Source organism: Spirillospora sp. NPDC048911 (genome assembly GCF_043198015.1).
Taxonomy (GTDB): Bacteria; Actinomycetota; Actinomycetes; order Streptosporangiales; family Streptosporangiaceae; genus Spirillospora.
This window is the reverse complement of record NZ_JBICUD010000004.1, coordinates 832,144-877,982: the sequence shown is the minus strand read 5'-3', so window position 1 is coordinate 877,982 and position 45,839 is coordinate 832,144. Positions and strand designations below refer to the sequence as shown.

At 71.0% G+C, this 45,839-nt stretch carries 34 protein-coding genes (1 of these 34 running past the window's edge); 19 read left to right on the top strand and 15 right to left on the bottom strand.

All coding sequences use genetic code 11. The annotated features are described in order from the left end of the window. A partial coding sequence (locus tag ACGFNU_RS22680) for an SDR family NAD(P)-dependent oxidoreductase (RefSeq protein WP_392596456.1) occupies window positions 1-1,551 on the top strand: 1,551 nt, incomplete at its 5' end. Window positions 1,552-1,615: 64 nt separating this feature from the next. On the opposite strand, the gene ACGFNU_RS22675 is transcribed toward ACGFNU_RS22680, so the two are convergent. Beyond that, entirely contained in the window at window positions 1,616-3,064 is a 1,449-nt protein-coding gene (locus ACGFNU_RS22675) for an NAD(P)/FAD-dependent oxidoreductase (RefSeq protein ID WP_392596454.1), read from the bottom strand. A 268-nt stretch (window positions 3,065-3,332) separates the two neighbouring features. Here ACGFNU_RS22675 and ACGFNU_RS22670 point away from each other — a divergent pair, with 268 nt between their 5' ends. Genes ACGFNU_RS22670 through ACGFNU_RS22655 form a run of 4 tightly spaced genes read left to right on the top strand, consistent with a single transcriptional unit; the run spans window position 3,333 to window position 11,915 of the window. Continuing rightward, complete coding sequence (locus tag ACGFNU_RS22670) at window positions 3,333-5,387, top strand: NPCBM/NEW2 domain-containing protein (RefSeq protein ID WP_392596452.1); 2,055 nt, start codon at window positions 3,333-3,335, stop codon at window positions 5,385-5,387. After that, window positions 5,384-8,215 (top strand): Tat pathway signal sequence domain protein, encoded by a 2,832-nt coding sequence (locus ACGFNU_RS22665; protein WP_392596450.1) that lies wholly within the window; start codon window positions 5,384-5,386, stop codon window positions 8,213-8,215. Before ACGFNU_RS22670 ends, ACGFNU_RS22665 begins: the two co-directional genes overlap by 4 nt. Then, a complete protein-coding gene (locus ACGFNU_RS22660) occupies window positions 8,212-9,570 on the top strand; it encodes a BNR-4 repeat-containing protein (RefSeq protein WP_392596448.1) in 1,359 nt (452 codons plus the stop codon). Before ACGFNU_RS22665 ends, ACGFNU_RS22660 begins: the two co-directional genes overlap by 4 nt. Window positions 9,571-9,575: 5 nt before the next feature. Continuing rightward, complete coding sequence (locus tag ACGFNU_RS22655; RefSeq protein ID WP_392596446.1) at window positions 9,576-11,915, top strand: Tat pathway signal sequence domain protein; 2,340 nt, start codon at window positions 9,576-9,578, stop codon at window positions 11,913-11,915. Here ACGFNU_RS22655 and ACGFNU_RS22650 read toward each other — a convergent pair. Both ACGFNU_RS22650 and ACGFNU_RS22645 read right to left on the bottom strand, forming a co-directional pair. After that, complete coding sequence (locus ACGFNU_RS22650; protein WP_392596444.1) at window positions 11,912-12,712, bottom strand: twin-arginine translocation signal domain-containing protein; 801 nt, start codon at window positions 12,710-12,712, stop codon at window positions 11,912-11,914. The genes ACGFNU_RS22655 and ACGFNU_RS22650 overlap by 4 nt on opposite strands. After that, a complete protein-coding gene (locus ACGFNU_RS22645) occupies window positions 12,709-13,935 on the bottom strand; it encodes a glycoside hydrolase family 105 protein (RefSeq protein ID WP_392596443.1) in 1,227 nt (408 codons plus the stop codon). Before ACGFNU_RS22645 ends, ACGFNU_RS22650 begins: the two co-directional genes overlap by 4 nt. 267 nt (window positions 13,936-14,202) lie before the next feature. Between ACGFNU_RS22645 and ACGFNU_RS22640 the strand changes: the two genes are divergently transcribed. The 7 genes from ACGFNU_RS22640 (at window position 14,203) to ACGFNU_RS22610 (ending at window position 25,746) form a co-directional block, all read left to right on the top strand. Further along, window positions 14,203-16,659 (top strand): PQQ-dependent sugar dehydrogenase, encoded by a 2,457-nt coding sequence (locus ACGFNU_RS22640; RefSeq protein WP_392596441.1) that lies wholly within the window; start codon window positions 14,203-14,205, stop codon window positions 16,657-16,659. A gap of 21 nt (window positions 16,660-16,680) precedes the next feature. Further along, window positions 16,681-18,855 carry a discoidin domain-containing protein gene (locus tag ACGFNU_RS22635; protein ID WP_392596439.1) on the top strand — a complete coding sequence of 725 codons (2,175 nt, stop codon included), beginning with the start codon at window positions 16,681-16,683 and terminating at the stop codon, window positions 18,853-18,855. Between the two features lie 13 nt (window positions 18,856-18,868). Then, window positions 18,869-20,851, top strand: a complete 1,983-nt coding sequence (locus ACGFNU_RS22630; RefSeq protein WP_392596437.1) for a glycosyl hydrolase family 28 protein — start codon at window positions 18,869-18,871, stop codon at window positions 20,849-20,851. Window positions 20,852-20,912: 61 nt separating this feature from the next. Beyond that, on the top strand, window positions 20,913-22,577 hold the full coding sequence (locus ACGFNU_RS22625; RefSeq protein WP_392596435.1) for a CBM35 domain-containing protein: 1,665 nt from the start codon (window positions 20,913-20,915) through the stop codon (window positions 22,575-22,577). After that, entirely contained in the window at window positions 22,574-24,001 is a 1,428-nt protein-coding gene (locus tag ACGFNU_RS22620) for a cellulase family glycosylhydrolase (RefSeq protein ID WP_392596433.1), read from the top strand. Before ACGFNU_RS22625 ends, ACGFNU_RS22620 begins: the two co-directional genes overlap by 4 nt. Before the next feature lie 126 nt (window positions 24,002-24,127). Next, on the top strand, window positions 24,128-24,769 hold the full coding sequence (locus tag ACGFNU_RS22615; RefSeq protein WP_392596431.1) for a TetR family transcriptional regulator: 642 nt from the start codon (window positions 24,128-24,130) through the stop codon (window positions 24,767-24,769). Beyond that, window positions 24,766-25,746: a phosphotransferase family protein gene (locus ACGFNU_RS22610; protein WP_392596429.1), complete on the top strand. Its 981-nt coding sequence runs from the start codon at window positions 24,766-24,768 to the stop codon at window positions 25,744-25,746. Before ACGFNU_RS22615 ends, ACGFNU_RS22610 begins: the two co-directional genes overlap by 4 nt. Here the strand turns inward: ACGFNU_RS22610 and ACGFNU_RS22605 are convergent, their stop codons facing one another. From ACGFNU_RS22605 to ACGFNU_RS22590, 4 genes are all read right to left on the bottom strand, one after another. Further along, window positions 25,747-26,364, bottom strand: coding sequence for a class F sortase (locus ACGFNU_RS22605; RefSeq protein ID WP_392596427.1), 618 nt, complete (start codon window positions 26,362-26,364; stop codon window positions 25,747-25,749). Further along, a complete protein-coding gene (locus tag ACGFNU_RS22600; RefSeq protein ID WP_392596425.1) occupies window positions 26,351-26,890 on the bottom strand; it encodes a hypothetical protein in 540 nt (179 codons plus the stop codon). Before ACGFNU_RS22600 ends, ACGFNU_RS22605 begins: the two co-directional genes overlap by 14 nt. Window positions 26,891-27,028: 138 nt before the next feature. Further along, window positions 27,029-29,809, bottom strand: coding sequence for a family 20 glycosylhydrolase (locus tag ACGFNU_RS22595; RefSeq protein WP_392596423.1), 2,781 nt, complete (start codon window positions 29,807-29,809; stop codon window positions 27,029-27,031). Between the two features lie 184 nt (window positions 29,810-29,993). After that, window positions 29,994-31,187: an acyl-CoA dehydrogenase family protein gene (locus ACGFNU_RS22590; protein ID WP_392596421.1), complete on the bottom strand. Its 1,194-nt coding sequence runs from the start codon at window positions 31,185-31,187 to the stop codon at window positions 29,994-29,996. Window positions 31,188-31,239: 52 nt separating this feature from the next. On the opposite strand from ACGFNU_RS22590, the gene ACGFNU_RS22585 reads away from it, so the two are divergent. Continuing rightward, the gene (locus ACGFNU_RS22585) at window positions 31,240-31,581 is read left to right on the top strand and encodes a DUF6285 domain-containing protein (protein ID WP_392596419.1); all 342 of its coding nucleotides are present in this window, start codon (window positions 31,240-31,242) and stop codon (window positions 31,579-31,581) included. 53 nt (window positions 31,582-31,634) lie between these two features. Here the strand turns inward: ACGFNU_RS22585 and mctP are convergent, their stop codons facing one another. The 3 genes from mctP to ACGFNU_RS22570 form a co-directional block, all read right to left on the bottom strand. After that, window positions 31,635-33,230 (bottom strand): monocarboxylate uptake permease MctP, encoded by a 1,596-nt coding sequence (gene mctP / locus ACGFNU_RS22580; protein ID WP_392596417.1) that lies wholly within the window; start codon window positions 33,228-33,230, stop codon window positions 31,635-31,637. Window positions 33,231-33,233: 3 nt separating this feature from the next. Then, window positions 33,234-33,473, bottom strand: coding sequence for a DUF3311 domain-containing protein (locus tag ACGFNU_RS22575; protein WP_392596415.1), 240 nt, complete (start codon window positions 33,471-33,473; stop codon window positions 33,234-33,236). Window positions 33,474-33,642: 169 nt separating this feature from the next. Further along, on the bottom strand, window positions 33,643-34,200 hold the full coding sequence (locus ACGFNU_RS22570) for a VOC family protein (RefSeq protein ID WP_392596413.1): 558 nt from the start codon (window positions 34,198-34,200) through the stop codon (window positions 33,643-33,645). A gap of 274 nt (window positions 34,201-34,474) precedes the next feature. On the opposite strand from ACGFNU_RS22570, the gene ACGFNU_RS22565 reads away from it, so the two are divergent. The 3 genes from ACGFNU_RS22565 to ACGFNU_RS22555 all read left to right on the top strand — a co-directional run bounded on the left by ACGFNU_RS22565 (window position 34,475) and on the right by ACGFNU_RS22555 (window position 37,840). Next, a complete protein-coding gene (locus tag ACGFNU_RS22565) occupies window positions 34,475-36,637 on the top strand; it encodes an anthranilate synthase component I (protein WP_392596411.1) in 2,163 nt (720 codons plus the stop codon). A gap of 75 nt (window positions 36,638-36,712) precedes the next feature. After that, window positions 36,713-36,862: a GPGG-motif small membrane protein gene (locus tag ACGFNU_RS22560; protein WP_392596409.1), complete on the top strand. Its 150-nt coding sequence runs from the start codon at window positions 36,713-36,715 to the stop codon at window positions 36,860-36,862. A gap of 57 nt (window positions 36,863-36,919) precedes the next feature. Continuing rightward, entirely contained in the window at window positions 36,920-37,840 is a 921-nt protein-coding gene (locus tag ACGFNU_RS22555) for an SDR family oxidoreductase (RefSeq protein WP_392596407.1), read from the top strand. On the opposite strand, the gene ACGFNU_RS22550 is transcribed toward ACGFNU_RS22555, so the two are convergent. Further along, window positions 37,831-38,805: a helix-turn-helix transcriptional regulator gene (locus ACGFNU_RS22550; RefSeq protein WP_392596405.1), complete on the bottom strand. Its 975-nt coding sequence runs from the start codon at window positions 38,803-38,805 to the stop codon at window positions 37,831-37,833. The genes ACGFNU_RS22555 and ACGFNU_RS22550 overlap by 10 nt on opposite strands. A 98-nt stretch (window positions 38,806-38,903) precedes the next feature. Between ACGFNU_RS22550 and ACGFNU_RS22545 the strand changes: the two genes are divergently transcribed. Beyond that, window positions 38,904-39,620 (top strand): FadR/GntR family transcriptional regulator, encoded by a 717-nt coding sequence (locus ACGFNU_RS22545; protein WP_392596403.1) that lies wholly within the window; start codon window positions 38,904-38,906, stop codon window positions 39,618-39,620. Window positions 39,621-39,688: 68 nt separating this feature from the next. Continuing rightward, window positions 39,689-40,744, top strand: coding sequence for an adenosine deaminase (gene add / locus ACGFNU_RS22540; protein WP_392596401.1), 1,056 nt, complete (start codon window positions 39,689-39,691; stop codon window positions 40,742-40,744). A 14-nt stretch (window positions 40,745-40,758) separates the two neighbouring features. Here the strand turns inward: add and ACGFNU_RS22535 are convergent, their stop codons facing one another. From ACGFNU_RS22535 to ACGFNU_RS22525, 3 genes are all read right to left on the bottom strand, one after another. Beyond that, the gene (locus tag ACGFNU_RS22535; RefSeq protein ID WP_392596399.1) at window positions 40,759-42,030 is read right to left on the bottom strand and encodes a DUF1266 domain-containing protein; all 1,272 of its coding nucleotides are present in this window, start codon (window positions 42,028-42,030) and stop codon (window positions 40,759-40,761) included. A 51-nt stretch (window positions 42,031-42,081) separates the two neighbouring features. Next, complete coding sequence (locus ACGFNU_RS22530; protein WP_392596397.1) at window positions 42,082-44,139, bottom strand: molybdopterin-dependent oxidoreductase; 2,058 nt, start codon at window positions 44,137-44,139, stop codon at window positions 42,082-42,084. 145 nt (window positions 44,140-44,284) lie between these two features. Beyond that, window positions 44,285-44,692 (bottom strand): PaaI family thioesterase, encoded by a 408-nt coding sequence (locus ACGFNU_RS22525; protein ID WP_392596396.1) that lies wholly within the window; start codon window positions 44,690-44,692, stop codon window positions 44,285-44,287. Window positions 44,693-44,838: 146 nt separating this feature from the next. Between ACGFNU_RS22525 and ACGFNU_RS22520 the strand changes: the two genes are divergently transcribed. Continuing rightward, complete coding sequence (locus ACGFNU_RS22520; RefSeq protein ID WP_392596513.1) at window positions 44,839-45,645, top strand: helix-turn-helix domain-containing protein; 807 nt, start codon at window positions 44,839-44,841, stop codon at window positions 45,643-45,645. Window positions 45,646-45,649: 4 nt separating this feature from the next. Here the strand turns inward: ACGFNU_RS22520 and ACGFNU_RS22515 are convergent, their stop codons facing one another. Beyond that, on the bottom strand, window positions 45,650-45,839 hold the 3' end of the coding sequence (locus ACGFNU_RS22515) for a globin domain-containing protein (protein WP_392596394.1). It continues 935 nt past the right edge of the window; 190 of the gene's 1,125 nt are visible here — the last part of the coding sequence; the start codon falls outside the window, past its right edge; it ends in the stop codon at window positions 45,650-45,652.

Sequence of the window (45,839 nt, the reverse complement as noted above, 5' to 3'; positions counted from 1 at the left end):
GACGTCCGTTCCGATCCCGGGGTCTGGTATCGGGCGTTCGACCTGGCCACTGGTGTGGAGCCCGAGCGCATCCAGTCGATGCTCACCCGGCTCGGTGAGGAGTTCGCGTCCGGTGCGTTGCTGCCACTGCCGGTGCAGGCCTGGCCGTTGGGGCGGGCGCGGGAGGCGTTCCGGTTCATGAGCCAGGCCCGGCACACTGGCAAGATCGTGCTGGACGTTCCCGCCGTGTTCGACCCCGACGGGACCGTGCTGATCACTGGAGGCACCGGCACCCTGGGCGCTTTGGTCGCCGAGCACCTGGCCCGGACCTGGGGCGTCCGGAACCTGCTCCTGGTCAGCCGCCGCGGCCCGGACGCGCCCGGCGCCGCGGACCTGGCCGGCCGCCTGTCGGCGCACGTCGAGATCGTGGCCGCCGACATCGGCGACCCGGCGGCCGTGCGTGATCTGGTGACCGGCATCGACCCGGCCCATCCGCTGACCGGGGTGATCCATGCCGCGGGGGTCATCGACGACGGGCTGGTCACCGATCTCACTGGCGAGCAGATGGCAGGGGTCTGGCGGGTCAAGGCGACCGGCGCGGCCAACCTGCATGCCGCCACCACCGACCAGCGACTCGGCTTCTTCACGATGTTCTCGTCGGCCGCCGCCACCTTGGGCAGCCCCGGCCAGGCCAACTACGCCGCCGCCAACGCCTACTGCGACGCACTCGCCGCCCAGCGCCGCGCCGCCGGCCTGCCCGGAGAGTCCATCGCCTGGGGGCTCTGGGAAGAGGCCAGCGGCATCACCGCCGAGCTGACCCGAGCGGACCTCACCCGCATGCGACGCGGCGGGCTTCGGCCGCTGGCGACCGATCACGCGCTCGCCCTTCTGGACGCGGCGGTGCGGGACGGGCGCGACCGCCTGGTGGCGCTCGACCTCGACGCCGCCGCGCTGCCCGGGGAGGCGCCGGAAATGCTGCGCGACCTGGCCGCCGGGCCCGTACGCAGACCGGCGGCGAGCGCCCAGGCGCGGCCCGGAGAACTCCAGGCACGGCTCGCCGGGCTGCCCCCCGCGGAACGGCGGGACTTCCTCCTCACGCTGGTCCGTACCCATGCCGCCGCAGCGCTCGGCCACCCCGATGCCGACGCGGTGCGTCCGGAGGTCAACTTCAAGGATCTCGGCTTCGACTCGCTCACCGCGGTCGAGCTGCGCAACCTCCTGGCGGCGGCCACCGGCCTGCGCCTCCCCGCGGCGCTGGTGTTCGACCACCCCGACCCCGGCGCCCTGGCCGACTATCTCCAGGAGCGGCTGAGCCCGGCGGATGCGGCGCTGTCGGGCCCCGCCGCGCTCGACGCCGCGCTCGACGAGGTGGCCAGGCTCGAAGGGGTGCTCGGCGCGCTCCCCGACGACGGCATGGACTCCGGGTCGGTCACCGCACGGCTGGAGGCCCTGCTGGGGAACTGGAAGGCGTCCCGCGACGGGGCCGGTGACGCAAGCGCCGCCGAGCGGCTGGAATCGGCGAACGTCGACCAGGTACTCGACTTCGTCGACAACGAGCTCGGGTTGTCATGAGCGGCAAGGCCCGGGCCTGATGATCCGGCCCGGGCCCGCCTGCCGCCGCTCGACCGCCTGCCGCTCAACCGCCTGCCGCTCGACCAACGGTGCGAATGGTCTCCGAGCGCCGGTCCAGGTTCACGATCGCGAGTTCCCGCGCTCCCAGCGGCGGTTCGCTGAGCACCGCGAGGCCGTCGTCCGGCTGCTGCATCAGGGACAGGAAACGGCTCGTGCCGAGATCCGACTGCGGGGCGCTCATGCTCACCACGTCCGTGACCACGTCGGACACCTCGCGTGACCTCATCGCCTTGCCGGCGATGAGGTCGACGAACTGCCGCGTCACGGCCGCTCCCTCGTTCAGACGCGGGTCCCTGGACTGGTTGCGGCAATTGACGTAGTCGAGATCCCTGGACGCCGCCATGATCCATGGATCGTCCACGGTCTCGCTGATCGCGCGCTGCAGGCCGTGCGCCTCGCCGGGACCGAGGTCGTGTTCGGTCAGCCACCCGTCCAGCACGGCCGCGGCGCGGGCGGCGGCGCTCATCCCGTGGCCGTGGATCGGATTGAAGGCCGCGAGCGAGTCGCCGAGGACGAGCAGGCCGTCCGGCCATCGGTCGAGCCGCTCGGGGTACAGCCGCCGGTTGGCCCCGATGTGCGACACGAAGACCGGGGTGATCGGCTCTGCCGAGCCGATGAGCTGGGCGACGAGGGGGTCGCGGAGCGATCGCGCGTAGGGCAGGAAGTCCTCCTCGCGGGTCGGCAGGTCTCCGCCGCGGGTACAGGAGAGTGTCACCATCCACCGGCCGCCCTCCTGCGGGAAGACGACCCCGAAGCGGCCGGGTTTGCGCTCCCTGTGGTCGGCGGCGACGTTGACGGCGGGAAAGCCGCCGGTCGCGCCGGGAGGGGCCGCGAACTCCCTGGTGGCGTACGCGATGCCCGCGTCGACGACGTCGACCTCGATCGGCGGAAGGCCGAGAGCCGACAACCACCGGCGCAGGCCGGAGCCGCGTCCGGTGGCGTCGATCACGAGATCGGCGTCGAGAACCTCTCGCGCGCCGCCGTCGAGGGCGCGTACCTCCACGCCGGAGACCCGCCTGCCGTCGCCGATCAGCCTGACGGCCTCGGTGCGCTGCCGCAGCTCGATCCGGGAGCCGGCCAGGACGTGCTCGCGGACCGCCCAGTCCAGCAGCGGCCGGCCGCCCATGATGACGTACTGTCTCGCCGGGAAGCGGTGTTGCCAGCCGTGTGACGTCAGCGTCACCACGTCCTCATGAAAACCGACCTTGCGTGCGCCCGCGGCCAGCGCCCGGCCGATCGCGCCCGGCAGCAGGTCGTCGACGATCCGGGCGCCGCCCGACCACAGCACGTGGACGTGGCGGGCCTGGGGCAGGCCCTTGCGCTGCTCGGGGCGGCCGGGGAGGACGTCCCGCTCCACCAGCGTGACCGACCCCAGGTGGCGGGCCAGCACATGGGCGGCCAGCAAACCCGCCCAGCTGCCGCCGAGCACGACTGCGTGTTGAGATCTGGTCACGTTCTCCGTCCCTTCGCGTGGGTGACATGGTGTGCCCGCGAATGGGGCGACGCGGCACCATGCATGGCCATGGTCGCCGGAGTCGCTTAAGCGAGTCTTGGCCACGCGATCTCCGAGAGCCCGGCGGGCGCCCGCTGTCCGCGTTCGGCCCGTCGAACAAGAGATCAGACCTCTTGGCCGAAATATCTTCAGTAAGCGCTTTCTTCTTGCGAGTTCCCGTGTAAAGATCCGATGTATCTTCCTGAGGATCGCGGAAGGGAGCCCCCCGTTGCCTGCGCGCCTGACGCTTCTGACGGCTCTGTCGAGCCTGCTGCTCACTTCGTTCGTGTCCCTTGCGGCCGGCCCCGCCCCGGCCGTCGCGGCTCCGGCCGCCTCGCTGCCCGACGGGCTGGCCCTGACGCCGCCCATGGGCTTCAACAACTGGAACGCGACCGGATGCGACATCAACGAGCAGATGATCCGCGACACCGCGGACATCTTCGTCTCGTCCGGCCTGAAGAAGGCCGGTTACGAGTACGTCAACATCGACGACTGCTGGGCCGAGCCGCAGCGTGATGCGGTGACGGGGCGGTACGTGGCGCACCATGAGCGGTTTCCCAGCGGGATAAAGGCGCTCGCCGACTATGTGCATGGCAAGGGCCTCAAGCTCGGCATCTACACGAGCGCGGGCACGCAGACCTGCGCCAAGACCATGCCCGGCAGCCTCGACCACGAGGAGCTCGACGCCCAGACGTTCGCCGACTGGGGCGTCGACTACCTCAAGTACGACAACTGCAACAACGAGAACCGGCCCGCCGTCGAGCGCTACACCAAGATGCGCGACGCGCTCAAGAAGACCGGGCGCCCCATCGTCTACTCCATCTGCGAATGGGGCCAGAACAAGCCCTGGGAGTGGGGGAAGGACGTCGGCCACCTCTGGCGGACGACCGGTGACATCACCGACAGCTGGACGTCGGTCGTCTCCCTGTTCAAGCTGAACGTCCCGCTTGCCCAGTACGCCGGGCCCGGCCACTGGAACGACCCGGACATGCTGGAGGTCGGCAACGGCGGCATGACCGACCGGGAGTACCGGTCGCACTTCAGCCTCTGGTCGATGATGGCGGCGCCGCTCCTGATCGGCTCGGACCTGCGCAAGACCACGCCGGCGACGCTGGAGATCCTCGGCAACCGCGAGGTCATCGCCGTGGACCAGGACGCGCTCGGCGTGCAGGCCCGCGTGCTGCGCGACGCCGGCGGGCGCTGGGTGCTGGTCAAGCCGCTGGCCGGCGGCGATGTCGCGGTGGCCCTCTTCAACGAGAGTGAAGAGACCGCCACCTTCGGGGCTACGGCTGCGGAGCTCGGCCTGCCGAAGCGTCCCTCGTATGTGCTGCGTGATCTGTGGGCGCATCGTTCGTTCGAGAGTTCGGGCACCTTCTCGGCGTCCGTACCGGCGCATGGGACGGTGGTCTACCGGATCAAGGCCGGTGCGAAGGACTGGTGGCGGCAGCCGCCGCTCGCCGAGTACGGGCTGAGCCTCGCGGCTCCGGCGGCGGGCATCCCGGGCACCATCACGCCGGCGGGACGTCCGTTCACCGCCGACCTCACCGTGGCCAACCGGGGCCGCACGCCGATGCTCGCCGTGCGCCATACGATCGCAGCTCCGGACGGCTGGAAGGCCGAGCCCCTCGGCCGGACGGGCACGGCCGTGCTGGCACCGGGCGGACGGCTCTCCACGCGCTACCGGATCACCCTGCCCGCCGGGCTTCCGCCGGGGCGGCATGAGCTGAAGGGGACGCTCGCCTATCGCTCGGCTGCGGGCGGCAAGGTCAGGTCGGTCGCCACTGAAGAGCTGATCGTGCCCGAACGCGTGCCGTCCGGTGCCTCCAACCTGGGTGATGTGCGGTGGGCCACCGTGCGCAACGGCCTCGGCCCTGTCGAGCGCAACACCTCGGTGGGCGGCGCGAAGCCCGGCGACGGCCGGACGATGACCATCAACGGCAAGACGTACGCGACGGGCCTCGGCACGCACGCACCCGCCGAGCTCATCTTCTACCTCGACGGCGCCTGTTCCTCGCTCTCCACCGACGTCGGCATCGACGACGAACGGGATCCGCGACCCGAACCGGCGCAGGGTACGGCGATCTTCCAGATCTGGGCGGACGGCACCAAGGCCGCCGACAGCGGGGTGCGCACCTGGCAGGACGACGCCGTGCACCTGGACGGTGATCTGCGCGGCGCCTCGTTCCTGCGGATCGTCACTGACGGCAGCCCTGACGGCTACCGGTGGGATCGCGGCGACTGGGCCGCGCCGACGCTCACCTGCGGCCAGGGGGCGGGCCGATGAATCCGTTCATCCCGTCACGCCGAGGCTTCCTCGGCGGCGCCGCAGCCGTGGCGGTGCCCCTGCCGAACGTCGTGGCCCCCAGGCGCGGGTTGCGCGACCTCATGAGCACCGACCGCGCCTGGGAGCGGTTCCTCGAACAGCAGGATCTGCACTGGGCGCGGATGCCCCGCGCCTGGTACGAGGGGCCCTTCCTCGGCGACGGGTTCCTGGGCTCGATGGTCTACCAGGAGCCCGGCAGGAACGCCCTGCGGTTCACCGTCCAGCACAGCCAGGTGCAGGACCACCGGCCCGCGTTCGGCAACGAGTGGGGCGTGGCCCGGCTGCCGGTCGGCAACCTCGCGCTGGAGCCGGTCGGCGAGATCACCGGCGTCGACCTGCGCCTGGACCTCTGGAACGCCGAGCTGCGCGGCATCCTCACCACGAGCCGCGGGCGCATCCGGCTGCGCGCGTTCATCGAGAGCGCCCGCTCCCTGCTGGCGGTCGCGATCCGGACCAGCCCGGGGGAGAACGGCGCTCGGCTGGTCTACCGCGCCTCGAAGGCCGTCAGCCCTCGGATCATCCGCGAGGACCCGCCGAAGGCGATGCAGCCCAACCCCGACCCGTCCACCCGGGAAGAGGACGGCGTCACGCTCACCGTCCAGCCGCTCGCGGCGGGCGGGCAGACCGTGACGGCGCACACCGAGCGGCGTGAACGCGGTGAGCGGATCCTCTACCTCTCGGTCGCGCACTCCCATCCGGAGTCGACCGCCGAGGCGAAGGCCCTGCGCGCCGTGCGTGAGGCGCCGCGGCTCGGCGGATTGGAACGGGAGCACCGGGCCTGGTGGCACCGCTTCTACCGCAAGAGCTTCATCTCGGTGCCGGACGGGCTGCTGCAGAGCTTCTACTGGATCCAGCTCTACAAGCTGGCCTCGGCGTCCCGCGCCGACGCGCCGATCATGGCGACGACCGGGCCGTGGCTGGAGCCCACGCCCTGGCCCTCGGTCTGGAACAACCTCAACTCCCAGCTCGAGTACTGGCCGGCGTATGGGTCCGATCACCTGGAGCTCGATCCGATCCCGCGCTCGCTGAAGTCGTATCAGCGCATCCTGGTCGACGCGCTGCGCCCGGAGTTCCGCGCCGACTCGATGGGGCTGAGGCGCAGCACCGACGGGCAGTTCGACGACGCGGGCTACGTGGGGGCGCCCGGCTACTCAGCGGACCCCGAAATCGGCGATCTGCCGTGGCTCCTGCACAACGCCTGGCTCACGTACCGCCACAGCATGGACGAAGGCATCCTGCGCGAGGTCGTCTTCCCGATCCTGCGCCGTGCCATGAACTACTACCTCCACTTCCTCAAGCCGGGTGACGACGGACGCCTGCACCTGCCGCCGACCTTCTCGCCGGAGTACGGGGCCGCGCCCGACTGCAACTACGACCTCGCCCTGATCCGGTGGAGCTGCCGGACGCTGCTCGACGCCGCCAAGCGCCTCGGCGTGGACGACCCGCTGGCCTCCCGCTGGCAGGAGGTCCTCGACACGCTCGTGGACGCGCCGGTCGACGCCAACGGGTTCATGGTCGGGACGGGCGTGCCGTTCGCCAAGTCGCCCCGGCACTACTCCCACATGCTCGCCGTCTACCCGCTCTACCTGGTCAACTGGGACCGGCCGCAGGACCGCGACCTGATCGACCGGTCGTTGCGGCACTGGATCGGCTTCGAGGGCGCCCTGCGCGGCTACAGCTTCACCGGGGCGTCGTCGATCTCGGCCGCGACGGGCCGCGGCGACGACGCGTTGAAGTACCTGCGGGAGTTCGTCGCGCGCTTCGCCCAGCCCAACACCCATTACTACGAGGCCGGGCCGGTCATCGAGACGCCCCTGTCGGGCGCGCAGTCGCTGCACGACATGCTCTGCCAGAGCTGGGGCGGCGTGATCCGCGTCTTTCCGGCCGTGCCCACGGCTTGGCGGGATGTCACGCTGCACAACTTCCTGACCGAGGGCGCCTTCCAGGTGAGCGCCGTGCGCAAGCAGGGGGTCACGCGATTCGTCCGCGTGCTCAGCCTCGCGGGGGAGCCCTGCCGGGTGCGGCACGGCCTTCCGGGGAGGCCCGCCGTGCGCGGCGCACGCGGCCGCCCGCCCGCCTGGCGCGACCTCGGCGGCGGCGTGATCGAGATCGACCTGGCCCGGGGCCAGGAGGCCATCGTGCACGTCCGGGGAACCGACCCGGACCTGGTGATCGCCCCGGTCCGCGTCACGGCCGAGGCACCGGCGTGGGGCCTGCCGCCGCTCCCGCCCGCCGGGCAGGCGGTGCCGGTCGAGCTCGCCGCGCACTTCGACAACGACGGCATCACCAGCGAGTTCTTCATGGGCGACGGCGACTTCGACGGAACGGGCGCCACCTACCCGGCCGCGTCCCTGCCGCAGACCGGCCGGGTGACCTCCGATGGCACGGAGTTCCTGTTCGTCAACGGGATCGAGGGCACCGCCAACAACGTCACCGCGTCCGGGCAGACGATCCCCGTACCGGCGGGCCGCTACGTCCGGCTGCACGTGCTCGCCGCGAGCGACAACGGCAACACCTCCACCACCGTGACGGCCGTCTACGCCGACGGGAGCACGGCGGAGGTGCCGCTCCGGCTCACCGACTGGAAGAGCAACCCCGCGTACGGCGAGTCCGCCGCGCTGCGGGCGCCGCAGTTCCATACCCGGACGGGCGCCAAGGACGTCGCGGTGACGATCTTCCATCAGAAGGCGGATCTGGACCCGGCCCGGGAGCTCACCGCACTCAGACTGCCGTCCCTCACCCGGCCTCGTCCTCATCTCTTCTCCCTCACGCTGGAGAGACCATCATGAAAAGGCGAACGGTGCTGACCACCGGCGGGCTTCTCGCTGGTGGGGCTCTCGCCTCCGCGTTCACTTCGGAGGGCGCGCGGGCGGCGACGGGCAAGCCGGTCTTCCAGCTGATGACGCCTGCCGCGACCGTTGCCGCCCGCACTGACCGGCGGCCGGTGGCGGGCGGCGTGCACGATCCGGTCGTGGGCCGCACGTTCATCTCGTGGGGCGGGCAGTACGAGAACGGGTTCGTCCAGGCCTACGACCACCGTTCGCGTACCTGGTCGGAGCCGCTCCAGGTGACCGACGGCGAGAACGACTCGCACAACTACCCGACCCTGGTCCAGGCCCGGGACGGGCACCTGCTCCTCATCGTCGGCATGCACAATTCCGGCACGGTGGTGGCGCGCTCCGCCCGCCCGCACTCGATCGACGGGCCCTGGCAGGTGCGCACGGTCGCCGAGGGCGCGGCGGCGAGCTACCCGATGCCGTTCCGGGCCCGGTCGGGGGAGATCTTCGTGTTCTTCCGCGAGACGACCAAGACCATCGACCCGGCCGTGCCGAGCGACACCCGCCCGATGCTCTACCTGCGCTCCCGCGATCACGGCCGCACCTGGGAGAGCTCCGCGGCCATCACCGGTGCCCCGTACGCGCTCGGCTCGACCGATCGCACGGACAATCTCAACGAGATCTACATCGGCCAGCTCCGGTACGACCCCGGCGGCCACGGGCTGCCCGAACGGGCACACCTGGTGTGGACGCTCGCGGGCGGCGGCCCCAGCCAGCATCTGCACGACTACTTCCACAAGGACATTCACCACGCCGCGTTCGACCCCCGGACCCTGCGCTTCCATGGCCCGGGCGGGCGCGGGCTCGGCGTCCAGCTCACCGACGACGAGCAGGAACACGAGTGCAAGGTCGCGGTCACGCCGCTCGTCCGTCCCGCCGACCTGAAGTCGCCCGACTACATCCAGCTCGTCGGCACCACGGCGAACGGACGCCCGTTCACCGTGTGGTCCGCAGCCGACGGCACCGGGCTGTGGCACGTCTACGTCTCCCGCCGCCTGGCGGGCCGCTGGTACACCACGGAGGTCGCGTCCGGGCTGCGCACGCGTGAGATGGAGCCGGTCGCCGGAGACGTCTGGCGTGTCTACACCACGCGCGACGGCGAACCCGGCATCGCGACGTACCTCCTCGTGCCCGGCCGCTCCTGGCGCCCGGAGGCCACGATCGCCACGGCCAAGCCCGTGCAGCGGATCGAACTGATCGCCGGGTTCCGTGACCCGGCCCGAGTTCTCGTCACCGGCGCGTCGAGCGCCCGGGACGTGTCCATCGCCGACGGCGACATCCATGTCGCGGGCCTGACCTGGAGGTGACCCCTGTGACCGACGACCCCATGACCGGGATCTCACGCCGCACCATGCTGGGAGCCACGGCCGCCGGCGCGGCGTCCGCCACGCTGATCGGGGGAACGGCCACGGCCGCGACCGTGGACGGCGGTCTCGGCGGCGGCCTCGTCGACGTCGAGGTCGACTGGCCGCGGTTCCTCGCGGACTCCGACCTGATCTGGAAGCGCCTGCCGCAGACCTGGTACGACGGCCCGTTCCTCGGCAACGCGCTGCTCGGGTCGGGCATCTACGCCGAGCCCGGCGCGAACGCCATCCGCTTCAACGTCCAGCACAGCCAGGTGCAGGACCACCGCCCGCAGTTCGGCTCGCTGTTCGGCCTGGCCCGGTTGCCGATCGGCTACCTGACGCTGGAGCCGGTGGGCGCCATCACCGCGGTCGACTGGCGGCTCGACCTGTGGAACGCCGAGCTGCGCGGCACCGTGACCACGGCGGTCGGCAGCCTGACCCTGCGCGCGATGGTGCACAACGATCGGTCGGTGCTCGCCGTCGAGGTGTATCCGAGCGAGGGCGAACGCGGCTTCCGCTGGGTCTTCCATCCGGCCAAGGCGATCAGTCCCCGCGCCGATCCGATCTTCAACAAGCCGCCGCCCGAGGGCTACACCGCCAACCCCGATCCGTCGGTGACGCGGCACGGCGACCTGGAGGTCATCGTGCAGCCGCTGCTGGCCGGCGGGCAGCACGTCACCGCCTGGCAGGAGACCCGGCGCGGCCCGCGGCGCACCCTGTACGCGGGTGTGGCCTGGTCGTTCCCCGGGACGGCGGCGGAGGGCGAGGCCGTGCGGATGGTGCGCGCCGCCGCCCGCCGCCCGTTCACCGCCCTCACCGCTGACCATCGCGCATGGTGGCACGCCTACTACCGCAAGAGCTTCCTGTCGCTGCCCGACCGGCGGACGCAGGCGTTCTACCAGATCCAGCTCTACAAGATCGCCTCGGCGGCGCGGCGGGACGCGCCGGTGATGGCGACCAGCGGCCCCTGGCTGGAGCCGACCCCGTGGCCCGCCGTCTGGTGGAACCTCAACGTCCAGCTCGAATACTGGATGATCCACGGCTCGAACCATCTGGAGCTCGACGCGGTCACCCGCAGCCTCGACCGGTACCGCCGCAACCTCGTCGACCAGGTCGACGAGAAGTACCGGGCCGACTCGGCGGGCATCCCGCGGACGACCGACATGACGCTGCTCAACAGCGGCGGCACCGGCAACAGCGGCTTCCCGGTGGGCATCCCCGGCCAGACGTCGCCGACGCCCGAGGTGGGCAACCTGATCTGGGCGCTGCACAACGTGTGGCTGTCGTACCGCCACACCATGGACCGCACGATCCTGCGCGACGTCCTCTACCCGCTGCTGCGCCGGGCCGTGAACTACTACCGCCACTTCCTTGCCCCTGGCGCCGACGGGCGGCTGCACCTGCCGTTCACCTTCTCGCCGGAGTACGGCGTCAACGCGCCCGACTGCAACTACGACCTGGCGCTGATCCGGTGGGGCTGCCAGACGTTGCTGGACACCGTGAAGACCCTGGGCGCCCACGACCCGCTGGTGCCCGAGTGGAAGAAGATCCTCGCCACGCTCACCGACTACCCGGTCGACGGGAACGGTTACATGATCGGGGCCGGGGTGCCGTTCGCGAAGTCGCACCGGCACTACTCGCACATGCTGATGGTCTATCCGCTGTACGAGGTCACCTGGGAGCAGCCGGACAAGCGCGAGCTCATCGACCGGTCACTGAAGCACTGGATCAGCTTCGAAGGCGCTCTCCAGGGCTACAGCTTCACAGGCGCGGCCTCCATGTCGGCGCAGATGCAGCGCGGTGACGACGCCGCGTTCTACCTGTCGGAGCTGCTGCGCCGCTTCGTGCAGCCCAACACCATGTACAAGGAGTCTGGCCCGGTCATCGAGACGCCCCTGTCCGCCGCGCAGTCCCTGCACGACATGGTCTGCCAGAGCTGGGGCGACGTCATCCGCGTGTTCCCCGCCATCCCCGCCTCCTGGCCGAACCTCGCCGTGCACGACTTCCGTACGCAGGGCGCCTTCCTCCTGTCGGCCGTGCGCCGGTCGGGGCGCACCGAGTTCATCCGGCTGAAGAGCCTCGCCGGCGCTCCGTGCCGCCTCCGTCCCGGCATCCCGGGCCCGCTCAAGGTCCGCAGCGCGTCGGGACGCCGGGTGCCGTGGCGCGTCCTGCCGAACGGGGACGTCGAGATCGGCATGCGCCGCGGTGAGGAGGTGGTCGTGCACAGCGCCGGGCACCGCCCCGACCTGCGGGTGGAACCGGTGGCGGCCGGCACCCCGGCCCCACCCTGGGGGCTCCCCGCCTAGCTGCCGGTGAGCTGGTAGGCGCGGAGGTCCCTGATGAGCAGGTGGCAGTCGCGCAGCGAGCCGGAGGTGTCGCCGAGGGAGCGGTAGATGCCCCATTTGGGGCGGACGCGGTCGGCGAGGAAGGTGTCCACGCCGGAGCGCCGGGCGTCGACGATCGTCGTCCCGGCGCTCCGGACCGCCCAGCGGACCGAGCCCGCGCTCCCGTTGCCGATCTTCATCTCGTACTCGATGTCGATCCACTTGTCGTGCAGCGGTTCGAGATCGGTGCGTCCCACCAGGATGTTCGGCTCGAAGACCTTGTGCTCGATCGTCTGGCGGCCGTTCACCCGGCGGAGGGACGTCACCGTGATCGGCGAGGTTCCGCTGCCGGGCTGCTTGGTCTGCATGATGTGCGTGAACGTGGTCGTGGCGCGCAGCGAGTTCGGGATGAACATCGAGTAGGTGAGGCGCCAGGTCTCGCCGGACAACATCCGCAGGTACGCGCCACCGGCGGGGTTCCGCCCGCCGGTGACCTCCTGGCGTTGCCGGTCGGTCGAGGTGTCGCGGTCGGACATGTGCATGTTCCAGCGGTAGTGGTCTCCTTCGACGAGGATGTGCGGCTGGCCCGAGGGATGCGAGTCGGCCCTGTCGTCCTCGATCGTCTCGAAGGCCCGGAGCCCGTCCCGGCTCGGGACGGGGGACCAGCGCAGCTGCCAGGTGGGTGCCGCCATGGCAGGGGAGCCTAGGGGGAGTCCGGCCGCGGCGAGCCCGCCGCCGAGCGCGGCGCCCCTGAGGAAGGTCCGGCGTGAGGTGGTCATGATTCTCCTTGCCCGTCGCCGGTCCTGATCATCTGCTCGTTCATGATGAGGAAGGCGCCCAGCCCGTGGAAGTCGTTGGTGGTACGGGGACGGTTGAAGTAGTAGCTCAGGACGTCGTCGACGTTGGTGCCCTCGGAGATGGTCGTGAGGTTGGTCAGGCCGTCGGAGGTGAGCGAGATCCGCGCCAGCACGCCCTGGTAGCCGCGGCGCGCGGCATCGCGGTAGGAGGCGTCCACGTAGCCGCGCTCGACGGCGCGCGAGAGGGTGAAGGTGTACATCGAGGAGCAGGAGGTCTCGGTCCAGTTGCCGGAGTTGCCCGGCTCGGTGACCACCTGCCACCACCGGCCGGTCGCCGGGTCCTGCCAGCGCGCGTACGCGGGGACCAGCTTCCGGATGAGCTCGATCAGCGCGGCCCGCCGCGGGTGCGCGGGCGGGAGCAGTTCGAGGACGTCGATGGCGGCCATGCCGAACCAGCCGATGGCGCGGCACCACGAGATCCCGTTGGTGTGGCCGAGTGCCGGCTTGACCCAGCTCGCCGTGCGTCCGCCCGGCTGGTCGTAGGCGTGGTAGAGCAGCCCGGCGGCGTCGCCGGACGTGCGCAGCAGATGGCTCGCGTAGATCTCGATCTGCCGCGCCGACTCGTCGTCGCCCCACGCGGCGTCGCCGAACTGCTGCCCGTACCGGATGACGAACGGGTTCACCATGAACGCGCCGTCCGCCCACAGCTGGCCCTCCCGCGAGTCGGACGTGGAGTGCCACCAGCCGCCGTCGGACGTGCGCGGGTACGACTTGAGCCGGTTGCGGATCTTCTGTGCGGCGACGCGGTAGCGGGCCTGGCCCGTCTCGCGGGCGAGGATCAGCAGGACGTTGCCGGACTCCATGCTGTCGAGGTTGCTGAAGCTCTGGCCGATACCGCCGCCGGAGTCCACGAAGCGGTCGGCCCAGTCCTTGATGTAGCGCAGGTAACGGGGGTCCCCGGTGCGCTGGTAGACGAGGTACTGGCCGTAGAGATAGAGCCCCCGGGTGTAGGACCAGCCGCCGAGCGAACCGGGGCTGTGGCGGCGCATCGTGGCCTCGACCATCGCCGTCGACCAGTCGGGCGCGGGAGCCTTGCCCGATACCGCCGCCGGTGCCGGAATCGGTGCCGGTTCGGATGCCGGGAGCCGCGGCGCGGTGGTGGCGGCGGTCAGCAGGGCGGAGATCAGCAGCACTGCCGTGATCACACTGGGCCTCCTCGCGGTGCGGGGGTGGACGAGACGGCCGCCATCACAATACATCCGATGTTTCTTCTGTAAAGGTTCCTAACTTATTTTGGGCGCCGCCCGATCGCCTTCGCCCAGTTAACAGGCGGTTTTCAGAGTTTCGACGTCGAGATGTGAAATTTCAATCCGTTGACAGCGGTGCCGGACCGTGACAAGACGTGAGGCATAGATCCAACCTTTCCGGTCTGGCTCCCCCGCCCGTCCGGCAGTCGGAAAGACGGAGGGATCATGCGTCCCCGAGCTTCGTGGAAGACCCGGCAGCGCGCGCTGGCGGCGGCGACGGCGATGGCGCTCATCGGCTGGCTGCTCGCGGCCGTGACGGCGGCGCCCGCCGGTGCGGCGCCCGTGCGGTACGAGGCGGAGAGCGCGACGATCTCGCAGGGGGTGGTGGAGTCCAACCACGCCGGCTACTCGGGCACCGGGTTCGTCAACGGCACCAACGCGACCGGCAGCTACGTGGAGTGGACGGTGAACGCGGTGTCGGCCGGGACCGCCACGTTCGCGATCCGGTACGCCAACGGGACGACGGTGAACCGTCCGATGGACGTCGCGGTGAACGGCACGGTCGTGTCGGCCGCGCGGGCGTTCGGCGGGACCGGCGCGTGGACCACGTGGGCGACCTCGTCCCTCACCGCGCCGGTGAACGCGGGCGCCAACACCGTCCGGCTGACCGCCACGAGCGACGCCGGCGGGCCCAACCTGGACTGCCTCGACGTCGAGGTGGCCGCGCCCGGCAACGACTACCAGGCCGAGGACGCGACGATCTCGCAGGGCGTGGTGGAGTCCAACCACGCCGGGTTCACCGGCAGGGGCTTCGTCAACTACGACAACGTGGCCGGCTCCTCGGTCGAGTTCACCGTGACCGCCGCGAGCGCCGGGCCCGCGTCGCTGACGTTCCGGTACGCCAACGGCACCACCACCGACCGGCCGATGTCCATCGCCGTCAACGGCGCGACCGTCGCGGCGAGCCAGTCGTTCCCGGGCACCTCGGCCTGGACGGACTGGCAGGAGATCTCCGTCAACGCCACCCTCAGGGCGGGCGCCAACACGGTGACGACCGTGAGCACGACGGCCACCGGCGGACCCAACCTCGACCGGCTGACCGTCGGGCCGCCCGGCGACACCGAGCCGCCCACCGCGCCCGGCCAGCCGGTCTGCGCCGCCGCCGACATCGGCGAGACGACGATCAGGCTCAACTGGCCCGCCTCCACCGACAACGTCGGCGTGGTCGCCTACGACATCTACAACCTCGGCCAGAAGATCGCTGAGGCTCCGAACCCGCCCGGCCCGCCGTACACGGTCACCGGGCTGACCGCCAACACCACGTACACGATCTCGATCTTCGCCAGGGACGCCGCGGGCAAGGTCTCGGCCAGCAGCCCCGAGGTCACCTGCCGCACCAAGGCGGGGGAGACGCAACCGCCGACCGCGCCGGGGAGCCTCACGAGCTCCAACGTGGGATCGACGAGCGTGAGCCTCACCTGGACCGCGTCGACCGACAACGTCGGAGTCACGGCCTACCAGATTCGCAACGACGATAACAACGCGGTCATCGACCAGGTCACCGGCAACCCGCCCGCGACCAGCCGTACCGTGACCGTGCTGGCGTGCGGTACCGCCTACCGCCTGCACGTGGTCGCCCGTGACGCCGCCGGAAACACCTCGGCCAAGAGCAACGTCGTCTCGTTCACCACGAGCGGCTGCGGCAACACCCCCGGCACGCCCGCGCAGGTGTCGGGCGGCTGGGACATCCCGTGGGACATCGCCTGGTCGCCGGACGGGACGTTCGCCCTCGTCACCGAACGGGACACGTTCCGGGTCTTCAAGATCAACAAGGACGGGTCCGGCAAGACCCAGGTCGGCACCGTGCCCAACAGCCAGACCACCGACGGCGAGGGCGGCCTCATGGGCGTCGCGTTCTCCCCGGGCTGGAACGGCGCGAGCGACAACGAGGTGTTCTTCATGCACACCTCGTCCGACGGCAACCGCATCGCCAGGATGGCCTTCAACGGCTCGTCGCTCACCGGGTACACCGCGATCGTGACCGGCATCCGCAAGAGCCGCTACCACAACGGCGGGCGGATCAGGTTCGGCCCGGACGGCTACCTGTACGCGACCGCCGGCGACTCGCAGCAGGAGAACCTCGCCCAGGACCGCAACTCCCTCAACGGGAAGATCCTCCGCGTCACCAAGTCGGGCGCGGCGGCCCCGGGCAACCCGTTCGGCACCCGGATCTACAGCTACGGCCACCGCAACCCGCAGGGGCTCGCCTGGGACTCGGCGGGACGGCTCTGGTCCTCCGAGCTCGGCGACTCCTCCGCCGACGAGCTCAACCTGATCGAGCCCGGCAAGAACTACGGCTGGCCGGACTGCGAGGGGAACTGCGGCACCGCCGGGATGACCAACCCCAAGCGCACCTGGTCGGTGTCCTCGGCGTCCCCGAGCGGTCTCGCCTACGTGAACGGCGCGCTGTTCATGGCGGCGCTGCGCGGCCAGCGCATGTGGCGGATCGTTCTCGACGGCCCGAACGTCGTCTCCGCCAACTCGTACTGGAACGGGACGTACGGACGCCTGCGCGCGGTGGTGAAGGTGCCCGGCGCCAACGCGCTGTGGTTCGGCACGACCAACTCCGACAACAACGGCGACGGCACGGCGGACCGGCTCTTCCGGTCCGACGTCGGCTGACGTGGCAGGGAGAAGAGAGCCATGCGGTCACCGCTCCGACACCTCTCCGGCAGGGTGCTCGCGATGGTCGCCGCGGTCACGGCGGTGCTCGCCGTGACCGCGGCACCGCCCGCGGCCTCGCCTGCGAACGCCGAGCCGCAGCATCCTCGCCAGGCGTTCCTGCGCGGCTCCGTCGGCGGCCTCTTCCTGCACTGGGGCATGCGCACCTCGCCCGCGCACACCAGTTGCGGCGCGTGGGAGTCCGCCGTGACGGACGGCGGCTGGAGTCCCTCGTACTGGGTGAACGAGGCGAAGAAGTTGCACACGCAGTACATCGTGCTCGCCACGTTCCACAGCAGGCTCGGCTACGCGCGGCCCTGGCCGTCGGCGATCCCCGGGAGTTGCCGGACCGGCCGGGACTTCCTCGGCGAGCTGATCACGGCGGCCCAGAGCCAGGGGGTCAAGGTCATCCTCTACATGACCGACGACCCGCAGTGGTGGAACGAGGGCCTCGGCTCCGGGAAGAGCTGGCTCAACTCCTCCGCCTACTCCTCGTACAAGGGCCACACCGTCGATCTGCACACCCGTGACGGGTTCGGCGAGTTCTCCTACGACAACTTCGTGGAGGTCATGCAGCGCTATGCGGGCCTGGCGGGCTTCTGGATCGACAACGACAACGCCTACTGGGAGCGCAACGGCCTGTACGAGCGGATCCGGCGCGACCGGCCGGACCTCACGCTCAGCAACAACAACGAGGACACGCCGATCATGGACATGATCAGCAACGAGCAGAAGACCGGCATGACGCCGTCCTACGACTACCCGCAGGCCGTCTACACCGCGGCGCCGAGGCTGATCGAGGCCGACTTCAAGCTGCCCACGAGCGGCGCGTGGTGGTACACGGGCTCGGACAACTCGGTGGACCGCCGGCTGACGCTCGGCCGCCTCGTCACCAACGCGGGGTCGTCGATCAAGGCGCTGATGGCCGAGACGCCGATGAAGGCGGGCCGGATGCCGCCCGCGCAGGAGGCGTTCAACACCTTCGCCAACACCTACCTGGAGAACATCTGGGAGTCGCTCTACGGCACCGAGGGCGGCGGCTACATGTACGGCGGGCTCAAGCCCGGTTTCTGGAACGACGGCGCGCACGGCGTCACCACCATCAGCAAGACCGACCCGAACCGGCACTACGTGCACGTCGTCACCGCGCCATCCGGCAGCACGCTGCGGATCCGCGACAACGGCTACAAGGTCGCCGCGGTGACGAACCTCAGAACGGGCGCCGCGGTGACCTTCGCCCAGTCAGGCGGGACGCTGACGCTCAGCGGCATCTCCAGCTGGGATCAGTACGACACGGTGTTCAAGGTCGTGACGGCAGGGCGCGAGGGGATCCTGCCGCCGTCCTCGTACACCATGAGCGCGAGCGCCTCGGCGAGCGGCCACCCCGCCTCGCACGCGGCCGACGGCGACTACCTGACCTACTGGGACGCCACGTCCGCGCAGCCGGTGTCGCTGCGGTTCGACCTCGGCTCGGCCAAGCGGGTGCGGTACGTCGGCATCAACCAGCGCGAGGACTCGACGACCTACCCGGCGTCGGGCTCGGCACGGATCCGCGACTACCGGGTCTACGTCAGCGACAACGGCAGCGACTGGGGCAGCCCGATCAAGACCGGGACGCTGCCCAACCACCGGGGCGTGCAGTTCATCGACCTGCCCGCCGATACCACCGCGCGGCACGTGCGGGTGGAGAAGGTCAACAGCCACGGCGTCGCGCGGCTGCGGGTCGACGAGGCATGGATCGGCACCGCATATCCCGGGGAGGGCGGTCCGGGCGGCCCCGGCGACCACCAGGCGGAGGACGCGACGATCTCGCAGGGCGTGGTGGAGTCCAACCACGCCGGCTACACCGGCACCGGCTTCGTCAACTTCACCAACGTCGCGGGCTCCTACGTGGAGTTCTCCGTCGACGCCGCGCAGGCGGGCAACGCGACGCTGACCCTGCGCTACGCCAACGGCACCACCACGGACCGGCCGATGGACATCGCCGTGAACGGCGCCGTGGTGTCGGCCGCGCGCTCCTTCCCGGGGACGGGCGCCTGGACCACCTGGGCCACGGCCACCCTCACGGTGCCGCTCAACGCCGGGACCAACACGATCCGCACCACCGCCACCACCGAGGGCGGCGGCCCCAACCTCGACAAGATCACCATCGGATGAGGCGAGTGACACCATGCGCAGCTACCGCGTCCCGTCCCTGCCCGCCCTCGTCGCGCTCCTGGCGGCGGCCGTCCTGATCGTCGTCGGGACCGAGACGGCCACCGCGGCGTCCGTCATCGGGCACGCGGCGCGGCCCGCACCCGCCGGTACCACCGCCGCCCCGGCGCGGGCGCCGATCACGTGCCCGGACGGCGAGCCCTACAACGTGCGGAACTACGGCGCGACCGGCAACGGCTCCACCAGCGACACCGGCGCGATCAACCGGGCCATCGACGCCGCGGCGGGGGCCGGCGGCGGGGTCGTGCAGTTCCCGCCGGGCACCTACCGGTCCGCCGGCTCCATCCACATGAAGAGCAACATCACCATCCGGCTCGACAGCGGCTCGACCATCCTGGGCTCGCCCAACGACGACTACGACCCGCCCGAGTCGAACCCGAACGACGAGTACCAGGACTACGGCCACAGCCATTTCCACAACGCGATGATCTGGGGCGACCGGCTGTCGAACCTGTGCTTCACCGGCTCGGGCGTGATCGACGGCGGCGGCAACCTCATCACCGGCAACCCCGACTCCGGCGAGGCCGACAAGATCATCTCGCTGACCCGCTGCGAGGGGCTGAACGTCAACGGGATCACGCTGCGCCGCGGCGGGCACTTCGCCATGCTCACCAACGCCTGCACCAACATCTCGTCCGACCGGCTGCGCGTCGACACCGTCAGCGACAGGGACGGCTGGAACGTCATCAACGCCCAGAACGTCACCATCACCAACGCCGACATCTCGGCCAACGACGACGCGCTCGCCTTCAAGAGCGACTGGGCGCTGGGCCGGACCTACGACAACGGCCACGTCACCGTCACCGACTCCAAGCTGTCGGCGGGCTGCTGCAACGCGCTCATGTTCGGCTCGGAGACGTGCGGCGACTTCACCGACTACCGGTTCGAGCGGATCACCATCAACGGCTCCAACAAGTCGGGCCTCGGCATGGTGTCGATGGACGGGACGGTCATCTCCGACGTCCACTACAAGGACATCGCCATGACCAACGTGCGCAGCGCGATCATGGAGAAGGTCGGCACCCGGAGGCGGTGCGGCGACGGCCCGGGCGTCGGGCGCATCGAGAACATCACCTACGAGAACGTCACCTCGTCCGGCCAGAGCAGTAACAACTTCACCGCGACGCTGTGGGGCGAGTCGGGCGCGAGCAACCGGATCCGCAATGTCACGTTCACCAACGTCGACCTCACCGTGCCCGGCGGGAACGGCTGCATGGGCACCGGCGTGCCCAGCAACGACCCCGGCAACTACAACCCGAACAGCATCGGCACCCGGCCGTCGTACGGCTGGTACATCCACAACGCCCACGACATCAAGTTCGTCGACAGCTCCGTCCAGTTCGTGAGCAACGACTGCCGTCCGGCGGTGATCGCCAACACCGGCAGCGGCGTGTCGTTCGAGCGCTTCACGGCCGAACGCGGCAGCGGCAGCCCGTTCGACATGGGCTTCCAGTCGATCACCGGCTACTGCGTCGCCAACAGCACCGACACCGGCGGCGGCGCGCTGCGGGTGAGCGCGACCGGCGGCTCCACGCAGGCCTGCACACCGGTGCCCGGCAACCGGCTCGAAGCCGAGAACGCGACGATCTCGCAGGGCGTGGTGGAGTTCAACCACGCGGGATTCACCGGCACGGGCTTCGTCAACTACACCAACGTCGCCGGGTCGTACGTCGAGTTCACGGTGAACGCGGCGCAGGCGGGCAACGTGACGCTCACGTTCCGGTTCGCGAACGGCACCACGGCCAACAGGCCGATGGACATCACCGTCAACGGCGTCCTCGCCTCCGACGAACTCGCCTTCCCGGGGACCGGCGCCTGGACGACCTGGTCGACCGCCACCGTCACGACCACCCTCAACGCGGGCGCCAACACCGTCAGGGCGACGGCGACCACGGCCAACGGCGGGCCAAACCTCGACCATCTCGCCCTGCCAGCCTGAGCACCCCAGCCAGAATCCACCTTCCCGGCCCCTACCGCCCCACTTCCTCAGGAGACCTTCCGTGCCCCCTGCCAGGAGAACGTCCGCGGTCCTGACCGCCCTCGCCCTGCTGGCCGCCTCCGGCGCGGTCGCGACGGGCACGGCCGGCGCGCGCGTCGCGCCGGCCGTGCCGGCGATCGCTTCGGAGAACAGCCTCGCCCTGGAGAACGGCCTCGCCCGCACGCCCCCGATGGGCTTCAACAACTGGAACACCACCGCCTGCCGAGCCGAGTTCAACGAGGCGATGGTCAAGTCGATCGCCGACATCTTCGTCTCGCGCGGGCTCAAGGACGCCGGCTACCAGTACGTCAACATCGACGACTGCTGGGCCGAGCCGCAGCGGGACGCGAGCGGCAACCTCGTGCCCCACCGGACCCGGTTCCCGAACGGCATCAAGGCCGTCGCCGACTACGTGCACTCCAAGGGACTGAAATTCGGGATCTACACCTCCGCCGGAACCAAGACCTGCAACGGGACGGGAGGCTTTCCCGGCGGCCTCAACAACGAGCAGCGAGACGCCGCCCTCTTCGCCGGCTGGGGCGTCGACTACCTGAAATATGACAACTGCAACAACCAGAACGTGGACGCCCAGCTGCGCTACACGCGCATGCGTGACGCGCTCGCCAACACCGGCCGCCCCATCGTCTACTCCATCTGCGAATGGGGGAGGACCGGCCCGCCGCGCGTCTGGGAGTGGGGCAAGGACGTCGGCAACCTCTGGCGGACGACCGGCGACATCAGCGACAACTGGGGCAGCATGATCGGCAAGGCCCAGGCCAACCGGGTCCTGGCGCAGTACGCCGGGCCGGGCCACTGGAACGACCCGGACATGCTGGAGGTCGGCAACGGCGGCATGACCGCGGCCGAATACCGCACCCACTTCAGCCTCTGGGCCGTCATGGCCGCCCCGCTGCTGATCGGCTCCGACCTGCGCAAGGTGTCCGACGAGACGTTCACGATCCTCAAGAACACCGACGTCATCGCCGTCGACCAGGACAGGCTCGGCCGCCAGGCCACCGTCGTGAGCTCCTCCGGCGGCCTCGTCGTCTACAGCAAGACCCTGGCGAACGGGGACCGTGCCGTGGCGCTGTCCAACGAGACCACGTCGGCGGCGACGATCGGCACGACGGCGGCCGCGATCGGGCTCGGCGGCTCGGCCTCGTACACGCTCAAGGACCTGTGGAGCAAGGCGACGCGGAGCACCACCGGGGCGATCAGCGCCTCCGTTCCCGGGCACGGCACGGTGCTCTACCGCGTCTCGCGCAACGGCACGTCCACACGCTACGAGGCGGAGAACGCGACCTCCGGCACCGGCAGCACCGTCGACCGCAACCACTCCGGCTACTCGGGCACGGGATTCGTCAACACCCCCAACGCCACCGGCAGCTACGTGCAGTTCACGGTGAACGCGGCGCAGGCGGGCCAGCACACCCTCGCCTTCGACTACGCCAACGCGGGCACCGCCGACCGGCCCGCCACCCTGAGCGTGAATGGGGCATCCGCGGGCACCGTGGCGTTCGCCCCCACCGGCGCCTGGAGTCTCTGGCGCACCGGCACGGCCGCGGCGAACCTGAACGTGGGCGCCAACACGATCCGTCTCACCGCCACCGGCACGGGCGGCCTGCCCAACCTGGACTTCCTCGACACGGTCACCCCCAACCCCGAACGCTTGGAGGTCGCATCATGAGAAGGCGAGCGATCGCGCGCTTGACGGCCGTTCTCGCCGCCCTGGCGTTGCTGGTGCCGGTACACGTGGCGGACGCCGCGGCGGCGCCCGTGCGGTACGAGGCGGAGAACGCGACGATCTCGCAGGGCGTGGTGGAGTCCAACCACGCCGGCTACTCGGGGAGCGGATTCGTCAACGGCACCAACGCGACCGGCAGCTACGTGGAGTGGACGGTGAACGCCGCGTCCGCCGGCAGCACCACCCTCGCGATCCGGTACGCCAACGGCACCACCACCAACCGCCCGATGGACGTCACGGTGAACGGCGCGACGGTGTCGGCCGGACGCGCGTTCGCCGGAACCGGCGCGTGGACCACGTGGGCGACCTCGTCCCTCACCGCCGCGCTGAACGCGGGCGCCAACACGGTCCGGCTGACCGCCACGACCGCCAACGGCGGCCCCAACCTCGACTACCTCGACGTCGACGCGGGCGGGACGCCGAACCCCGGCACGCCGGTCGAGGCCAACGGGCAGCTCAAGGTCTGCGGGACCAAGCTCTGCAACCAGCACGGCAACCCGATCCAGCTGCGCGGCATGAGCAGCCACGGGCTCCAGTGGTACTACCAGTGCCTCAACACCGGCTCGCTCAACGCGCTGGCGCAGGACTGGAAGGCCGACGTCCTGCGGATCTCGATGTACATCCAGGAGGACGGGTACGAGACCAACCCGCGCCTGTTCACCGACCGGGTCCACAACCTCATCGAGCAGGCCACCTCGCGCGGCATGTACGCGATCGTCGACTGGCACATGCTCAGCCCCGGCGACCCCAACTACAACCTGAGCCGGGCCAAGACGTTCTTCACCGAGATCGCCCAGCGGCACAACGGCAAGAACAACCTCCTCTACGAGATCGCCAACGAGCCGAACGGGGTGAGCTGGGCGAAGATCAAGAGCTATGCCGAGAACCTCATCCCGGTGATCCGCCAGAACGATCCCGACACCCCGATCCTGGTCGGCACCCGGGCGTGGTCCTCGCTCGGCGTGTCCGACGGGGCGACCGAGAACGAGATCGTCAACAGCCCGGTGAACGCGTCCAACATCATGTACACGTTCCACTTCTACGCGGCCTCGCACGGGTCGGAGTACCTGAGCACCCTGTCGCGGGCGGCCGACCGGCTGCCCATCTTCGTGACCGAGTTCGGTACCCAGACGTCCTCGGGCGACGGCGGCAACAACTTCACCCGGTCGCAGCAGTACCTCGATCTGATGGCCGCCAAGAAGATCAGCTGGACGAACTGGAACTACTCCGACGACGAGCGCTCGGGAGCGGTCTTCAAGGAGGGCACGTGCCCGAACGGGCCGTGGACGGGGACCGCGCCGCTGAAGCCGGCCGGGGTATGGGTGCGCGAGCGCACCATGACCCCGGACGACTTCCCGGCCGGCTGACCCTCGCCTCCGGTGCCGCCCCTCGCCGGGGCGGCACCGGCCTGTATTGGACGTCACGTCAGTGACGGACCCGCAATGGCCGCCGTCGTGACGATCTCGGCCCCTGCATGGCGTACGGTTCTCACCATGACGACCACGGGGACGGCGAGCCCGGGGGCGCGACGCGACCCGGACCGGCGGCGGGCCCTGCTGGAGGCGGCCGACCGGGTCATCCAGCGCGAGGGGCCGGGCGCGTCGATGGCCTCCATCGCCGCCGAGGCGGGCATCAGCAAGCCGATCCTCTACCGGCACTTCGGCGACAAGAGCGGCCTCTACCAGGCGCTCGCCGAGCGGCACACCCGCAAGCTGATCGAGGGCGTGCAGAACGAGTTCTCCCGGGCCACGTCCGTCCGGGCCCGCACCCGCTGCACGATCGACACCTACCTGTCGACGATCTCGGCCAACCTGAACCTCTACCGCTTCCTCATGCACCGGGCCAGCGCCGAGGACGCCGCCACGCACGGCGCGATGAGCACCATGATCCGGGGGCTCAGCCGCGAGCTGGCCGAGGTCATGATCGCCGAAACGGAGCTGACCGACCGCACCCGCGCCTACGTGTGGGCCCACGCGGTCGTCGGCATGGTGCAGACGGCCGGCGACTGGTGGCTCGACCACGCCGACGAGGTGCCGCGCGAGACCGTCGTCGACAGCCTCGCCGACCTCATCCTGGGCGGCCTCCCGGCCGCCGCCGTGTCGTCCCCCCAGGTCCTGGAACTGTTCCGCGAATGACGGGGGAGGCGCCCGGGATGGAGCTCGACCGGCTGGCGGGGCCGCTGTCGGAGGTGCTCGCCGAGCGGTACGGCGCGGGCGTGGAGGTGCGCGGGCTGCGCCGCGACAGCGGCGGCGCCTCGCGGGTGACCTGCGGATTCGAGGCCGTCACCGCGGCCGGGGAGGTGCGTCCGCTCATCCTCCGGCTCGCCACGCAGGGGGCGATGGCGGGCGGCCCGCTGGCGCAGGAGGCGGTGCTGATGCGCGCGGCGGGCGCGGCCGGTGTGCCCAGTCCCGAGGTCATCGCGGCCGGCGACGAGCTCGGCGCCGAGTTCGTGGTGATGGAGCGGGTCGAGGGCGAGACCATTCCGCGCAGGATCCTCCGTGATCCCGCGCTCGCGGACGTGCGGCCCCTCCTGGCCGGGCAGTGCGGCGAGGTCCTCGCGGCGATCCACCGCATCCCCGTCGCCGGGGTCCCGCAGCTGGAGCACGCCGACCAGCTGGAGGCCTGGCGGTCGGTGCTGGACGGCATTGGCGAGCCGCATCCCGCGCTGGAGTTCGCCCTCGGCTGGCTGGCCCGCAACCGCCCGCCCGCGCACCGGACGGTCGTCGTCCACGGCGACTTCCGCAACGGCAACCTCATCGTCGGCCCCGACGGGATCAGGGCCGTGCTCGACTGGGAGCTGGCCCACCTGGGCGATCCTCTGGAGGATCTCGGCTGGCTGTGCGTGAAGGCCTGGCGGTTCGGGGCAGAGCCGCCGGTCGGCGGGTTCGGCTCCTACGACCAGCTGATCGAGGCATACGAGAAGGCGGGCGGCGCCGAGGTCGACCGGGTGGCGCTGCGGTGGTGGGAGATGTTCGGCGTGGCGCGCTGGGCGATCATCTGCGTCATGCAGGCCCGGCGGCATCTGACCGGCGGCGAGCGCTCGGTCGAGCTGGCCGCGCTGGGCCGCCGGGTGGCCGAGAACGAGTGGGATCTGCTGCGGATGCTCCCGTGATCACCGGCCGCCGACGAGATGGGCGTAGACGATGACGTTGTCGCGATACGAGTGCTCGTCCTCGTCGTAGGCGCCGCCGCACGTGATCAGGCGCAGGCCCGCGTAGCGGACGTCCCCGTAGACGCGGTCGCGCGGGAACTCCGACTTGCGGATCCGCTCGACGGCGTCCACCCGGAACACCGCCTCGCTCCGGTCGTGGCGCAGCACCCTGATCCGGGCGCCGGGTTTGATCTTGTGGAGGTCGTAGAAGACCGCGGCGCCGTCCAGGTCGTCGTAGTGGCCGAGGACGACCGCCGATCCGCGGCTGCCCGGCGCCGGTCCGCGCCGGTACCAGCCGGCGTGTCCCGACTTGTCGAAGGGCGGGACCTGCACGGATCCGTCGTCCTTCTTGCCGAGCCGCATCACCGGGGCGTCCACGCCGACGGCCGGGATCTCCAGGCGCTCCGGTGGCGAGACCGGGAGTTCCGCGCCGTCCGGAATGTTCCAGAGCGCCCGCGGCCCCCCGAGGTCGCGGTACGACTCGTCCGGGTCCTTGGCTCGGTGGCCCACCGCGAGGGCGGCGAGCACCGCCAGGCCCACAGCGATCACATAGCCGCCGCCACCGTTACGTTCGCCCACGTGCCCTGGACCGGAGCCGTGTGATCCCGCCGGCGCCCGCGGCACCGGCCACCGTGGCCAGCCCCAGCCAGAGCCACGGGAGCCCGCGCCCCTCGGTCCCGCTCTGGGCTCCGTCCCGGGCCCCGCCGCCTCCGGTCATGACCTCGCCGTCGGGTTTGCCCGAGGAGCCGGTTCCCTTCCGGCCGCGGTGCTCGATCTTGATCCGGCCGGTCTGGGGATAGCCGGACGAGACGCACTTGGCGATGATCGTGTAGCGGCCCGGCTCGATCCACTTCACCTTCGCCTGCACGCTGAAGTAGCCCGTGCTGACCGCGCCCCGGCCGCTCGCCGCGCCCGAGACGCTGACGAACGTGTCGTTGTCCTTGCAACCGCCCGAAACGGTGATCGAATCGCCCGGATGGGCCGTCCCGGGGTCGATCTCGAGGTCGTCCGCCCATGCCGCGGGTCCCGCCGGCATGGCCCACATGAGCATCCCCGCGCCGATGACGGCGGCCCTGGTACGCGCCTTTCCCCCCGAAACTCGCACGTGCGTGGTGATTCCCGGCGGACGCCCCGGCCAAGGCCGCATTGGAGGGATCTTTAACGATTCTTGCCGAGGCGGAGAGGCAGGGCCGCCCGGTGGGGGACGGGCGGCCCTGCCTCTCCTCGCTCGCCGGTCACTCGATCACTGCAGGAGGCGCCATGCCCTCGGGGAGATGTCCGGGGCCTGTCCGGTGCCGGGCGCCGTCGCCGTGAAGAGCTCGCCCTGGTGGGTCACCAGCGCGCCCGCCCGGTAGGCGGTGGCGCTCTGCCAGGCGGTCACTCCGACCGGCGAGACGCGGCTCGTGCGGCCGTCGGCGCTCCGCGTCCGGGTCAGCGCCGCCGAGCCGACCGTGACCGGCCCGGTGTAGGGCCGCCAGCGCACCCCGTCGGTGGAGTACTCGATGGCCATCCCGGGGTTGCGGACGTTCGCGGTGAGCGTTCCGCCGGAGATCTTCGCCCCGGGCAGCGGGATCCGGTAGTTCACGCCCTCGCCGCCCAGGCCGACGGGCTTGTAGAACGACAGCAGCGGGAAGGTCGCCTGCCCGAGCGTGTTGTTGAAGACGTCCCACGCCGCGGGCATCTGGGCGGTGCCGGGGGTGCGGCGGTTCCAAGCACGCTCGGCCACGCCGAGCAGCTTGGGGAACGCCTGGTACTCGCGGATCTCGGGGGCCTTGCCGTTCTCCGCCCACAGCTGCGCCTCGAGCCCGAGGATGTTCTTCCTGCCGGCCTCGGTGAGCTTCACCCAGTTGGGGTCGGGGGTGACGGGGCCGCCCCACCGCGTCTCGGTGGCGTTGGCGTACACGTTGAACGGCTGGTAGGTGAACGTGCTCTTCTCGTCCACGTAGGCGGCCCAGTAGTAGCCGGGCTCGTCCGGGTCCTTGTTGTAGGCGAGGTCCATGTAGAGGTTCGTCGCGTGCGCGAGGATCACCGGCGTGCCCGCGTTGGCGAACCGGTAGGCCCAGTCCTCACGGCCCCAGCCCCAGACGTTCTGCCAGGGGAGCGGGGTGAAGTCCTTCAGCCGGAACGGGGTGTCGGGGTGCGTGACGTCCTCCCAGCCGGAGGTCGTCTTCGCGGCCGTCCGCGCGATGGCGTTGTACTTGGTGAAGAACAGCTCCTTGAGCTGCTCGCCGGTCCTGCCCGCCGTCTCGGGGTTGTTCTTGCAGGCGGGCGACCCGGACCACCAGCCCTCGGGCGGGCCGGGGGGCTCGTCGCCGCCCAGGTTGAGCCGGTTGAACGGGGCGCCGGCGCCCGCGTACATCTTCTTCACCTCGGAGACGACCTTGGTGAGGAAGGCGTAGGTGCTCGGGATGCACGGATTGGCGAGGTTGTCGGTGTAGAGCTGCACGCTGGTGTGCCGGGAGGTGTCGTCCGGGTCCAGCAGCCGGTAGGTGCCGTCGTGGGTGCGCTGGTAACGGCGTTCCATCGACTGCACGGCGGCGCGGGCGTGCGCCGGGAAGTTGAGCTCGGGGACGACCTCGATGTGCCGCTCGGTCGCGTACGCCAGGATCTCCTTGAAGTCCCGGACCGAGTAGTGGCCGGAGCCCTTGCCGACGAAGTTCTGCATCGCCTGCTCGAAGCCCTGGTAGGCGGGCCTGCGGCCGAGATTGGCCTCGGTCCGGCCGCTGGGCTTGCCGGCGACGCCGTCGCCGCGGCCCAGGTCGTTCACCGAGCCCATGCCCTGGTGCAGCGCGCCGGTCTCGGCGAGGTCCAGCTCGCGCTTGGACCCGAAGCCGGTCAGCTCGGGCAGGCCCGGGATCTCCAGCCGCCAGCCCTCGTCGTTGGTCAGGCCGAAGTGCAGCCGGTTCATCTTGGTGAAGGCCATCAGGTCCAGGAACTTCTTGATGGTCTCCTTGGTCTCGAAGTGCCGGGCCGTGTCGATGTGCAGGCCCCGGTAGCCGAACAGCGGCGCGTCGGCGATCCGGGCGCGCGGCACCGAGACCGGCCCGCCGGACGTGGCGGAGCTCGCGGGGATGAGCTGCCGCAGCGTCTGGACGCCGTAGAGCACCCCCGCCCGGTCGGCGCCGACGATGTCCACGCCCTTGGCGGTGCTGGTGAGCGTGTAGCCCTCGGCGTCCACCTTGCCGTCGCGGTCGACGTCCAGCTTGGGGTCGACCCGCAGCGAGATCGGCGCCCCGCCGCCCTTGGCCGCGTCGCGCAGCGCCGACCGCAGGTATCCCGCCTCACGGCGCAGGGACGGCGCGGCGTTGATGGGGGACGACCCGCCGATCCGCACGGCGCCGCCGGTCTCGGTCGCCGACAGGGGCTGCGGCAGGATGCGCTGCTGGAGGGTCAGCCGCTGCTTGCCGGAGGTGTTCGCGGCGAACCGGGTGGCGGCCGACTCCACCGGACGGACGTCGCCGGAGAACGCCTTGGTCTGCTTCGGATCCGTGGGATCGAGCAGGGTCTTGGACGGCATCCAGCGGGGCTTTCCGCTGCCGTACGCGATGCTCCACCCGGCGGGCCCGTCGGACTTGTGGGTCGCCCAGAGCTCGATGTTCAGCGCGATCGCGCGGCGTTCGCCGGAGGCCACCGGCTTGAACGCGCCGGTCGGCCTGAGCGCGTAGAAGTCGCCGCTCTGGGCCTTGTCCGCGCGGGTCACCGCCAGGCCCTGATCGGCGAGCTGCTTGCGCGCGAGGTCGCCCGCCGCGCCGTCCAGGACGGCGGCGGGCTGGCGGACGGAGTTGAAGTACATCGTCCATCCGCCGGCGAGCGAGCACCGGCGGTCGCCGTTGGCGAGGGTCAGCCGTGCCAGGAAGTAGCTGGCGTCGGTGACGGTGTGGTCGACCGGCTGGTAGGTCATCAGCAGGTCGCGCGCGTCCGGGGCGCAGGCGGCGGACGCGGTGCGGGGGAGGGAGGCCACGGCGAACGTCGCGGCGAGCGCGACGGCGGTGGCCGCGGCTGCGGATCTTCTCGGGGGTGTCATGGCAGCGTGAACCGCTTTCCTGGAATCGGCGTCGATCTCAGCGGCAGGAATTGAATAGGAAAGTAACCTATCTATTTGCCATGAGCCCAGCGCCTGATCCGGCCACGCGGAAAAGCGCAGGCCGGACCGGGGCGGCCGATCCCGGACAGGCGGGAATCTTGACGGGACCTCGGGGTCGCACGTCTCAGCGCAGGCCGAACTCCCAGGTGCGGCCCTCGGCGTACTCCTTGAGGATCCGGCGCGCGGTGGTGGTCACGTGGACCTCGTCCGGGCCGTCGAAGATGCGGCCCGCGCGGGCATGCCGGTACATGTGGTCGAGCGGGGTGTCCGGGGTCAGGCCCTGCGCCCCGTAGACCTGGATGGCCCGGTCGATGACGTTGTGCAGCATGGTCGCGGCGGCCACCTTGATGACTCCGATCTCCACCCTCGCCTGGTCGCCCTCATCGATCTTGTGGGCCGCGTGCAGCGTCAGGAGCCGCGACGACTGGATCTCGGTGTACGAGTCGAAGACGTGCTTCTGCAGGAGCTGCTTCTTGGCGAGCGGCTCACCGAAGGCGGTGCGTTCGTGCAGCCGCGCGCACATGAGGTCGAACGCGCGCTGGGCCTGGCCGAGGAAGCGCATGCAGTGGAAGATCCGGCCGGGCCCGAGCCGTTCCTGGGCGATGACGAAGCCGTGCCCGCGCGGCCCGAGCAGGTTGTCCTCCGGCACCCGCACCTCGTCGTACAGCACCTCGCAGTGCGCGCCGTCCAGGCCGAGGACGGGGGTGTCGCGCACGATCGTGTAGCCGGGGGTGTCGGTCGGCACGAGGATCATGCTGAACGACAGGTACGGCGACGTCCCCTCGGGCTCCGTCCGGCACATGACCGTGGTGTACGCGGCGCGGCTCGCGAGCGTGGTGAACCACTTGCGGCCCCGGATCACCCACTCGTCCCCCTCCAGGGTGGCGGTGGTGGTGAGCTGTGTCGGATCCGAGCTGGAGATCCCCGGCTCGGTCATCGCGAAGCTCGGGTTGATCTCCGCCTGCACCAGCGGCTTGAGGAACCGGTCGCGCTGCGGCTCGCTGGCGTACCTGTGCAGCATGATCGAGTCCTGGAGCGTGTACGTGCCGAGCGCGAGCTGGCCGAACTCGCTCCGTCCCTGCACCTCGTTGACGTACACGTAGTCGAGGAACGGCAGCCCGCCGCCGCCGAGCTCCTTGGGATGCCCGAGCGCCCACAGCCCTTCGGACTTGGCCTGCCGCTGGAGATCGGCCAGGGCGGCGACCGCCTCCTCGCCACCGCCTTGCAGCACCGGCTCGGCGGGCTCGACCCGCTCGGTCATGAAGGCGTGGACGGCGTCGCGGATCGGCCGTACGGACGCGGGCACCTCGAAGCTCATGATCCCTCCTCGGTCTAGAATCGCATTCTGTCCCGGATCGAGGAGAAGCGCGATGCCCCCGCCGCACGACGCTCCGACCGCCGCCGAACTCGTCGCCGCCGTGCGGGAGTTCCTCGAACGCGACGTCCTGGGGTCGCTGGAGGGCCGCACGCGCTTCCACGGCCTGGTCGCCGTCAACGTTCTCGGGATGGTCGAAAGGGAGCTGGACCTCGGCGCGCCGCAGGAGCGGGCCCATGCCGCGCGGCTGGCCGGGCTGGGAGTCGCGGACGACGCGGAGCTGGCCGCCGCGATCCGGGAGGGGCGGTTCGACGGCCGCTACGACGAGCTGAAATCCGCGCTCCTGGACGCCACGCGCGACAAACTCGCCGTCGCGAACCCCTCCTACACGGGCTGAGCCCGGACACCTCCGCGAAGGAGGCGCCCGGGCTCAGCTGACGGCGGCCGGGATCAGGTGGAGCTGGTGAGCTCCATCTCCTTGACCTTGGGGTCGCCCTCGTCGGCCGTGTAGTCGGTCGACTTGGTGGCGTCGTCGCCGTCCTTGACCTTGGCGGCCTTGAGGATCAGCGTGCCGAGGACGGCCACGAGCACGTTGAGCGCGAGGGCCAGGACGCCGACGTAGATCGTCATCTTGGTGTCGAAGCCCAGCTCGCTCAGGTTGTAGGCCGAGCCGCCGAAGTGCTCCTTCTTCTTGGCGGGGTTCGGGATCTCGTACAGCATGTACATGCCCCAGGCGAGGCCGGCGGCCCAGCCCGCGATCAGCGCGCCGCGGTGGAACCAGCGGGTCATCAGGCCCAGTGCCACGGCCGGCAGCGTCTGCAGGATGATCACGCCGCCGATCAGCTGCAGGTCGATGGAGAACTGCGGGTCCAGCAGCAGGATGCAGGCGACCGCGCCGACCTTGACGACCAGCGAGACCAGCTTGCTGACCGTGGCCTCCTGCTTCTCGGTCGCGTCCTTGCGGAGGTACTCCTTGTAGATGTTCCGCGTGAACAGGTTGGCCGCGGCGATCGACATGATCGCGGCCGGGACCAGGGCGCCGATGCCGATGGCCGCGTAGGCGACGCCGGTGAACCAGCTCGGGAACATCTCGTCGAACAGCACCGGGACCACGGTGTTGGTGTCGGTGCCGATCGGCTTGGTGCCGGCGGCGATGGCCATGAAGCCCAGCAGCGCGATCAGGCCGAGCACGAAGCTGTAGGCGGGCAGCGCCGCCATGTTCCGCTTGATCACGTTGCGGTTCCGGCTGGCCAGCACGCCGGTGATGCTGTGCGGGTAGAGGAACAGCGCCAGCGCCGAGCCGAGCGCGAGCGCCGCGTAGTTGAGCTGGTTGGCGCTGTTGAGCAGGGTGCCGTCGGCGGGGTTGGGGGACGCGGCGAACTTCTTCTCGGCCGCGCCGAAGATGTCGCCCCAGCCGCCGAGCTTGCTCGGGATGTAGAGCACCGCGACGATGATCACCAGGTAGATCAGGATGTCCTTGACGAAGGCGATCAGCGCGGGCGCCCGCAGGCCCGACTGGTAGGTGTAGGCGGCCAGGATCGCGAACGCGATGATGATCGGCAGGTGGCCGGTCACGCCCATCGCCTTGAGCACGGCCTCGATGCCGACCAGCTGCAACGCGATGTAGGGCATCGTCGCGACGATGCCGGTGATCGCGACCACGAGCGCCAGCGTGGGGGAGCCGAACCGGGCCCGGACGAAGTCGGCCGGGGTCACGAAGCCGTGCACGTGCGAGACCGACCAGAGCCGGATCAGCACGAGGAAGACCAGGGGGTACACGACGATCGTGTAGGGCACGGCGTAGAAGCCCATCGCGCCCGCGCCGAACACCAGGGCCGGGACGGCGACGAAGGTGTAGGCGGTGTAGAGGTCGCCGCCGATCAGAAACCAGCTGATCCAGGAGCCGAAGTTGCGGCCGCCGAGACCCCACTCGTCCAGGCTGTCCATCGTGGCCGGCCGCCGCCAGCGCGCCGCCACGAAGCCCATCCCGCTGACCAGGAGGAAGAGCACGCCGAAGATGATCAACTCGGTGAGGTGGTCCTTCATCGGTCAGTCCTCCTTCCGCTTGGTCATGCGGTAAACGACCACGGTGCAGACGACGCCCAGGGGGATGAAGGCGAACTGCATCCAGTAGAAGGCCGGGAAGCCGGCGAGCTCCGGGTCCTTCTTGTTGAACAGCAGCGTCAGCAGCGGGATCACCACGGGGACCACCAGCAGCCAGTTCCAGTGGCTGCGGTCGGTCCGCCGTGTCTCCGGCGGTGCCTGCGAGGCCTCTTCTTGCGAGGTCAAGGGGTCCTCCTCGTACCGTGCGGATCGCACGACCCGTCCACATCGTGAGACAGGTCACTCTCAGGGTGAGTGGCCGGAGCCTACCTTCCCGCTGGTCACAGGCGAATCTCGGAGACGCCACGAGTTGGCTGGATCGGTCCAACCGGCTCGGCCTCCGAGAACCCCCTGGTCAGATGGTACGGTCCGCCTCGGTCTTCGGCTCGTGCCGGACGTCCTCCGGCCGGTCGAGCTCACGCAGCCAGGCGGCGAACTCCACCAGGATCCCGTCGGGGTCCTTGAAGTAGATGGACCGCACGAAGACCCCGTCGTGCACCTTCTCGGCGACGCCGAACTCGCTGTCGTCGTGGTTGAGCAGGACGCCGACGTCGATCCCCTTGGCCACGAGCTTGTCGCGGTACTCCTCGATCTTCTCCGGCGGGACGTCGAAGGCGATGTGGTTCATCGAGCCGACCGCCGACAGCAGCTCGCCGCGGTCGGGCAGGTTCTTCGGCGCCGACACGCCGGGCACGGGCTCGGGGGCGTCGGGGAACCAGAAGAACGCCAGCGCGTTGCCGCCGCCGCAGTCGAAGAAGAAGTGCTGGCCCCAGCCCATCGGGAGCTCGATCGTCTTGATCAGGGGCATGCCGAGGACGCCGGAGTAGAAGTCGACCGTGCGCTCCATGTCGCGGCAGACGAGCGCCAGATGGTTGACGCCGCGGAGTTCGAACTCGGTGTTGTGGCCGGTCATCCGTGGGAGCTCCCGTGTTGTAAGTGGTCCCTTGCGTCCATCATGACGATCCGGGGGAGCCGCAACAAGCCCGACCTCGCACGCGAGGATTCGAGGCCGGGAAAGCATCGATGAGGTAAGCTCTCCGCATGCGAATCGAAACCCACCGCTGGTGGTGGCGCCGCTGAGGCGGTGCCAGATTCGTGCTTGCTCGAACTTCCAGGCGACCGCCCTCACCCGGCGGTCGCTTTCTGGTCTCTCCGGGTGCAGGGCCTGACGACGAGGGGCCACCGCGGTGGAGACCGACCGATATCAGCCGCAGACCAGCGAGTTCGTGACCGCCGGGGGCGTACGGGTCACCCGTACGGCGACGCCGGTCGACCCCGAGCGCAAGTCCGACGTGCTCAACGCCCTCGTCGCCGCCGTGGGGGAGCGGCGCGGCGGCGTCCTCAGCTCCGGCATGGAGTACCCCGGCCGCTACAGCCGCTGGCACATGGCCTATCTCGACCCCTGCCTGGAGATCGTCGCGCGGGGCCGGGTGCTGACGGTGCGGTCGCTCAACGGCCGCGGCGAGGTGGTGCTCCCGGCGCTCGCGGACGTCCTGCGCGGCACCGGCGAGGTCCGCGCCGACGAGCGCGGCCGGTTCGAGGTCTTCATCCCGCCGACCGAGGAGTTCTTCACCGAGGAGGAGCGCAGCCGGCAGCCGACGGTCTTCACCGCGATCCGCGCGATCACCGATCTGTTCCGGTGCGACGACCCGCATCTCGGGCTCTACGGGGCGTTCGGCTACGACCTCTCGCTGCAGTTCGAGCCGCTCCGGCTCGCCCTGGAGCGGCCCGCCGACCAGCGGGACCTGGTGCTGCACCTGGCCGACGAGATGGTGGTCGTCGACCGCAAGCTGGAGGTCTCGCACCGGATGTCGTACGACTTCGCGGTCGGCGGCGCGAGCACCGCCGGGCTGCCGCGCGAGACCGAGCCGACCCCCGCGGTGGTCGCCGCCGAGCTGCCGCCCCAGCCGGTCCCGGGCGTCTACGCGCAGATGGTGCGGGAGGCCAAGGACAAGTTCGTCCGCGGCGACCTGTTCGAGGTGACGCCCGGCCACGCGATGTACGGGCGGTGCGACTCGCCGTCGGCGTTCTTCGAGCGGCTGCGCGAGACCAACCCCGCGCCGTACGAGTTCCTGTTCAACCTCGGCGAGGGCGAGTACCTCGTCGGCGCCTCCCCGGAGATGTTCGTCCGGGTCAACGGCGACCGCGTGGAGACCTGCCCGATCGCGGGCACGATCCGGCGCGGCGCGGACCCGCTGGAGGACGCCGAGCAGATCCGGACCATCCTGACCTCGCTCAAGGACGAGTCCGAGCTGACGATGTGCACCGACGTCGACCGCAACGACAAGTCGCGGATCTGCGTGCCGGGCAGCGTCAAGGTGCTGGGCCGCAGGCAGATCGAGCTCTACTCGCGCCTGATCCACACCGTCGACCACATCGAGGGGCGGCTGCGCCCGGGCTTCGACGCCCTCGACGCGTTCCTGACCCACATGTGGGCGGTCACCGTCACCGGCGCGCCCAAGACGTGGGCGATGCAGTTCATCGAGGACCACGAGGAGTCGCCGCGGCGCTGGTACGGCGGGGCGGTCGGGTTCGTCGGCTTCGACGGCTCGATGAACACCGGGCTCACGCTCCGGACCGCCCAGATCCGCGACGGCGTCGCCACCGTCCGCGCCGGGGCGACGCTGCTCTACGACTCCGACCCGGACGAGGAGGAGCGCGAGACGCACCTCAAGGCCAGCGCCCTGCTGGGCGCGCTCGAAGAGTCCCGGCACGGCACCGCCGAGCGCGCGGCCGAGGTGGAGGCCGAGGTCGCCGAACGGTCCGGAGAGGGGGTGAAGGTGCTGCTCGTCGACCATGAGGACTCGTTCGTCAACACCCTCGCCGACTACTTCCGCCAGAAGGGCGCCGAGGTGGTCACCCTGCGGCACGGCTTCCCGGTACGGATGCTGGACGAGCAGGCCCCCGACCTGGTCGTGCTGTCACCCGGCCCCGGCCGCCCGGCCGACTTCGCCACGGCGAGCCTGCTCGACGCTCTGGACGCCCGGAACCTGCCGGTCTTCGGCGTCTGTCTCGGTCTCCAGGCGATGGTGGAGCACGCGGGCGGCGAGCTGTCGCTGCTGCCCGAGCCCTCGCACGGCAAGCCCGGGCAGGTACGCGTGACCGGCGGCGAGATCCTCGGCGGCCTGCCGGCGGAGTTCACCGCCGCCCGGTACCACTCCCTGCACGCCAAGCCGGAGCAGGTGAAGGGCTTCGAGATCACCGCCCAGACCGGCGACGTGGTGATGGCCATCGAGGACCCGCTGCGCAAGCGCTGGGCGGTGCAGTTCCACCCGGAGTCGATCCTCACCGCGGCGGGGCGGTCCGGCCACCGCATCGTGGCCAACGTGCTGAGGCTCTGCAAAGCGTAGAGCCGCCGCCGGAATTAGGGCAGGACCGAAATCTGGGCATGGTTTGCGGGGTCCCCGCGCGGGGACCCCGGCGCCATGCTGACACTACTCTGGCTCATCGCGGTGGTCATGATCATCGCAGGCATCTACGTCATCATCGCCCGGCGCGAACTGCTGTTCGGGATCATCCTCATCGTCCTCGGCTTCCTCGTCGGCCCCGGCGGCGTGAGCATCTTCAATCCCTGACCCGAGCCTTCCGATCCCTGACGGGACCTGACAGGTATCCCTGCCAGCCTCGTTCACATGAGTGAGAGAGCGCTGGCAGGAAAGATCGCACTGGTCGCGGGGGCCACCCGCGGCGCGGGCCGTGGCATCGCCGTGGAACTGGGCGCCGCGGGGGCGACCGTCTACGTGACCGGCCGCACGACCCGCGAGAGCCGGTCGGAGATGAACCGGCCGGAGACCATCGAGGAGACCGCGGAGCTCGTCACCGCCGCCGGTGGGACGGGCATCGCGGTCCAGGCCGACCATCTGGAGATCGACCAGGTGGACCGGGTCGTACAGAAGATCGGCGAGGAGCACGGCCGCCTCGACGTCCTCGTCAACGACATCTGGGGCGCCGACCACCTCTTCGAGTTCGGCAGCGCCCTGTGGGACCACTCGCTGGAGAACGGGCTGCGGCTGCTCAGGCTGGCGATCGAGACGCACGTCATCACCAGCCACCGGGCGCTGCCCCTGCTCATCAGGAACCCCGGCGGGCTCGTCGTGGAGGTCACCGACGGCACCGCCGAGACGAACGCCGAGTATCGCAAGGAGTCGGGTTACTTCTACGACCTCGCCAAGTGGACGGTGATCCGGATGGGGCTCGGGCAGGCCGCCGAGCTCGCACCGCACGGCTGCACCGCCGTCTCGGTCACCCCCGGCTGGATCCGGTCCGAGTCCATGCTGGAGAACTACGGCGTCACCGAGGACAACTGGCTCGACGGCGCCAAGATCAGCCCGCACTTCGCCATCTCCGAGTCGCCCGCGTTCGTCGGGCGCGCGGTCGCCGCGCTCGCGGCCGATCCCGACCGGCACCGCTGGACCGGGCGGTCGCTGTCGAGCGGCGGGCTCGCGCAGGTGTACGGGTTCACCGACCTCGACGGCAGCCGCCCGGACGCCTGGCGCTACATCGCCGAGGTCGAGCGGCCGGGCAAGCCCGCCGACACCACCGGCTACCGGTAGACCGCGGCGAGCCGGGTGGCGGTCTCGCGCATGCGGTCCCGCAGCTCCGCGGGCTCCAGCACCTCGACCTCCGGGCCGAGCCGTAGCAGCTCGCTGTAGGCCACGTCCGTCGACTCGACGGGCAGGCGGGTGGTGACCCGGCCGTCCTCGTCCGGCTCGCCCGCCTCCTCGGCCGCCCGTCGCGCGGCGTACGGTTCCACGGCGTACCGGAGCCGCCGCAGGCCCTGCGGGCTGAGCCGCACGGTGATCTCGTCGCGGAGCATGGACCGCAGGAACGCGGCGGCCTGCGCGGCCCAGTAACCGGGCAGGTCGAAGTCCTCGTCCCGGTCGAACAGCCCGCCGGCCGGCTCGACCGCCGTGATCCGGTCGACCCGGTAGGTGCGATGACCGCCACCGCCCCCGTCGCGGACATGGCCGATCAGGTACCAGATCCCGTTCTTGAGCACGAGGCCGTACGGCTCGACGCGCCGGGTGACCTCTTCATGCTTCCGATAGCGGATCTCGACGGTCTCGTCGCCCCACACCGCCTGCGCCAGCCGCTCCAGGAGCGGCGGCGGGCCCGCGTCGCCGAACCATCCGGGCGCGTCCAGGTGGAAACGCTGCCCGGCGCGCGCGGACGCGTCGCGGAAGGGCGCCGGGAGCGCCGCCAGCACCTTCAGCTGCGCCGCCCCAACGGCGTCGGCCAGGCCCATGTCGCCGGCCGGTCCGGGCAGGCCGGACAGGAAGAGGGCCTCGGCCTCCTCGCGGCTGAGCCCGGTCAGCCGCGTCCGGTACCCGCCGACCAGCCGGTAGCCGCCGTTGCGGCCCTGCTCGGCGTAGACGGGGACGCCCGCGGCCGACAGCGCCTCGACGTCCCGGTAGACGGTCCGCTCGGAGACCTCCAGCTCCTCGGCCAGCTGGCCGGCCGTCATCGTGCCACGGGCCTGCAGGAGCAGGACCAGCGAGATCAGCCGGGCGGCGCGCATGTGCCCATCTTGACGCAGCCCGGCGGCGGCTGCCACGCTGACGTGGCTCAGTGGGTGAGCCACCCTGGGCGCCGTCCCGTCCGGATCCGGAGCAGCCCATGACCACGCCGATCGCCCGTGACACCGTCGTCGACGCGCTGACCGAACGGCTGCGCGACGACGTGCTGAGCGGCCGCTATCCACCGGGGTCCTACCTGCCCGCCGAACGCGAGCTGGCCGCCGCCTACGAGGTGACCCGGACCTCGCTCAAGCACGCGATCGTCCGGCTGGCGCAGGTCGGTCTCGTGGAGACCAAGCACGGCGTCGGCACCCGGGTCCGCGACTACGAGCGGCTCGGCGGCCCGGAGCTGCTGCCCCTGCTCGTCCGCACCGCCGGGCCCTCCTGGATGACGGAGATCTTCGAGGTCCGGCGCGAGGTCGGGGCGCAGGTGGCGGCCAAGGCGGCCGTGCACATCACCACCGGGCAGTGCGACCGGCTGGTGGAGCTGGCCACCGCGCTGCGCGGCGCCCCGGACGCCGCGTCGGCGCAGCTGACCGAGTGCGAGATCCACCGGGTGATCGCCGCCGCCACCGGCAACCGCGTCTACGGCTTCCTGGTCAACGCGCTGCTCAACACCTATCTGGAGGTCCGCGACGTCTTCCGGTACGCCTTCGCCGACCCGGCGGCCGCCGCCGACAGGATCGCGCCGCTCGTGTCGGCGCTGTGCACGGGCGACCAGGAGCGGGCCGGCGCGGCGGCGGACGCCTACCTGGCCGAGACCGAACGGCTCATGCTCAATCCACCCCACGCCGACCAGGGAATTCACGATAACTGACGGCTTTGTGTCAGAAACCCTGCTTTTGACTGTCGTGAGGCCGTCCGGCCTTGTTAGCGTCTCGCGGCATGGTGACCACCGAACACGAACTCCCGGGGGCCGTGGCGACCCCGTCCCCGCTCCACTCGTTCATCGAGGCGCTGCCCAAGGTCGAACTGCACGTCCATCTCGTCGGGTCGGCGTCGGTGCCGACCGTCCTGGAGCTGGCCCGGCGGCACCCCGGCGGCCGCGTCCCCACCGGTGAGGAAGAGCTCCGGCGCTTCTACGAGTTCACCGACTTTCCGCACTTCGCGAAGGTGTACGAGGCCGTCTCCAGCCTCGTTCGGACCCCTGAGGACGTCGCCACGCTGGTCCTGGGCACCGCCCGCGATCTGGCCGCCCAGAACGTCCGGTACGTCGAGCTGACCGTCACTCCGTACACGCACCAGCGCATGGGCATGCCGATGCCCGCGATCACCGAGGCGCTGGACCTGGCGGTGCGGCAGGCGCGCGACCTCTACGGCATCCAGGTGGCCTACATCTTCGACATCCCGGGCGAGTTCGGGCCCGAAGGCTGCCGCGCGACCGCCCGGCACGCGCTGGACCACCCGCCGGAGGCCCTCGTCGGCTTCGGCCTCGGCGGCATCGAGCAGATGCGGGACGCGATCCGCGACGAGATCCGCGAGGCCTTCCGCGCGGCGCGCGGTGCCGGCCTGCGCAGCCTGCCGCACGGCGGCGAGATGAGCGGCCCGGAGACGATCTGGGAGGTCATCGAGGGCCTCGGCGCCGAGCGCATCGGGCACGGCATCCGCTGCCTGGACGACCCGCGCCTGGTCGCCCACCTGCGCGAGACGCAGATCCCCCTGGAGGTCTGCCCCACGTCCAACGTCTGCACCGGGCAGGTCCCGGACCTCGCCGCGCACCCGCTGCCGCGCCTGCTGGAGGAGGGCCTGTTCGTCACCCTCAACAGCGACGACCCGCCGATGTTCGACACGACCCTCACCGGCGAGTACCGGGTGGCCGCCGACGTCTTCGGCTTCGGCCGCGAGCAGCTGGCCGCGCTCGCCCGCAACGCGGTCGCCGCCTCGTCGCTGGACGGGCCGGGCAAGCAGGCGATCGTCCAGGAGATCGACGCCGTCGGCTGAGTGATTCCCCTGGCTCAGCCCCAGGCGAGCTTGCGCCAGGGGCTGCCGGGGTCCTCGACCAGGATCCGGTGGCCGGTGAGCGACCGGTCGTACCACTCGCCGAGCTCGCCCTCGTCGAACCGGAGCATGCGGCCGAGGATGTACCCGGCGGAGTAGTCCTCCCAGGACGTGTAGACCTTGGACGCGTAGTGCCCGGCGCGCAGCACGCCGTCCTCGGCGGCCTCGGCGTCGCAGTAGCCCGCGTTCAGCCCCCAGCGGGCCATGTTGACGGCGCGGCCGAAGTCGTAGCCGAAGACGCTGTCGACGCGCCCCTCCGGCGGCAGCAGGCCGTCGACGCGGAACCGTTCCTCGTACCGGGCGATCTGCCGGGCGAGCCGGACGAGCTCCTCGGTGGTCTCGATCGAGACGTCCTTCTCCTGGCACCAGCCCGCGATGGCCGAGTGCCAGGCGAGCGGGTCGGTCATCCCGGACGCGCGCCGGTCGAGGATGATCTGGATGGCGGGATCGCAGTTCTCGGCCGCGAGGAGCCGGTCCATCGCCTGCTTCCAGCCGGCGGCGTCGCTGATGCCCCAGTCGCGTTCGAGCAGGGTGCGGTTGTGCTCGGGATCGCGGTCGGTGCCGGTGATCGTGTTCCACGCGACGCCGTTGCCGACCGCCAGGTGGGCGCCCACCGCGAGCGCCGCGGCGAGCCGTCCCCACGTGGCCGCCTCGGGATCGGTCACGAGGATGTCGTAGTCGCGGTCGGGCCGCCGTTCGGCCTCCGCGAGGATGGCGGCCACCTGCTGGTAGCCGTCACCGGCGGGCGGCATCTGGGCGAGCATGTCGCGGAGGGGCCCGACGGCCTCGCGCGGCCCCGCGTCGGCCACGATCAGCCGGGCGGCGTGGACCGCCGCCCGGTCGGCGCGCTTGTGATCTTGCAGGGCCCGGAATCCCGTCATCGCGCCCCAGGCGCGCCTGGCCGCCTCGGCGGTCCGGCCGGCACCCGCCAGCACGTGGGCCGCCTGGCCGTCGAGGACGGCGCGTGCCTCCGCCGCGTCGCCGGGGAGCCCGCCCGCGGCCTGGTCGGCCCGGCCCAGCACGGTCAGGGCCTCGTCGGTGCGATCGGCCGCCTGCAGGGCCCGCGCCTGCCGGGCCCGCACGGCGACCGCCGCGGCGCGGTCGCCGCCCGCCTCCATCCGGTCGGCGACGGCGGCGAACGCGGCCGCGGCCTCCTCGGGGCGCCCCTGCCGTTCGTACTTGCGGGCCCGGTCGAGCAGCTCGCCGGGGTCGGTGGACGGGTATGTCATGAGATCCCTGTACATGGTCGGCTGGTCTGCCCGTCACCGTAGCGCCCCGCGTCAGGCGAGGCGCTCCACTTCCACGCGGGTGTCGTGGAACACCGGGCCGCCGCCCAGGTCGGTGTCGCGCTCGTCGGTGACCGCGTTGGCGTTCGCGCCACCGCCGAACTTGGCCCAGTGCCCCTTCGTGGTGGCCGCCACCCCAGGCCGCAGCCGGTCGGTGACCTCCACGGTCACCTCGAACGCGCCGCGCTCGTTGGCGATCCGGGCGCGGTCGCCGGTGGCGAGCCCGCGCGCGGCGGCGTCGTCCGGGTGGAGCTGGACGGCCGGGCCGCCCGACCGGCGGCGCAGCTCGGGGTTGTTGCCGAAGATCGTGTTGAGGAACGTGTGGGGCGCGCCCGAGACGAGTGCCAGCGGGTAGCGGCGGGCCCGTTCGGGATCGGCGACCTCGACCGGCGGGATGTAGTCGGGCAGCTCGGGGTGACCGCCGCCGATCGCCCGCTGCGACCGGAACTCCAGGCGGCCCGAAGGGGTGGGGAACCCCTCCGCGTACGGCAGGAAGGGCTCCGGCACGCTGAAGCGGACGAAACCCTCCTTGCGGAGCCGGTCCAGCGTGATGCCGTCCAGCCACGGGTGCCCGGACGAGAGGAGCTGCTCGGCGAGCTGCTCGTCCGAGTCGTAGAGGCTCGGCTCGGTCAGGCCCATCCGGTGCGCGAGCCGGCGGAACGTCTCGGTGCCGGACAGGCACTCGCCCGGGGGCTCCACGGCGGCCTCGTTCCACGCCAGGTACAGATGCCCGTAGCCGGTGTTCAGATCCCGGTGCTCGTGCTGCATGGTCGCGGGCAGCACGATGTCGGCGTAGTCGACGGTGTCGGTGGGGAACTGCTCCAGCACGACCGTGAACAGGTCTTCGCGGGCCAGCCCCTCGCGGACCTTGTTCTGGTGCGGGGTGCTGCCGCCGGGGTTGGCGGCGATCACGAACAGCGCCTTGACCTGCGGATCGTCCCGCTCCAGCAGCCCCTCGCCGAGCCTGCTCATCGAGAGCGTGCGCACCGGCCCCGGCCGCAGATCGGCACGGAGCACCGCGGCCCGGTCGAGCTTGGCGTGCTCGGACGTGGAGTAGCTGACCCCGCCGCCGCGCAGCGCCCAGTCGCCGGTCACCCCGGCGATGCCCGCGATGGTCCGCAGCGTCATGCCGCCGCCCGCGTTGCGCTGGAGGCCCATGGTGGCGCGGATCGCGGTCGGCCGGGTCCGCGCGACGCGCTCGCCCAGGGCCACGATCGATTCCGCGGGGATGCCGGTGATCTCGGCGGCGCGCTCCGGCGGCCATTCCGCGATGCGGTCGCGGAACTCCGCCCAGCCCAGCGTGTGATCGGCGAGGAAGTCCTCGTCCTGGGCGCCGAGGCCGACGATCACGTTGAGCAGCGCCAGGGCGAGCGCCCCGTCGGTGCCGGGCAGCGGCGCCAGGTGCTCGTCGGCCTGCTGGGCGGTGCGGGTGCGGACCGGGTCGATGGCGACCAGGTGGGCGCCCGCCTGGCGGGCCTCCTGGATGAACTTCCAGACATGGTGGCCGCTGGTCAGCGGGTTCGTGCCCCACAAGACAATGAGCTTGGCATGGGCGAAGTCCTCAGGGTCCATGCCCGCCGAGGAGCCCATCGCCTGCCGCAGGCCCTCACTGCCTGCCCACGAGCAGATGTTGTAGGCGTGGTCGGACGCGCCCAGCATGTTGAAGAGCCGCCGCCCAGGAGTGCCGCCCAGGCCCTGGATGAAACCGAGCGTCCCGGTGCCCCAGTACGGCCAGATGGCCTCGCCGCCGTGCTCCTCGACGATCCGGCCGAGCCGCGTCGCGATCTCGTCGAGCGCCTCGTCCCAGCTGATGCGCTCGAACCTGCCTTCGCCCTTGGCGCCGACCCGGCGCATCGGGTACAGGATCCGGTCGGGCGCCTCGGCGTGCTCCAGCCACCGGTTGACCTTGGCGCACAGGGCGCCGCGGGTGTACGGGTGGTCGGGGTTGCCGCGCAGCTTGACGGCCTTGCCGTCCTTGACCGTCACCACCCACGAGCAGCCGTCGGGACAGTCCAGCGGGCACGCCCCCAAGACCTTGAGCTCGGTGCCCATCAGACCTCCCCTTCACCTCTGCGAACCAGGACGAACACCACCAGTCTGCTGGATCATCCTCATGAGTGTCACCCCGAGACGGGCATGACAGGGAACCTGAGCTCGATCAGGTTCCGGTCCGGGAGGAATCTACGACGTAAAGGTGTCAGCCTTGGGGATGGAGGACGGCCTGGGTCTGCGTCACCTGGGCGATCCGCTTGCCGTCGTCGTCGTGCAGGTCGGTCTGCACGACGATGGACGTGCGGCCGACGTGCAGCGGCCGGGCCACGGCGTGCACGTGCCCGGAACGCAGGGCGCGGAAGAAGTTGGTCTTCGACTCCAGCGTGGTCGTCGAGGTGCCCGGCCGCAGATTGAGGAACGCGCACGCGGCGCCGAGGGTGTCGGCGAGGGCCATCAGCGCGCCGCCGTGCAGCATGCCGCCGGCGGTGCACCGGTCCGCGTCCCACGCCAGCCGCCCCGTGACCTCGCCGGGTCCCGCGGTGTCGATCTCGACGCCGAGCGCGCGGGCGAACGGCATCGCGTCGGTCAGCTGGGCGGGGGTGATCTCGGTCATCGTGCTCCTCTGGTCGGGCCTGGAGATCACTCTCGGGGCCGGGGCCCGGCGCGGTCCATTACGTCGGAGGTAATGGTGAGGGGTATTACATGGGAGGTAATCGCCCTCGTGCGGTGACCGTCGGTAGCGTCGGCCGTGTGACGACGATGACGACATCCCTCAGCGACGTGCGGCCGATCGGGGAGCAACTGCGCGCCTGGCGCCAGCGGCGGCGGCTGAGCCAGCTGGAGCTGGCGTCGGCGGCCGACGTGTCGACCCGGCACCTGAGCTTCGTGGAGACCGGGCGCTCGGTGCCGAGCCGGGAGATGGTGCTGCGGCTGGCCGAGCATCTGGAGGTGCCGCTGCGCGACCGCAACCTGCTGCTGGTCTCGGCGGGCTACGCGCCGGTGTACGCCGAGACGCCGATGGAAGAGCCGCGGATGGACTCGGTGCGGTCGGCGCTGCGGCTCGTCCTGGACGCGCACGAGCCGTTCCCGGCGGTGGTCGTGGACCGGTTCTGGAACCTGATCGACGCCAACGGCGCCGCGGCGCTGTTCATGGAGGGCGCGCCGGCCGAGCTGATGGAGCCGCCGGTGAACGTGCTGCGGCTCAGCATGCATCCGGAGGGCATGGCCCGGAACATCGTCAACCTGGGGGAGTGGCGCGCCCACATGGTCGATCGCGTCCGCCGGCACGTGGCGCTCACCGCCGACGAGTCCCTCGCCCAGCTCTACCGCGAGCTGCGCGACTACCCGGGCACCGATCCGGTGGCCGAGGCCGTGGTCACCCCTTCGGCGAACGAGGTCGTGGTGCCGTTGCGGATGCTGGTCGACGGCGAGGAGCTGTCGTTCATCAGCACGATCGCCACGTTCGGCACGCCGGTCGACATCACGGTCGCCGAGCTGGCCATCGAGTCGTTCTATCCGGCCGACGCCCGCACGACCGAGGTCCTCCGGCGCCGCGCGGGCTGGTGAGGCCCTAGGACCCGGTGCCCGCCTCGCGCAGCGCCTCCTCCGCGCCGAGCAGGTCGTGGCGGATGCGGGCCGGCGGCACGCCGAGGCGCTGGAGCTCCCCGACCGAGTCGCGGACCATGCCGGTCGGGCCGGACACGTAGACGTCGTCGTCCTCGCAGTCGTGAAACCGGCCGAGCACGTCCGGAATCTGCCCC

What these genes read in the sequence shown, in the direction of transcription:
- ACGFNU_RS22665 (WP_392596450.1), top strand. Translation starts at nt 5,384, where the DNA reads ATGAATCCGTTCATCCCGTCACGCCGAGGCTTCCTCGGCGGCGCCGCA.
- ACGFNU_RS22660 (WP_392596448.1), top strand. Translation starts at nt 8,212, where the DNA reads ATGAAAAGGCGAACGGTGCTGACCACCGGCGGGCTTCTCGCTGGTGGG.
- ACGFNU_RS22650 (WP_392596444.1), bottom strand. Translation starts at nt 12,712, where the DNA reads ATGACCACCTCACGCCGGACCTTCCTCAGGGGCGCCGCGCTCGGCGGC.
- ACGFNU_RS22640 (WP_392596441.1), top strand. Translation starts at nt 14,203, where the DNA reads ATGCGTCCCCGAGCTTCGTGGAAGACCCGGCAGCGCGCGCTGGCGGCG.
- ACGFNU_RS22635 (WP_392596439.1), top strand. Translation starts at nt 16,681, where the DNA reads ATGCGGTCACCGCTCCGACACCTCTCCGGCAGGGTGCTCGCGATGGTC.
- ACGFNU_RS22630 (WP_392596437.1), top strand. Translation starts at nt 18,869, where the DNA reads ATGCGCAGCTACCGCGTCCCGTCCCTGCCCGCCCTCGTCGCGCTCCTG.
- ACGFNU_RS22620 (WP_392596433.1), top strand. Translation starts at nt 22,574, where the DNA reads ATGAGAAGGCGAGCGATCGCGCGCTTGACGGCCGTTCTCGCCGCCCTG.
- ACGFNU_RS22615 (WP_392596431.1), top strand. Translation starts at nt 24,128, where the DNA reads ATGACGACCACGGGGACGGCGAGCCCGGGGGCGCGACGCGACCCGGAC.
- ACGFNU_RS22610 (WP_392596429.1), top strand. Translation starts at nt 24,766, where the DNA reads ATGACGGGGGAGGCGCCCGGGATGGAGCTCGACCGGCTGGCGGGGCCG.
- ACGFNU_RS22595 (WP_392596423.1), bottom strand. Translation starts at nt 29,809, where the DNA reads ATGACACCCCCGAGAAGATCCGCAGCCGCGGCCACCGCCGTCGCGCTC.
- ACGFNU_RS22590 (WP_392596421.1), bottom strand. Translation starts at nt 31,187, where the DNA reads ATGAGCTTCGAGGTGCCCGCGTCCGTACGGCCGATCCGCGACGCCGTC.
- ACGFNU_RS22585 (WP_392596419.1), top strand. Translation starts at nt 31,240, where the DNA reads ATGCCCCCGCCGCACGACGCTCCGACCGCCGCCGAACTCGTCGCCGCC.
- mctP (WP_392596417.1), bottom strand. Translation starts at nt 33,230, where the DNA reads ATGAAGGACCACCTCACCGAGTTGATCATCTTCGGCGTGCTCTTCCTC.
- ACGFNU_RS22570 (WP_392596413.1), bottom strand. Translation starts at nt 34,200, where the DNA reads ATGACCGGCCACAACACCGAGTTCGAACTCCGCGGCGTCAACCATCTG.
- ACGFNU_RS22560 (WP_392596409.1), top strand. Translation starts at nt 36,713, where the DNA reads ATGCTGACACTACTCTGGCTCATCGCGGTGGTCATGATCATCGCAGGC.
- ACGFNU_RS22555 (WP_392596407.1), top strand. Translation starts at nt 36,920, where the DNA reads ATGAGTGAGAGAGCGCTGGCAGGAAAGATCGCACTGGTCGCGGGGGCC.
- ACGFNU_RS22550 (WP_392596405.1), bottom strand. Translation starts at nt 38,805, where the DNA reads ATGCGCGCCGCCCGGCTGATCTCGCTGGTCCTGCTCCTGCAGGCCCGT.
- ACGFNU_RS22545 (WP_392596403.1), top strand. Translation starts at nt 38,904, where the DNA reads ATGACCACGCCGATCGCCCGTGACACCGTCGTCGACGCGCTGACCGAA.
- add (WP_392596401.1), top strand. Translation starts at nt 39,689, where the DNA reads ATGGTGACCACCGAACACGAACTCCCGGGGGCCGTGGCGACCCCGTCC.
- ACGFNU_RS22535 (WP_392596399.1), bottom strand. Translation starts at nt 42,030, where the DNA reads ATGACATACCCGTCCACCGACCCCGGCGAGCTGCTCGACCGGGCCCGC.
- ACGFNU_RS22530 (WP_392596397.1), bottom strand. Translation starts at nt 44,139, where the DNA reads ATGGGCACCGAGCTCAAGGTCTTGGGGGCGTGCCCGCTGGACTGTCCC.
- ACGFNU_RS22525 (WP_392596396.1), bottom strand. Translation starts at nt 44,692, where the DNA reads ATGACCGAGATCACCCCCGCCCAGCTGACCGACGCGATGCCGTTCGCC.
- ACGFNU_RS22520 (WP_392596513.1), top strand. Translation starts at nt 44,839, where the DNA reads ATGACGACATCCCTCAGCGACGTGCGGCCGATCGGGGAGCAACTGCGC.